Origin of the sequence: Rhodococcoides corynebacterioides NBRC 14404, assembly GCF_001894765.1 — a bacterium.
Lineage (GTDB): Bacteria > Actinomycetota > Actinomycetes > Mycobacteriales > Mycobacteriaceae > Rhodococcoides > Rhodococcoides corynebacterioides.
The window spans coordinates 114,391-172,061 of sequence record NZ_BCWV01000008.1 but is presented as its reverse complement, the minus strand read 5'-3'; the positions used below and the strand labels follow the sequence as shown (position 1 = coordinate 172,061).

Annotated in this window: 52 protein-coding genes and 1 pseudogene (1 of these 53 running past the window's edge); 19 read left to right on the top strand and 34 right to left on the bottom strand. The window is 69.2% G+C overall.

Annotated elements, in window-relative coordinates:
- Positions 1-22: 22 nt before the first annotated feature.
- From RC2_RS17540 to RC2_RS17525, 4 genes are all read right to left on the bottom strand, one after another.
- A complete protein-coding gene (locus tag RC2_RS17540; protein WP_068153067.1) occupies positions 23-832 on the bottom strand; it encodes an ABC transporter ATP-binding protein in 810 nt (269 codons plus the stop codon).
- An 8-nt stretch (positions 833-840) separates the two neighbouring features.
- Positions 841-1,872: an ABC transporter substrate-binding protein gene (locus RC2_RS17535; protein WP_072681705.1), complete on the bottom strand. Its 1,032-nt coding sequence runs from the start codon at positions 1,870-1,872 to the stop codon at positions 841-843.
- A gap of 29 nt (positions 1,873-1,901) precedes the next feature.
- The gene (locus tag RC2_RS17530) at positions 1,902-2,642 is read right to left on the bottom strand and encodes an ABC transporter permease (protein WP_245811175.1); all 741 of its coding nucleotides are present in this window, start codon (positions 2,640-2,642) and stop codon (positions 1,902-1,904) included.
- A gap of 250 nt (positions 2,643-2,892) precedes the next feature.
- Entirely contained in the window at positions 2,893-3,924 is a 1,032-nt protein-coding gene (locus RC2_RS17525) for a LacI family DNA-binding transcriptional regulator (protein WP_068153053.1), read from the bottom strand.
- A 221-nt stretch (positions 3,925-4,145) separates the two neighbouring features.
- Here RC2_RS17525 and RC2_RS17520 point away from each other — a divergent pair, with 221 nt between their 5' ends.
- The 4 genes from RC2_RS17520 to RC2_RS17505 are packed head-to-tail and all read left to right on the top strand — an operon-like array spanning position 4,146 to position 8,418.
- Entirely contained in the window at positions 4,146-5,303 is a 1,158-nt protein-coding gene (locus RC2_RS17520; protein ID WP_068153056.1) for a Gfo/Idh/MocA family protein, read from the top strand.
- Positions 5,300-6,478 carry a dihydrodipicolinate synthase family protein gene (locus RC2_RS17515; RefSeq protein WP_082895764.1) on the top strand — a complete coding sequence of 393 codons (1,179 nt, stop codon included), beginning with the start codon at positions 5,300-5,302 and terminating at the stop codon, positions 6,476-6,478. The genes RC2_RS17520 and RC2_RS17515 overlap by 4 nt, the downstream gene beginning before the upstream one ends.
- The gene (locus tag RC2_RS17510) at positions 6,479-7,315 is read left to right on the top strand and encodes a sugar phosphate isomerase/epimerase family protein (RefSeq protein ID WP_068153060.1); all 837 of its coding nucleotides are present in this window, start codon (positions 6,479-6,481) and stop codon (positions 7,313-7,315) included.
- The gene (locus tag RC2_RS17505) at positions 7,312-8,418 is read left to right on the top strand and encodes a glycerate kinase family protein (protein ID WP_068153062.1); all 1,107 of its coding nucleotides are present in this window, start codon (positions 7,312-7,314) and stop codon (positions 8,416-8,418) included. The genes RC2_RS17510 and RC2_RS17505 overlap by 4 nt, the downstream gene beginning before the upstream one ends.
- A 449-nt stretch (positions 8,419-8,867) precedes the next feature.
- Here RC2_RS17505 and RC2_RS19415 read toward each other — a convergent pair whose 3' ends face one another.
- The 4 genes from RC2_RS19415 to RC2_RS17485 are packed head-to-tail and all read right to left on the bottom strand — an operon-like array spanning position 8,868 to position 11,956.
- The gene (locus RC2_RS19415; RefSeq protein WP_346243066.1) at positions 8,868-9,572 is read right to left on the bottom strand and encodes a hypothetical protein; all 705 of its coding nucleotides are present in this window, start codon (positions 9,570-9,572) and stop codon (positions 8,868-8,870) included.
- Positions 9,573-9,621: 49 nt separating this feature from the next.
- Complete coding sequence (locus RC2_RS17495) at positions 9,622-9,987, bottom strand: hypothetical protein (protein WP_068153065.1); 366 nt, start codon at positions 9,985-9,987, stop codon at positions 9,622-9,624.
- A gap of 53 nt (positions 9,988-10,040) precedes the next feature.
- Positions 10,041-11,273 carry an MFS transporter gene (locus RC2_RS17490; RefSeq protein WP_072681703.1) on the bottom strand — a complete coding sequence of 411 codons (1,233 nt, stop codon included), beginning with the start codon at positions 11,271-11,273 and terminating at the stop codon, positions 10,041-10,043.
- Entirely contained in the window at positions 11,270-11,956 is a 687-nt protein-coding gene (locus tag RC2_RS17485) for a GNAT family N-acetyltransferase (RefSeq protein WP_072681701.1), read from the bottom strand. The genes RC2_RS17490 and RC2_RS17485 overlap by 4 nt, the downstream gene beginning before the upstream one ends.
- A 232-nt stretch (positions 11,957-12,188) precedes the next feature.
- Between RC2_RS17485 and RC2_RS17480 the strand changes: the two genes are divergently transcribed.
- Positions 12,189-14,423, top strand: coding sequence for an NADP-dependent isocitrate dehydrogenase (locus RC2_RS17480; protein WP_072681699.1), 2,235 nt, complete (start codon positions 12,189-12,191; stop codon positions 14,421-14,423).
- Positions 14,424-14,537: 114 nt separating this feature from the next.
- Here RC2_RS17480 and RC2_RS17475 read toward each other — a convergent pair whose 3' ends face one another.
- From RC2_RS17475 to RC2_RS17455, 5 genes are all read right to left on the bottom strand, one after another.
- Entirely contained in the window at positions 14,538-15,632 is a 1,095-nt protein-coding gene (locus tag RC2_RS17475) for a hypothetical protein (RefSeq protein ID WP_072681698.1), read from the bottom strand.
- A gap of 120 nt (positions 15,633-15,752) precedes the next feature.
- Positions 15,753-16,913, bottom strand: coding sequence for a serine hydrolase domain-containing protein (locus tag RC2_RS17470; protein ID WP_245811174.1), 1,161 nt, complete (start codon positions 16,911-16,913; stop codon positions 15,753-15,755).
- The gene (locus RC2_RS17465) at positions 16,906-17,532 is read right to left on the bottom strand and encodes a TetR/AcrR family transcriptional regulator (RefSeq protein WP_072681696.1); all 627 of its coding nucleotides are present in this window, start codon (positions 17,530-17,532) and stop codon (positions 16,906-16,908) included. The genes RC2_RS17470 and RC2_RS17465 overlap by 8 nt, the downstream gene beginning before the upstream one ends.
- Positions 17,529-19,091: a class I adenylate-forming enzyme family protein gene (locus RC2_RS17460; RefSeq protein WP_068151173.1), complete on the bottom strand. Its 1,563-nt coding sequence runs from the start codon at positions 19,089-19,091 to the stop codon at positions 17,529-17,531. Before RC2_RS17460 ends, RC2_RS17465 begins: the two co-directional genes overlap by 4 nt.
- 26 nt (positions 19,092-19,117) lie before the next feature.
- Positions 19,118-19,765, bottom strand: a complete 648-nt coding sequence (locus RC2_RS17455) for a nitroreductase family protein (RefSeq protein ID WP_068151176.1) — start codon at positions 19,763-19,765, stop codon at positions 19,118-19,120.
- A 174-nt stretch (positions 19,766-19,939) separates the two neighbouring features.
- Between RC2_RS17455 and RC2_RS17450 the strand changes: the two genes are divergently transcribed.
- Complete coding sequence (locus tag RC2_RS17450; protein ID WP_068151178.1) at positions 19,940-21,835, top strand: flavin-containing monooxygenase; 1,896 nt, start codon at positions 19,940-19,942, stop codon at positions 21,833-21,835.
- 47 nt (positions 21,836-21,882) lie between these two features.
- Here RC2_RS17450 and RC2_RS17445 read toward each other — a convergent pair whose 3' ends face one another.
- Both RC2_RS17445 and RC2_RS17440 read right to left on the bottom strand, forming a co-directional pair.
- On the bottom strand, positions 21,883-22,443 hold the full coding sequence (locus RC2_RS17445; RefSeq protein WP_245811173.1) for a GNAT family N-acetyltransferase: 561 nt from the start codon (positions 22,441-22,443) through the stop codon (positions 21,883-21,885).
- Positions 22,444-22,465: 22 nt separating this feature from the next.
- A complete protein-coding gene (locus RC2_RS17440; protein WP_245811172.1) occupies positions 22,466-24,322 on the bottom strand; it encodes a helicase-related protein in 1,857 nt (618 codons plus the stop codon).
- 62 nt (positions 24,323-24,384) lie between these two features.
- Between RC2_RS17440 and RC2_RS17435 the strand changes: the two genes are divergently transcribed.
- The 3 genes and pseudogenes from RC2_RS17435 to RC2_RS19405 all read left to right on the top strand — a co-directional run bounded on the left by RC2_RS17435 (position 24,385) and on the right by RC2_RS19405 (position 25,821).
- Positions 24,385-24,918, top strand: coding sequence for a dihydrofolate reductase family protein (locus RC2_RS17435; RefSeq protein WP_068151182.1), 534 nt, complete (start codon positions 24,385-24,387; stop codon positions 24,916-24,918).
- Positions 24,915-25,259 (top strand): annotated as a pseudogene (locus tag RC2_RS19410) (alpha/beta fold hydrolase); the annotation flags it as partial. The gene RC2_RS17435 and the pseudogene RC2_RS19410, both read left to right, overlap by 4 nt.
- A gap of 241 nt (positions 25,260-25,500) precedes the next feature.
- The gene (locus RC2_RS19405) at positions 25,501-25,821 is read left to right on the top strand and encodes a hypothetical protein (protein WP_346243064.1); all 321 of its coding nucleotides are present in this window, start codon (positions 25,501-25,503) and stop codon (positions 25,819-25,821) included.
- On the opposite strand, the gene RC2_RS17425 is transcribed toward RC2_RS19405, so the two are convergent.
- Together RC2_RS17425 and RC2_RS17420 are read right to left on the bottom strand one after the other, a co-directional pair.
- Positions 25,805-27,430 carry a long-chain fatty acid--CoA ligase gene (locus RC2_RS17425; RefSeq protein WP_068151187.1) on the bottom strand — a complete coding sequence of 542 codons (1,626 nt, stop codon included), beginning with the start codon at positions 27,428-27,430 and terminating at the stop codon, positions 25,805-25,807. The genes RC2_RS19405 and RC2_RS17425 overlap by 17 nt on opposite strands.
- A 30-nt stretch (positions 27,431-27,460) precedes the next feature.
- A complete protein-coding gene (locus RC2_RS17420) occupies positions 27,461-28,378 on the bottom strand; it encodes a LysR family transcriptional regulator (protein ID WP_068151189.1) in 918 nt (305 codons plus the stop codon).
- A gap of 83 nt (positions 28,379-28,461) precedes the next feature.
- Here RC2_RS17420 and RC2_RS17415 point away from each other — a divergent pair, with 83 nt between their 5' ends.
- The 3 genes from RC2_RS17415 to RC2_RS17405 are packed head-to-tail and all read left to right on the top strand — an operon-like array spanning position 28,462 to position 31,582.
- On the top strand, positions 28,462-29,898 hold the full coding sequence (locus tag RC2_RS17415) for a CitMHS family transporter (RefSeq protein WP_068151192.1): 1,437 nt from the start codon (positions 28,462-28,464) through the stop codon (positions 29,896-29,898).
- Positions 29,895-31,253, top strand: coding sequence for an acyclic terpene utilization AtuA family protein (locus tag RC2_RS17410; RefSeq protein ID WP_245811171.1), 1,359 nt, complete (start codon positions 29,895-29,897; stop codon positions 31,251-31,253). The genes RC2_RS17415 and RC2_RS17410 overlap by 4 nt, the downstream gene beginning before the upstream one ends.
- Positions 31,250-31,582 carry an AtuA-related protein gene (locus tag RC2_RS17405; protein ID WP_068151198.1) on the top strand — a complete coding sequence of 111 codons (333 nt, stop codon included), beginning with the start codon at positions 31,250-31,252 and terminating at the stop codon, positions 31,580-31,582. Before RC2_RS17410 ends, RC2_RS17405 begins: the two co-directional genes overlap by 4 nt.
- Here RC2_RS17405 and RC2_RS17400 read toward each other — a convergent pair.
- The 7 genes from RC2_RS17400 to RC2_RS17370 all read right to left on the bottom strand — a co-directional run bounded on the left by RC2_RS17400 (position 31,570) and on the right by RC2_RS17370 (position 38,494).
- The gene (locus tag RC2_RS17400; RefSeq protein ID WP_068151201.1) at positions 31,570-32,367 is read right to left on the bottom strand and encodes an acyl-CoA thioesterase; all 798 of its coding nucleotides are present in this window, start codon (positions 32,365-32,367) and stop codon (positions 31,570-31,572) included. The genes RC2_RS17405 and RC2_RS17400 overlap by 13 nt on opposite strands.
- 149 nt (positions 32,368-32,516) lie before the next feature.
- Positions 32,517-33,335: an HpcH/HpaI aldolase/citrate lyase family protein gene (locus RC2_RS17395; RefSeq protein WP_068151204.1), complete on the bottom strand. Its 819-nt coding sequence runs from the start codon at positions 33,333-33,335 to the stop codon at positions 32,517-32,519.
- Positions 33,332-34,495 carry an acyl-CoA dehydrogenase family protein gene (locus RC2_RS17390; RefSeq protein WP_068151207.1) on the bottom strand — a complete coding sequence of 388 codons (1,164 nt, stop codon included), beginning with the start codon at positions 34,493-34,495 and terminating at the stop codon, positions 33,332-33,334. The genes RC2_RS17395 and RC2_RS17390 overlap by 4 nt, the downstream gene beginning before the upstream one ends.
- A gap of 19 nt (positions 34,496-34,514) precedes the next feature.
- Positions 34,515-35,885: an MmgE/PrpD family protein gene (locus RC2_RS17385; RefSeq protein WP_068151210.1), complete on the bottom strand. Its 1,371-nt coding sequence runs from the start codon at positions 35,883-35,885 to the stop codon at positions 34,515-34,517.
- Complete coding sequence (locus RC2_RS17380; protein WP_068151213.1) at positions 35,882-37,090, bottom strand: CaiB/BaiF CoA transferase family protein; 1,209 nt, start codon at positions 37,088-37,090, stop codon at positions 35,882-35,884. The genes RC2_RS17385 and RC2_RS17380 overlap by 4 nt, the downstream gene beginning before the upstream one ends.
- Positions 37,087-37,635, bottom strand: coding sequence for a MaoC family dehydratase (locus RC2_RS17375; protein ID WP_068151216.1), 549 nt, complete (start codon positions 37,633-37,635; stop codon positions 37,087-37,089). Before RC2_RS17375 ends, RC2_RS17380 begins: the two co-directional genes overlap by 4 nt.
- 139 nt (positions 37,636-37,774) lie before the next feature.
- Positions 37,775-38,494: a FadR/GntR family transcriptional regulator gene (locus RC2_RS17370; RefSeq protein WP_174552347.1), complete on the bottom strand. Its 720-nt coding sequence runs from the start codon at positions 38,492-38,494 to the stop codon at positions 37,775-37,777.
- 381 nt (positions 38,495-38,875) lie between these two features.
- On the opposite strand from RC2_RS17370, the gene RC2_RS17365 reads away from it, so the two are divergent.
- From RC2_RS17365 to RC2_RS17355, 3 genes are read left to right on the top strand one after another with little or no spacing between them, the layout of a single operon-like run.
- Complete coding sequence (locus RC2_RS17365) at positions 38,876-40,957, top strand: hydantoinase/oxoprolinase family protein (RefSeq protein WP_068151220.1); 2,082 nt, start codon at positions 38,876-38,878, stop codon at positions 40,955-40,957.
- Positions 40,954-42,768, top strand: coding sequence for a hydantoinase B/oxoprolinase family protein (locus RC2_RS17360; RefSeq protein ID WP_082895673.1), 1,815 nt, complete (start codon positions 40,954-40,956; stop codon positions 42,766-42,768). Before RC2_RS17365 ends, RC2_RS17360 begins: the two co-directional genes overlap by 4 nt.
- A complete protein-coding gene (locus RC2_RS17355; RefSeq protein WP_082895674.1) occupies positions 42,768-44,015 on the top strand; it encodes an amidase in 1,248 nt (415 codons plus the stop codon). Before RC2_RS17360 ends, RC2_RS17355 begins: the two co-directional genes overlap by 1 nt.
- Here RC2_RS17355 and RC2_RS17350 read toward each other — a convergent pair.
- From RC2_RS17350 to RC2_RS17340, 3 genes are all read right to left on the bottom strand, one after another.
- The gene (locus tag RC2_RS17350; protein ID WP_068151223.1) at positions 44,012-44,740 is read right to left on the bottom strand and encodes an HD domain-containing protein; all 729 of its coding nucleotides are present in this window, start codon (positions 44,738-44,740) and stop codon (positions 44,012-44,014) included. The two genes, RC2_RS17355 and RC2_RS17350, sit on opposite strands and share 4 nt — an antisense overlap.
- Positions 44,737-46,152: a hypothetical protein gene (locus RC2_RS19235; RefSeq protein ID WP_245811170.1), complete on the bottom strand. Its 1,416-nt coding sequence runs from the start codon at positions 46,150-46,152 to the stop codon at positions 44,737-44,739. The genes RC2_RS17350 and RC2_RS19235 overlap by 4 nt, the downstream gene beginning before the upstream one ends.
- A gap of 79 nt (positions 46,153-46,231) precedes the next feature.
- Positions 46,232-46,660, bottom strand: coding sequence for a DUF4262 domain-containing protein (locus RC2_RS17340; RefSeq protein WP_068151225.1), 429 nt, complete (start codon positions 46,658-46,660; stop codon positions 46,232-46,234).
- 202 nt (positions 46,661-46,862) lie between these two features.
- On the opposite strand from RC2_RS17340, the gene RC2_RS17335 reads away from it, so the two are divergent.
- Positions 46,863-47,768, top strand: coding sequence for a type IV toxin-antitoxin system AbiEi family antitoxin domain-containing protein (locus RC2_RS17335; RefSeq protein ID WP_082895675.1), 906 nt, complete (start codon positions 46,863-46,865; stop codon positions 47,766-47,768).
- Between the two features lie 112 nt (positions 47,769-47,880).
- Here the strand turns inward: RC2_RS17335 and RC2_RS17330 are convergent, their stop codons facing one another.
- From RC2_RS17330 to RC2_RS17300, 7 genes are all read right to left on the bottom strand, one after another.
- Positions 47,881-48,123, bottom strand: coding sequence for a LuxR C-terminal-related transcriptional regulator (locus RC2_RS17330; RefSeq protein ID WP_308125403.1), 243 nt, complete (start codon positions 48,121-48,123; stop codon positions 47,881-47,883).
- A gap of 193 nt (positions 48,124-48,316) precedes the next feature.
- Positions 48,317-49,684 carry an FAD-binding oxidoreductase gene (locus RC2_RS17325; RefSeq protein WP_068151256.1) on the bottom strand — a complete coding sequence of 456 codons (1,368 nt, stop codon included), beginning with the start codon at positions 49,682-49,684 and terminating at the stop codon, positions 48,317-48,319.
- Between the two features lie 17 nt (positions 49,685-49,701).
- Positions 49,702-50,511 (bottom strand): alpha/beta fold hydrolase, encoded by an 810-nt coding sequence (locus tag RC2_RS17320; RefSeq protein ID WP_068151231.1) that lies wholly within the window; start codon positions 50,509-50,511, stop codon positions 49,702-49,704.
- Between the two features lie 29 nt (positions 50,512-50,540).
- Complete coding sequence (locus RC2_RS17315) at positions 50,541-52,013, bottom strand: GntP family permease (RefSeq protein WP_068151234.1); 1,473 nt, start codon at positions 52,011-52,013, stop codon at positions 50,541-50,543.
- 22 nt (positions 52,014-52,035) lie between these two features.
- Positions 52,036-52,653, bottom strand: coding sequence for a bifunctional 4-hydroxy-2-oxoglutarate aldolase/2-dehydro-3-deoxy-phosphogluconate aldolase (locus RC2_RS17310; RefSeq protein WP_068151236.1), 618 nt, complete (start codon positions 52,651-52,653; stop codon positions 52,036-52,038).
- A complete protein-coding gene (locus RC2_RS17305; protein ID WP_068151258.1) occupies positions 52,650-54,254 on the bottom strand; it encodes an N-acyl-D-amino-acid deacylase family protein in 1,605 nt (534 codons plus the stop codon). The genes RC2_RS17310 and RC2_RS17305 overlap by 4 nt, the downstream gene beginning before the upstream one ends.
- 12 nt (positions 54,255-54,266) lie before the next feature.
- A complete protein-coding gene (locus tag RC2_RS17300; RefSeq protein WP_072681694.1) occupies positions 54,267-55,547 on the bottom strand; it encodes a type III PLP-dependent enzyme domain-containing protein in 1,281 nt (426 codons plus the stop codon).
- A gap of 162 nt (positions 55,548-55,709) precedes the next feature.
- Between RC2_RS17300 and RC2_RS17295 the strand changes: the two genes are divergently transcribed.
- The 3 genes in view from RC2_RS17295 to RC2_RS17285 are tightly spaced (each overlapping or abutting the next) and all read left to right on the top strand, a layout consistent with a single transcriptional unit that may run on beyond the window.
- Entirely contained in the window at positions 55,710-56,717 is a 1,008-nt protein-coding gene (locus RC2_RS17295) for a sugar kinase (protein ID WP_245811168.1), read from the top strand.
- Positions 56,714-57,481: an IclR family transcriptional regulator gene (locus RC2_RS17290; protein WP_068146575.1), complete on the top strand. Its 768-nt coding sequence runs from the start codon at positions 56,714-56,716 to the stop codon at positions 57,479-57,481. Before RC2_RS17295 ends, RC2_RS17290 begins: the two co-directional genes overlap by 4 nt.
- Positions 57,478-57,671, top strand: partial view of a RidA family protein gene (locus RC2_RS17285; RefSeq protein WP_068146572.1) — the 5' end (the start) only. Its footprint extends 208 nt past the window's final position; 194 of the gene's 402 nt are visible here — the first part of the coding sequence; the start codon lies at positions 57,478-57,480; its stop codon lies off the right edge, out of view. Before RC2_RS17290 ends, RC2_RS17285 begins: the two co-directional genes overlap by 4 nt.

Genomic DNA, 57,671 nt, shown 5'->3' with positions numbered 1-57,671 from the left:
CGTGGGGCTCCCTACCCGATTTTCAGTCCGCGCTCGTCGTCGCCCCAAGCAGGTCGCGCACGGTGTTGGCGACGGAGATGAACTCGGGCCGCTCCATCGTCGCGCTGTACTCCCGGTGCGCCGGCAGATCCACGTCGAGGATGTCGACGATCCGCCCGGGCCGCGGGCTCATGACAACCACCCGGTTGGCGAGGTAGACCGCCTCGGCGACGGAGTGGGTGACCAGCATGACCGTGGTGCCGGTCTCCCGCCAGATGCGGTGCAGTTCGACGTTCATTTTCTCGCGGGTGAGGGCGTCGAGTGCGCCGAAAGGCTCGTCCATCAGGAGCACTTCGGGTTCGTGCAGCAGCGCGCGGCACAGGGAGACGCGCTGCTGCATGCCGCCGGAGAGCTCGTGGGGGAGGGCGTTCTCGAAGCCGGTCAGGCCGGTCATCTCGATGAGCTGGTCGGCCTTCTCGGCGGCGGCCTTCTTGTTCATCCCGCGCATCTCGCCCTGGAGCAGGATGTTCTTACGCACGGTCCGCCATTCGAGCAGCGCGGCGCGCTGAAAGACGTAGCCGATGTTGCGCTGCGGCCCCTTCACCGGCTGGCCCGCCAGCTGCACCTGCCCGCGGGAGGCGCCGGTGAGGCCGGCGACCACCTTGAGCAGGGTCGACTTGCCGCAGCCGGACGGGCCGGCGATGGAGACGAATTCGCCCCGCGCCACCTTGAGGTCGACGTTCGACAGGGCGGTGACGTCGCCACGCTTGGAAGAGAACTGGACGGTGAGGTCGTCGACGGAGACGGCGGTGTCGGTGAGCGTGGTGGGCCGCTCGTGGGTAATAGCGCTCATGTTCTCGCTCATTCCTTGCCGGCGGTGAAGGAGGAGTCCCAGTACTTGGTGGGCTCGGCGCCGACCTCGGTCAGTCCGGCTTCGCTGAGGGTGGTGATGGTGTTGGTCCAGTCCTCGTCGGCGTTGACGCCCGGTGCCTGGCCCTCGGTGGCGGCGGTGGTGAGCAGCGGGATGGTCTCCTGCCACTGCTGCAGCAGCACCGACTCCGGCGGGGTCTGCGGGTCCTTGCCCACCATGGATTTCACGGCCGCTTCGGGATTGGCGATGGCCGCCTCGAACGACTCCTGCGTGGCATCGACCATGGCCTGCACCAGTTCGGGGGAGCGTTCGATGGTGGAGGTGTTGGCGATCAGACCGTTGCTGAAGAAGTTCAGTCCCTCGTCGGAGTAGCGGAGGTAGCGCATCTCGCGGCCGGACTTGTTGGCGATGTTCGGGCCCTGATCGTGCGCGAAGCCGATGAGGCCGTCGACCTGACCGGACAGCATCGCGGCGATCTTGCCCGCGGAGTCGAGGCTCTGCTGCTGCACCTCGTTCTCCGGGACGCCGGCCCGCTCGAGGAAGATCGGGAACGTCGTGGTGGGGGCGTCCCCGGCGGAGACGGCGATGGTCTTGCCGGCAAGATCCGCGGTGGTCTGGATGGGACCGTCGGCGTAAACCTGGACGGCCGACGGCGTGGTCTGCAGGAAGACGCCGACGCTCTTGACGTTGACGCCCTTGTCGATGTTCGACATGACGGCGGCGGTGTCGGCCCAGCCGAAGTCGGTCTGGTTGGACCCGGCGGCCTGCGCGGTCTTGGTCGAGCCCTGACCCGCGTTGATGGTGAGGTCGATGCCGTGCTTGGCGAAGATCCCCTCCTGCACGCCGTAGTAGAACGGCGCGTGCTCGCCGTAGGGGTACCAGTTGAGCATCAGCGAGGTGGCGGTGGTCTCGCCGTCGGCGCCGGGGGCCTTCTCGGCACCTCCGCCCGCTCCGCCGCCGCACCCGGCGAGGACGAGGGTGGAGGCGGCCGCGGCGGCCACGAATGCGTTGCGAAGCTTCATGTTCGGGTGTCCTTGTTCTTCGGTGTGGCTCAGACGGCGCCGACGGAGGCGGTCGAGCGGCGAGAGGCGTGCCAGGGGATGAGGAACTTCTCGGCGATCTCGATGACGAGGAAGAGGATGATGCCGAGGAGCGACATGATGATGAGGGCGGCGAAGAGCATCGCGGTGTCGATGTTGCCGTTCGCCTGCAGGATGACGTAGCCGAGTCCCTCGTTGGCGCCGACGAATTCGCCGACGACGGCACCGGTCACCGCCAGCGTGGCGGCGATCTTGAGTCCGGACATCAACTGCGGCAACGATGCCGGGAAGCGGACCTTCATGAACGTCTTCCACTTGCTGGCGCCCATGGTGGAGGTGAGTTCGAGGATCTCGGGGTCCACCGAGCGCAGGCCGGCCATGCTGGCGATCGCAATGGGGAAGAACGCCATGAGCACGGCGACCAGGATCTTGGGGCTGGCACCGAAGCCGAGCCAGACCACGAACAGCGGGGCGATGGCGATCTTCGGGATGACCTGAGCGAACAGGATCAGCGGGTACATCGTCTTCTCGATCGACGACGAGTAGATCATCACCACCGCGATGGCGACACCGATGACCGAGGCGATGAGGAAGCCCGCGATGGTCTCGTAGGTGGTCACCCAGGTGTGTCCGGCGAGGTACGACGCGTTGTCGACCATCGTGGACCAGGTGTCACCGGGGGACGGAAGGATATAGGGCGCAACGAGTTCGGAGGACGTGACCGCCCACCACGCGGCTACGAGCACGGCCACGAGAGCGAGAGGGCGCCAGAGGCCGGACCAGGTGTTGCGGAACGAGGGAAACCGTCGACGACGCGTCGGCGCGGGTGTGGGCGCTGACGGTGCTGCAGACCGGACCTCGACCGACGACGTGGTAACCGTCATGAGGTGTGTCCTAAAGCTAGTAGTGCAGCGAGTCCGACCGGTCTCGCTGGAATGCGCTTTCCGAAGCTGAGGCCGACGCTACTGTGACTGCGCGCACAGTGTCAAGGAATTCGGACAATCACCCGTCGAGCTGGCTGCTGCGACGCAAGACGACGGTTCCCGGCGCGTAGTCGTGGGCGTTCATCGCTGCGGGCGACGGGTCGAGGGCGAGCTGGGTCGCGCGCTCGCCGATGTCGACCAGATCGAGCGCTACCGTCGTCAAGCTGGGGAAATGGTCTCTCAGCGTGGGGATGTCGTCGAAACCCGCGACGCACACGTCGGCCGGGACGTCGAGTCCCAGCTCGCGCCAGGCGGCGATGGCGCCGATGGCCATGACGTCGGTGACGGCGAAGACGCACGGCGGGGTGCCGTGGCCGGGGGAAAGTTCGAGCGCCGCGGCGAGGCGACGGGCCGCGCTGTACCCGCCGTCACGGGAGAAGTCGCCGGCCACCTCGATCTCCGGGGTGACGCCGTGCGCGCAGAGCGCCTCGACGAAGCCGTTACGACGATCGGCCGACGTGCGGATGTTGCCCGGCCCGCCGATCACGGCGAAACGACGGTGTCCGTGCTGGTGGAGCGCCTCGGCGAGAGCGGCTGAGGCCGAATGGTTCTCGGGCTCGACGGCCGCGCCGAAGGGGAGCGGCTGACCGATGACGACGACGCGACCGCCGTTGTCCCGGTACGCCGCGAACTCCTTCTCCAGCGCGCGATCGAGGTCCCCGCTCTGACGCGATCCGGCCAGGATGATGGCGTCGGCGCGCTGCGAGATGAACGTGCTGACGGACTGGCGCTCGATCTCGAAGTCGCGCTCCGTACTGGCGAGCAGGACCAGTTTGTGCGCGGCCCGCGCCTCGTTCTGCACGCCACGGACGATGGAGGAGAAGTAGGGGTCGGCGACGTCGTGGACCACCAGGCCGATGAGGCCCGTCGAGGACCGCGCCAGCGCCTGGGCCTGCGCATTCGCGATGTAGCCGAGGTCCGCGGCGGCGGCGCGCACGCGGTCGGCCACGCCTTCGCCGGGGATGCGGGACGAGCCGTTGAGCACGCGCGAGGCCGTCGCCTGCGACACCCCGGCCGCTGCTGCGACGTCGCGCAATCGCACTGCTGCCATGTCCGTCCCACCCCCTCGTTGCATCGTGCGCCTGATCGCGCCGGTGATCGGTGACCCCTTGACCGATCGGCTGCGCTCAGCATAGCGTGGAAAGCGCATTCCGAAGCTGACTTCACCGACGCGCGGACTTCCGACCGCAGCGTCACCCCTCATTCTCACGTGCGCCGACGGCTCCTCGCACTCCAAGCGCCAGCGCACCCCCGCACAGACAGGCTCCTCGAATGCCCGCACCCACTCGTACCCTGCGCATCGCCATGAACGGCGTCACCGGACGCATGGGATACCGCCAGCACCTGCTCCGCTCCATCCTCCCGATCCGCGATGCCGGCGGCCTGCTGCTCGACGACGGCACTCGCGTGCAGGTCGAGCCCGTCCTCGTCGGCCGCAACGAGGCCAAGCTCCAGGAGCTGTGCGCGCAGCACGGCATCACCGAGTACACGACGGACGCGCAGTCGGTCATCGACGACGCCTCCATCGACATCTACTTCGACGCGCAGGTCACCTCGCGTCGCGCGGAGGCGCTCTCGTCCGCGATGAAGGCCGGAAAGCACATCTTCACCGAGAAGCCGACGGCCGAAACGCTCACCGAGGCCATCGAACTCGCCCGCATCGGCCAGAACGCCGGCGTCACCGCGGGCGTGGTGCACGACAAGCTCTACCTCCCCGGCCTGGTCAAGCTCAAGCGCCTGGTCGACGAGGGCTTCTTCGGCCGCATCCTGTCCCTGCGCGGCGAGTTCGGCTACTGGGTCTTCGAAGGCGACGGCCAACCCGCGCAGCGACCCAGCTGGAACTACCGCGCCGAGGACGGCGGCGGCATCGTCGTCGACATGTTCTGCCACTGGAACTACGTGCTCGAGGGCATCCTGGGCAAGGTCGAGACCGTGACGGCCAAGGCCACCACCCACATCCCCACTCGCTGGGACGAGCAGGGCCGCGAATATACCGCCACCGCCGACGACGCCGCCTACGGCATCTTCGAGATGGAGAACGGTGTTGTCGCGCAGATCAACTCGTCCTGGGCCGTCCGCGTGTTCCGCGACGAGCTGGTCGAGTTCCAGATCGACGGCACCCACGGCTCCGCCGTCGCCGGGCTGCGAAACTGCGTCGCGCAGCACCGCTCGCACACCCCCAAGCCCGTGTGGAACCCGGATCTGCCGGTCACCGAGCCGTTCCGTGACCAGTGGCTCGAGGTGCCCGCGAACGCGGACCTCGACAACGGCTTCAAGCTGCAGTGGGAGGAGTTCTTGCGCGACGTCATCGCCGAGCGCCCGCACCGCTACGGGCTGCTCTCCGCCGCGCGCGGCGTGCAGTTGGCCGAGCTGGGCCTGCGCAGCTCCGCCGAGGGTCGCCGCCTCGACGTGCCGGAGATCGCGCTGTGACCGCGGTGGATTCGCGGGTGTCGCTGGCTCTGCCGGGGCACGGCCGCTACGAGCTCGGTGAGCCGGGTGCGTGGACCCGGCCGTCGTCTCCCATCACCTCCCGCATCGCCTACGCCGCGGCGCACGTCGTCCCTCGCACGACCGGGGACAACACCCCCGGCGCCCCGGCCGACATCGATTGGGATGCCACGCTCGCGTATCGGCACGAACTCTGGTCCTACGGCCTGGGTGTCGCCGACGCGATGGACACCGCCCAGCGCGGCATGGGTCTCGACTGGGCCGCGACGGCCGAATTGATCCGACGGTCCGGCGCCGAGGCGTCGACCGTCGGCGGGCTGCTGGCGTGCGGCGCCGGCACCGACCAGCTCGATCTGGCCACGCTGCCGTCGGGACGCGACGGGCTCGCCGCCGTCCTCGACGCCTACCGCGAGCAGATCGCGGTGGTCCGCGAATCGGGCGCCAAGGTCATCATCATGGCGTCGCGCGCACTGGCCCGGGTGGCGTCGTCACCCGACGACTACCTGTCGGTCTACGGGACGTTGCTGAGCGAAGTCGATCAGCCCGTCGTGTTGCATTGGCTGGGAACGATGTTCGACCCCACTCTCGAGGGATACTGGGGTAGCCCGGTGATCGACGACGCCACGGCGACGTTCCGCGGCCTGATCGAGACGCACGCGGCGAAGGTCGACGGGGTCAAGGTCTCGCTGCTCGACGCACAGCACGAGATCGCCCTGCGCGCAGCCCTTCCCGAGGGCGTGCGGCTCTACACCGGCGACGACTTCAACTATCCCGAGCTCATCATGGGCGACGGACAGCACCACTCCGACGCGCTGCTCGGTATCTTCGCGGGCATCTACCCCGCGGCGTCGACGGCGCTGCAGGAGTTGGACCGCGGCAATGCCGCTCGGGCCGAGGAGATCCTGCGATCGACGCAGGATCTGGGGCGCCACATCTTTGCCGCGCCCACCTACTACTACAAGACGGGCATCGCGTTCCTGTCCTGGCTGAACGGGAAGCAGGCGGGGTTCTCGATGGTCGGCGGGCTGGCGTCGGGACGCAGCGTCGAGCATCTGACGCACCTGTTCGTGCTGGCGGATCGTGCCGGGCTGCTGGCGGATCCGGCCCTCGCGGCCCACCGCATGGGGCTGTACCTGGAACTGAACGGAGCTGGGTGAATGGACGACGCACTGATGTTCGAGCAGCTGTCGCTGAACACGAAGACGGTCAACGCGTGGACGCTGCAGGAAGCGGTCGACGGCGCGGCGCGTGCCGGGCTGGGGGCGATCGGGCCGTGGCGTGATCGGGTCGAGGAGGTCGGCCTCTCGCGCGCGGCGAAAATCATCGGCGATGCGGGACTGCGGGTCTCGACGCTGTGTCGCGGCGGGTTCCTCACCGCGATCGACGACGACGGACTCGACGAGAACCGTTGCGCGCTCGACGAGGCGGCCGCCCTGGGTGCGCCGGAGCTGGTCATGGTGATGGGCGGGATCCCGGATCGCGATCTGATCGGAGCGCGGGCGCGGGTCGAGGACCGGCTGGCGCAGCTGGTCCCGTACGCACTGGAGCGGGGTGTGCGGATCGCGCTGGAGCCGCTGCACCCGATGTTCGCCGCCGATCGCGCGGTGATCTCCACACTGGGTCAGGCGTTGGCGATGGCCGAGCCGCATCCGGTGGAAGCGGTGGGCGTCGTCGTCGACACGTTCCACGTGTGGTGGGACCCGGACCTGCAGTCGCTCATCCGGACGGCGGGGGAGCGCGGGCGGATCAGCTCGTACCAGGTGTGCGACTGGCTGGTGCCCATGGAGGCCGATCCGCTGCTCTCGCGCGGCATGATGGGCGACGGAGTGATCGATTTCGGCACCATCGGCCGCTGGGTGCACGACGCCGGCTACCGCGGTGACGTCGAGGTCGAGATCTTCAACGCGGCGGTGTGGGCAACGGACGGGGACCAGGTGATCGAGACGATGAAGCAGCGGTACCGCGATCTGGTGCTGCCGGCGCCGGTCGGATGAGAGTGCTCTTCGCCCCCGACTCGTTCAAGGGGACCATCGGATCCGTCGACGCCGCAACGGCATTGATGGAGGGGTGGGCCTCGGTGCGGGGCGACGACGACCTGGTCGCGATGCCCCAGGCCGACGGGGGCGAAGGGACGCTCGACGTGCTGGCGGCGTGTTCGCCGGACTCGTCGTGGTCGGTGGCGTCGAGCGTGTGCGGGCCCGACGGGCGGCCCGTCGACGCGCGGTGGCTGACCCTGGCCGACGGTCGAGCGGTGGTGGAGCTGGCGGAATCGTCGGGGATTGCGCTGATGGAGGAGCTGGATCCGTTCGGGGCGACAACGCGCGGGCTCGGCGAGGTGCTGCGGGCGTGCGGGAGCGACCGCGTGTCGGTGGCGCTGGGGGGCTCGGCGTCGACGGACGGTGGGCTCGGGGTGCTGCGGGCGTTCGGAGTTCGCGTGCTGGACGCCGACGGCGCCGACGTGCCGGAGGGCGCGGCGGGACTCGTCGCCGCCCGGTCGGTGGACGTGTCCGGACTCGCCGGGGTGCCGTCGGACGTCGAGGTGCTGACCGACACGCGTGCCGTGTTGTTCGGCACCGACGGCGCGGCGCAGGTGTTCGGGCCGCAGAAGGGCGCGTCGGCGCATGACATCGCGGTGATGGACGAGGCGCTCGAGCGGTGGGCGCGGTTGCTGCACGACGCCGGATTGCCGGCCGATCCGTCGTTGCCGGGCACCGGCGCGGCGGGTGGAACGGGCTTCGGACTGGTCGCGCTGGGCGCCCGCATCGCCGGCGGCGCGGAGCGGGTGTCCGAGCTGACCGGCTTGGCCGTGGAGGTGCCGTCCGCCGACCTGGTGGTGACGGGGGAGGGGAAGTTCGACCGGACGTCGTTGACCGGGAAGCTGGTGGGGCACGTCGTCCAGATGTGTGAGGACGCAGGCGTTCCCGTCGTCGTGGTGGCCGGTGCGGTGGACGTGGAGTCCGACGTGCCGTCGGTGTCGCTGACCGACCTGGCCGGTGGGTCGGACGCGGCGATGGCCGATGCGCGGGGGTGGTTGGTGGAGGCGGGGAGAGCGGTTGCGAGGTCCTTCCGCTTAGGCGCGGCATCTACTGCCTCGTAGGCAGTAGGGGTCACCGCACCAGTAGGACGGCGCAGGAGACGCCCGGCGCCGCCGCCAACCGCGCATCGGCGGTCCATAACGGGACCTCCAGCGCCTCGGCAAGTGGAACAAACGCCACGTGGCGTAGTCCGGGTGACGGCGTTGGTGAAGCACGATCGCCTCGTCGCCGACAGGGGCCCTCGTCGGGATCAGTTCAACGGCGGCTGCGGTCGGTTCTGACTGAGTCGGCCGCATCAGCAGGGTCGAGAGATCCTCCGGACCGCCGATTGACCCGTGCCATCACCTCAGCGACGGTCCGACGTGTCGCGACGGCTACCAGGTGCTGTCCTGACGATTGGCCGGACCAGGCGGCGCGTTCTTTGTGTACGGAGGGGACCTCGCCGTAGACGTCCTCGTTCCGCTGGCTCGGCATCTTCGCATTGTGTCGCCGCTCCCGCGCGATGTCCAGGTCATCCGCGTGGCAACTCGTCCGCAAAGTCGAACGAACACCCGAGCCGATTGGCCGCCTCCACCCCTCCCGCATCCCGCACCCACGCGACGCACGCGCTGGCGGCGAGGACGTGGTCGCGGGTGAAGAGGTAGCCGTTGGTGCAGTCGTCGAACGTCTCGTCGTGATGCCACTGGTCGAGCACGAGTCCATCCACGGCATGGTCGACCAGCCGTAGTTGCCGCAGGACGCGGTGCGAGCGTCGCACCATCACCACGCCGTCGTCCAGGACGTGGAGTTGCGCGTTGACCAGCTCGATGTCGTCGACCTCGTCCTCCGGGATCTCGGTGTTCGGCCCGAGGTCGATGATGAGCCCCGCCGGTTCGTCGCGCATCGACTCCACCAGCCACGTCGTCATCGCATCCCACTGGTCGACCGCGAGTATGCGACCCTCCGGCGAGACGAAGCTGTCGAGCAGCGCCGCCGCCTCGATGGTGGCGGCCCACAGCTGGGTGTCACCGTCGTCGTCGAACACGAAGTCGTCGGGCGGGTCGACCCGAACCGGCACCGGCGCGAACGGCGACGAGTCCGGCAGGCCCTCGACGTGGTGGTAGTGGATCGACCACCCGGTCATGTCGACCCGTGCGTCGGTCACCACGACGTAGCGGGTCATGAGGTCGTCCGAGGCGAAGGTCCACGACGGAACGGCGTCCGGAGCAGAGGTCATGCCTGTGGTTCGGGGCGACGCCCGCCGAGGATCGACCGGGCCGCGGGCGTTATCCCTGCGGCGGGTGGATGTAGCGGCCGTCCACCGGGAAGTGCCCGTGCGTGCCGAAGTGGTTGCCCTGCAGAAACGCCTGGTTCTGCGCGTGCGCGCTGGCGATCAGACGCATCTGCTCCTGCCGCGCGAGCTCGCGACCCGCCTCGCGCTTCCGGTACGACCGGACGCCCAGCCAGACAGCAGCGCCGAGCAGCGCGAGCCACCAGTACTCCACGATGAACCCGAGCGCGAAGAACCCGAGAATCAGGGCGAGGATCGGATGACGACGAGCCCACGAGCGCTGCGGCACCACGTATCCGACGGTCGTCTGGTGGATGTTGATGGTCCCGTAGTTCGGGCTGTTGTGGAAGTTGTTCGTCATGACCCTGGTCCGTTCTCGCGTGGGAGCGACACTGTGACACAGGGGTCCGACACTCACGGAGCACGAGCCGGTTCCCGGTGCAGCACGGCCGGCCCCCACCCCCGCCGCAAGCCGACCAGCAGCACCGCGCACCCCACCCCGGACAGCACCAACCCTGTCCCGAACATGACGGCGTAGCCGAAGAGCTCACCGATCACCCCGGCCGCCAGCCCGGCCGCCCCCTGCGAGAACACGACGGCGCAGGCCAGCAGGGTGTAGTCGGTGCCGGCGAAGGCACGCTCGGACGCGTCCATCATCAGCGCGAACAGCACCACCGTCGCGGCTCCGCCGAAGACGTGCTCACCGACGTTGGCGGTGACCACCATCGCGAACCCGCCCACCCCGAGCGCGGCGGCGACGTAGAAACCGAGGGCCAGGGTCTGGGTGATGCCCGCGACCAGCAGGGCACGCCGTCGTCCGAACCGCGTCGCGTACCACGCACCGAGCGCCGCGCCGACGAGTGCCGAAGCCGACGCCAGGCCGCCCTCCAGCAGAGCGATCTGCCCCAGCGACAGCCCGAGGTCCGACAGGAACGGGCCCACCAACGCCGAGCCCATCGAGTTCCCGAACTTGTACGCCACGATCAGCCCGACGAACACCACGACCCCCGGCCGTCGCAACCTCGCCCACCACGCCCCGGCCAGCCGCACGGCGGAGGAATCGACGGCCGGGGTGGCGTCGGCGGACTCGAGGGTTCGTCGTAACGCCAGCACGGGCACGGTGGACAGCAGAATCAGCACGGCCATGACGACGAACAGCGCCCGCCACCCGGCGAGCGAGAACAGCCAGAGCAGAACACCCCCGCCGACGATCATGCCGATCCGATACGCGCCCAGCTGAATTCCGTTGCCGACGCCGCGATCTCGCGCCGACAGCAACCGCACGGCCAGACCGTCGGTCACGACGTCCTGCGTCGCAGACAACAGGTTGATCACCGCGATGCCGACGAACAGCCACGCCAGACCGGACGACAGATCGAGCGACGCCAGCACCAGCGCCACGGCGGCGGCCCCGCATTGCAACGAGACCAGCCATCGCCGCCGCGTCCCGTAGCGGTCGACATACGGCGCCCAGAGAAACTTCAGCGCCCACGGCGCGAACAGCACCCCGGTCGCGCTGATGGTCACCAGTGAGTAGCCGGACTGCCGCAGCACCACCGGGAGCGCCTGGGTGAAGAAACCGAAGGGCAGACCCTGCGCGAAGTACAGCCCGGCGAGAAGGGCGAAGACGCCGCCGATGCGGGTCACTCATCGACTCCCGGCGTGCGGAAACCCCGGAACAGGACGTGCCGCCGCGTGACGAACCCGAGCCGCTCGTACACCCGCAAGGCCGCGGTGTTCGCTTCAGCGAGATGGAGGAAGGGCCGGTCTCCGCGGGCGAGGATGCGTCGGACGAGCTCGCCGACCAACGCCCCGGCCAACCCCTGCCCCCGCGCGGACGGGAGGGTGCAGACCGCACTGATCTCCGTCCACCCCGGCGGCTGCAGACGCTCGCCGGCCATGGCGACCAGCGTGCCGTCGTCGTCACGCACACCGAGGTACGTCCCCAGCTCCGGCGTTCGTGGCCAGAACGGGCCGGGCCTGGTGACGTCGATCAACGCCCGCATGGCCGGGTAGTCGGCCTCGCCGAGGTCGACGATCGGAACCGACGACGCCGCGGGCACGTCGCCCGCGAACACCAGTTGCAGACCGGCGAGCTCGAACGTCGGCTCCCAGTCCGCGGGCGGCGTCGCCTCGGAGGAGAAGAGGTCGGCCATCCGGCCGGGCCCGAGCAACTCCGCGAGGGCCGCCCAGTCGGTGCCGACGTCGGCGAAGGTGGCGACGTCGGCGTCGTACGTGACCGCGTCGCCGAGGCGACGGGCGAGGTGCGCGTGGCGGGTGCGAAGCGATTCGGCGACCGGATGGTCGAGGGATGTCTCGGGCGTGACCACGACGTCAGTATGGCCGGTGCGACGAGCCTTCCCGCCGGTCACGGTCGGTTACCGGCCAGTAGGAAATTCGCGTCGTCAGCGGGCGGCGTCGTCGCTGGTCAGGTATGTCGCGAGCCACATCGAACCGCTCCGACCGCAGTCGCCACAGCACGAACGAAGACGACTAAAGTTGTCATCGAACCCACAAGGAACAGACGACGTCGAACCGACGGAAAACGAGGCAAGTCCTGACATGAGCGACAAGCAGCCGACCATCATCTACACCCTGACCGACGAAGCGCCCATGCTCGCCACGCATGCGTTCCTTCCGGTCATCCGCACCTTCGCGGGTGCGGCCGGCATCAACGTCGAGCCCTCCGACATCTCGGTCGCGGCTCGCATCCTGGCCGAGTTCTCCGACCTGCTCCCCGAGGATCAGCGGGTTCCGGACAACTTGGCCGAGCTGGGTCGGCTGACGCAGAACCCGGACACCAACATCATCAAGCTCCCCAACATCTCCGCCTCCGTGCCGCAGCTGCGCGCCGCGATCAAGGAGCTGCAGGACAAGGGATACGACCTCCCCGAATTCCCCGGCAACCCGAAGACCGAGGACGAGGAGGAGATTCGCAAGCGCTACACCAAGTGTCTCGGTAGCGCCGTGAATCCTGTTCTGCGTGAGGGCAACTCGGACCGTCGTGCGCCGAAGGCCGTCAAGGAATACGCCCGCAAGCACCCGCACAGCATGGGTGAGTGGTCGCCGGCGTCGCGCACGCACGTCGCCCACATGCGCCACGGCGACTTCTACCACGGCGAGAAGTCGACGGTGGTCGAGGGCGATCGCAAGGTCAAGATGGAGCTGATCACCGACGACGGCGAGACCATGGTGCTCAAGCCCGAGGTCGAGCTGACGCACGGCGACGTCATCGACAGCATGTTCATGAGCAAGAAGGCGCTCATCGAGTTCTACGAAGCCGAGATGCAGGACGCCTACGAGACCGGCGTCATGTTCTCGCTGCACGTCAAGGCCACGATGATGCGCGTGTCGCACCCCATCGTCTTCGGTCACGCGGTGCGCGTGTTCTACAAGGACGCCTTCGCCAAGCACAACGACCTCTTCGAAGAGCTCGGCGTCAACGTCAACAACGGCCTGTCGGACCTGTACAGCAAGATCGAGTCGCTGCCCGCCACCAAGCGTGACGAGATCATCGAGGATCTGCACAAGTGCCACGAGACCCGGCCCGAGCTGGCCATGGTCGACTCGGCCCGCGGCATTTCCAACTTCCACTCGCCGTCCGACGTCATCGTCGACGCGTCGATGCCCGCCATGATTCGCGCCGGCGGCAAGATGTGGGGCGCAGACGGTCGGCCGAAGGACACCAAGGCCGTCAACCCCGAGTCGACGTTCTCCCGGATCTACCAGGAGATCATCAACTTCTGCAAGACCAACGGCCAGTTCGACCCGCGCACCATGGGTACCGTTCCGAACGTCGGTCTGATGGCGCAGAAGGCCGAGGAGTACGGCTCGCACGACAAGACCTTCGAGGTCCCCAAGGGCGGCACCGCCAACATCACCGACATCGAGACGGGCGAGGTGCTGCTCACCCAGACCGTCGAAGAGGGTGATATCTGGCGTCTCTGCATCGTCAAGGACGCGCCGATCCAGGACTGGGTCAAGTTGGCCGTCAACCGGGCTCGCGATTCCGGCATGCCCGTGCTGTTCTGGCTCGACCCGTACCGGCCGCACGAGAACGAGCTCATCAAGAAGGTCCGCACGTACCTGAAGGACCACGACACCGAGGGCCTGGACATCCAGATCATGTCGCAGGTGCGTGCCATGCGGTACACCCTCGAGCGCGTGATCCGCGGCCTGGACACGATTTCCGCGACCGGCAACATCCTGCGTGACTACCTCACCGACCTGTTCCCGATCCTCGAGCTGGGCACCTCCGCCAAGATGCTCTCCATCGTTCCGCTGATGGCGGGCGGCGGTCTGTACGAGACGGGCGCCGGCGGTTCCGCGCCGAAGCACGTCAAGCAGCTGCTCGAGGAGAACCACCTGCGCTGGGACTCGCTGGGCGAATTCCTCGCTCTCGCAGTCAGTCTCGAGGACCTGGGCAAGAAGACCGGCGGTAAGGCCAACGTCCTGGGCAAGGCCCTCGACGCTGCCACCGGCAAGCTGCTCGAGAACAACAAGGGACCCTCGCGCGCCGCGGGTGAGCTGGACAACCGCGGCAGCCAGTTCTACCTCTCCCTGTACTGGGCGCAGGAGCTGGCGAACCAGACCGAGGACACCGAGCTGGCCGAGTACTTCGCGCCGCTCGCGAAGTCGTTGGCGGACAACGAGGACGCGATCGTCAAGGAGATGAACGACGCCCAGGGCGAGCCCGTGGACATCGGCGGCTACTACTACCCCGATTGGGACCTGACTGCCAAGGTCATGCGCCCCAGCGAGACCTTCAACAAGGCGTTGGAGTCGGCAGGGAAGTAAACAGCTTCACGACGCGGCCCGTCCCCACCTCGGTGGGGGCGGGCCGTTGTCGTGGGTGGGGCGAATCGTGGAATCGGGACCCCGGAGAGCGGGTCCCAGATTCCACGATCAGGGTCACGTGAGTGCGACCGCCTCTCCCGCCGACGCCGGGGTGTCGAGACGAACGCGATCGAGCGCGTCGAGAAGGGCCGGCGCGTGGGAGTCCGGAACACACATCTGCCCGTTCACCGGGACGATCAGTCCGAGGTCGATCATGGTGGACAGTCGCACGGACAGCCACGCTCTCACATTCGTGCCGTCGGTGCCGTCACCCGTGGCGAACGCTTCGCCGTTGTACGCAGCGTCGCCGACCAAGGAACGAACGAGGACCATCCACAGCGCGTCGCAGGCTGCGTTCACCTCCTGCTTCTCCCGGGCGTCACGGAGGACGACCACCGGTCGCATGCATTCGACATAGGCCTCTACGAGACTGCGGCGCCCCCACTCCTCGCTCGGCTCTGCGAGCCAGTGATCGAACGCGTCGCCGGCTCGAAGCGCGCGGTCCTCGCGGCGGAGGACGCCAGCTCCCAGCGCGGTCTGGACCACGACGTAGTACTTCAGCGTCGACAGCAGTCCGCTGACGACGTCGTTCTCGTCGTCCTGCGCCGGGTAGATCGCATCGCGAACCTGCCTGCTCGCGCTGGGCTGTGCGAAGCGAGGGTCGGGGACGCTGCCGTTGTCCTCACACCAGGCCGCGACCCGTCGAACGTGCGACGTCAGGGTGGTCGGACCGAGGGGTGCCGAGCCCCGATGCGGGGCCGGTGCCGTCCGTGGCGGGACCAGCGGGTCGAAGTCGACCAACTCCGTCACCAGGACCTCTTGCTCGGGCGACATGCGTTCGGCAACAACGAATCGCGCGAACAAGGCGAGAGCATCGGCGGTGTCGTCGGGTGACCACGGTGTGTGCAGGCAGTCCTCGGCGTACAAGTCCGTGTCGAACAACTCCAACGGTAGGTCCGCCCCCGCGATGACGATGCGGCGATCGGCGCTGGATCGGTCGACTGCCATCGCCGTCGAATAGGCGGCCAACGGATCCGCGGTGCAGCCCGAGTGCAGCAACCACTCGGCGAATCGTTTCAGCACCGCGGGCCAGTACAGTGCCGGTCGTTGCTTCGGTCGGCCTGCCGCGGTGCGCTTCGCGGCCTTGGCCCGACGTCGACTCTTGCTCATAGGTTCCCCCCCGGATCGTGTGTGCGGAGAGTAGGGGAGGGGTACGACAGGAGCCGATCGTGGATTTTCAGCCCCGGAATGCGGGGTTCGGATTCCACGATCCCGGGTCGCATGCTGCGGTCATCGAGTCGTTGTCCTCGCCAGCGCCGCGTACGTCGCCCGGAGGTATTGCTCGGCCCGGTCGGACCCGATGATGCCGCTGCCCATCTTGTTCATCGCGTAGGAGAAGGTCAGGCGCGACTCGGGGTGCATCACGATCATCGACCCGCCCCAGCCTCCCCAGAAGCAGATGCGGCCGTCGGGGATGTACGGAACCGTCTCGGGGTGCGGCAGAGCGAAGCCCATGCCGAAGCGGAGGGGGATGCCGAGAACGAGGTCCATCCCGTCGGTCTGCTGCTCGAAGGCCAGGTCGACGGTGTCCGGACTCAGCAGGCGGACCCCGTTCACCTCCCCGCCTCGCGAGATCTCCGACAGCATCCGCGCGACGGACCGGGCGTTGCCGTGCCCGTTGAGCGCGCCCATGTCGGCGGCGCGCCACTCGTCCGTGTTGGCGGCATCCGGCGCCACGACCGGACCACCGAAGGTCCTGATACGGACCTTGTCGGGATCGGGGACGTCGACCCGCGGCGGGGGAGGTGGGGCGATCACGTCGGCTACGCGGCCACGATCCCCGGGGCGCAGGCCGATCTGGAAGTCCGCCCCGAGCGGGCCGGCGATCTCGTCGGCGACGAACTCCCGCAGGGGTTTTCCCGTGACACGCCGGATCAGCTCGGCGAGCAGATGCCCTTGCGAGGCAGCGTGGTAGCCGGACGTGGTGCGAGACTCCCACCACGGCGCCTGTGCGGCGAGCTTCGCGACGGCGGACTCGTGGTCGTACAGGTCCTGCACGGAGATCGGTCGGTCCCAGCCCGAGACACCCGACGAGTGCGACAGGATGTGCCGCACCTCGATCCGATCCTTGCCTGCCGCAGCGAATTCGGGCCAATATCGCGCGACCGGGGCATAGGGGTCGAGGAGGCCGCGGTCGATCACCATGAGGGTGGCCAACGCGGTGACCGTCTTCGTGGTGGACCAGACGTTGACGACGGTGTCCTCGGTCCACGGAATCGTGCGTTCGGCGTCGCGGTGCCCACCCCAGAGGTCAACCACCGTCTGGCCGTCGAGGTCGACCACGACCGACGCGCCGACCTCGGCGCCGGATGCGAGGTTCGCCCGCAGTGCGTCGGCGACGTCGTGAAACGCTGCGTCGCACCGGCCCTCGACCGACAAACCATCACTCACGCGGAACACCTCCCAGCAGTCGACGTACCGCGAGATCGACGTACGCATCGCTGACCTCGTCGATGCCGAGATCCCCGCCCTCGTGGTACCAGGCACTGATGCCGTTGAGCATGTCCACGAGCGCGAACGCGGCGATCCGGGCGTCGGGCACCCCGAACTCGCCCGTGCGCATGCCGGCAGCCACCACGTCGCGCACGCGCCGTTGATAGTGGCGTCGGTAGTCCTCGACGGCCGCGCGGTGCTCCGGTAGCAGCGACGCCAGTTCGTGCAACCCGACGACGTACTCGACGCGTCGTCGCGTCAGGTGGTGCAGGTGGGCGCGGACCAGGGCCGACAGACGCTCGGTGGGAGTGCCCGGCGCGTCGAGCAGCGGCAGATTCTCCTCGACGGGCTCGCGCGTGACGGTCAGGCAGATCGCGAAGAGGATCTCTTCCTTCGACGGAAAGTGGTGGTAGAGACTGGCTCCCCGAATCCCGACCGCATCCGCGATGTCGCGCATCCCGACGTTCGCATAGCCGTCCCGCGCGAAGATCGCTGCGGCCTGCGACGCAATGTCCTCCTTGCGCCGCAGGGTCCGCACCGCACGGGGGACGACGGCATCACCGTGGGGAGTACTCACGCCGGTTCCGGCGCCACCGCCAGCGCGCGGAGCTCGCGCTTGAGAATCTTGCCCTGCGCGTCGACGGGCAGTTCCGTGACCACGTGCACCGACTTCGGCGCCTTGTACGACGCCAGCTCGGCCCGGCAGAACTCGATGACGGCGTCGGGGTCCGGGTGCACGCCGTCGGCCGCGATGACGAAGGCGGTGACGGCCTCGGACCAGTACGGATCGGGCATGCCGACGACGGCCGCGCGGGCGATGTCGGGGTGGCTGTGCAGCACCCGCTCCACCTCCTGGCTCGACACGTTCATTCCGCCGGACTTGATCATGTCCTTCTTGCGATCGTAGAAGAAGAGGTTGCCGTCCGCGTCGCGGCGCACCATGTCGCCGGTGTGGACCCAGCCGTCGCGGAACACGTCCGCCGTCCGCTCGTCGTCCTTGAAGTAGCCGAGCATCACCGATGGTGTGCGGCAAAGCAGTTCGCCGGTCTCGGCGTCGTTGCCGTCGGCGTCGACCACGCGCACCTCGAGGTGGGTGACGGGCTTGCCGATCCAGGACGGGTCCGCGTCCGGGATGTCGTCGAGCGTGGTGAACCAGCCGACCGAGCCGAGCTGGGACAGCTCCGACTGTCCCCAGTACGTACCCCAGATCGCCTCGGGCGCAGCGTCCGCCCAGGCGGAAATGGTGTGCGGGGAGACCTGACCGCCGTAGGTCAGGCAACGACGCACCTGGCCGACGGCGCCGGGACCGAACGTGGCCTCCCGCGCGAGCGCGAAGTAGAAGGTGGGCGTCTGCGCGATGACGGAGACCTTCTCGTCGGCGATGATCTGCAGCGATCGGGCCGGGTCCACGCTGGACGGGAGCACCAGGGTGGCGCCCATGAGCGTCAGCGTGGTCATCGATCCGAGGCCGGCGATGGTGTGGAAGGGCATGACGAACAGCCAGGTGTCCTCGGGGCCGGTGCGCAGGCCCCAACTCCACGCCGGCGCCGTCGAGATCAGGAAGTTGCGATGCGGGATCATCACGCCCTTCGGCGCCGCCTCGGTGCCGGAGGTGTAGACCATCATCGCGATGTCGTTCTCGTCCATCTCGACGACGGGCTCGGTGTCGGATGCGTCCGCCATGGCCGTCGCGCAGTCGCCGCCGTAGGTGAGCAGCGTGGTGCCGTCGGGCAGGACGCGTCGTACCGTGTCGGCGAACTCGGGTCCGGCCACCACGACGGTGGGCTCGGCATGCTCGAGCTGGTGGCGGACCTCGGCGTCGCGATACAGGACGTTGATGCCGGTGAAGGCGGCCCCGACCTTGAGAGTGCCGTAGTAGGCGATCACGACGTCGATGCTGTTGCGCGCCATGGATGCGACGCGGTCACCGGGCGAGACGCCGAGCCCGAGCAGGACGTTCGCGAAGCGGTTCGCAGCACTGTCCAGCTGACCGTAGGTGGTGACGACCCTGGTGCCGTCCGCGTCGTAGCTGATGAACGCGGTCTTGGTCGGCTGCGTCCGAGCGTGACGACGAAGTTGGTCACCGATCGTGGCGCGGCCGGTGAGGGAGCGGTGCTGAGGGGCGAGTCCGGGCACGAGAGTCCTTGTCGGGTAGCGGGGGATCAGACGGTGGCGGCGAACATCGGGCGGTCGAACGATTCGAGCGACACGATGTCCTCGACGGGGCTGCGCGTCAGCTTGGTGGGGAACGCGCGCTCCGGGTAGCCGACGGCGATGTGGGCGGCCGTGATGTAGTCGTCGGGGATGGAGAGCATCTCGCGCACGGCCGGCTCCTCGTGGCACAGCAGCGTGGTCACCGCGGTGGCGACGCCCTGGTCGCGGAGGGCCAGGCAGAGGTTCTGCATGGTGGGGTAGATGGAGGCGCCGCCGACGACCGACAGTCGGCCGAGTTCGTGGTCGGTGGGGTGCAGACCGTCGAGTGCGGCACATACGACGATGATCGCGGGGACCTCTGCGAGGTGGCGTGCGAAGTAGTCGGCGTCCTGCACCGTCTTGGGCAGCGCGCCCACGGACACCGTGCCGCCGGTGATGCCCTGGAAGTAGGCGTCCCACATCGGCAGGTAGAGGTCCTGGAGCGCCTGCTTGCGCTCCGCGTCGCGGACGACGATCCAGCGGACGGGCTGGCGGTTGCCGCCCTGGGGGCCGAACCGTGCGTGGTCGAAGGCGGTGCGCAGGACCTCGTCCGGGACGGGATCCTTCGTGTATCGCCGACACGTCCCCGTGGTTCGCATCGCCTCGGTGAGTTCCATCGCTGTCCCCTTGCCTGTCCGCCGTTAGGTTGCGTTGGCAGCATGCTGTGGCGTGGGACACATTGTCAAGGGTCGTTCGAGCAGCGAAGCGAATCGTCGCCGGACTCTTGCCCGCGAATGCCTAACTGTGGTTAGTTTCGATGAGGTCCCGCCCGGACCGACGAGGGAGGCACCATGTCGACACCCACGGTCACCGTCGACCGCGAGCGACTCACGCGTGCGGTCGAGTCGGCGAACATGCCCACGCTCGTCGCCGTGCTGCATCAGCTCACCGGCGACCGCACCTGGCTCACCGATCCCCATCGGCCCACCCGCAGCCGCGGTATGGACGACAACGACAGTGGCGGCTTCGCCCCCGACGTGGCCGAGCGCATACGCGGCGCGGCGGTCGACGCCATCGACGCGTGGGTGCACGGCCGACCCGTCGCGATTCCCGCCCCGTCCGGCGAGCAGCTCATCGAGATGATCAGCGCTGCGGTCGGCGAGCCCGTCCCGCCCGAGTTCGCCGAGATGATCGCCGAGGACATGGGTTTCGCGGTGCCGGCTCCGCGCGAGGTCCCACCGTCGCACCTGTCGGTGATCGTCATCGGTGCCGGCGTCTCGGGCATGCTGGCCTCGATCCGCCTGAGCGAAGCCGGGATCGAGCACGTCGTCCTGGAGAAGAACTCGGACGTCGGCGGGGGCTGGTTCGAGAACATCTACCCGGGCGCGGGCGTCGACACCCCGAGTCACCTGTACTCGTACTCGTTCGCACCGCGGGCGTGGACGTCGCACTTCGGCAAGCGCGACGAGGTGTGGCAGTACCTCGCGGACGTCGCCGACGAGCACGATCTGCGGTCGAGGATCAGATTCGACACCGAGGTGTCGTCCGCCGAGTACGACGCCGACCGCCAGGGGTGGACCGTGCGGACGGCGGCGGGCGAGGTGCTGACGGCCGACGTCGTCATCACGGCCACCGGTCAGCTCAATCGACCCAAGGTCCCGCCCATTCCGGGCCTCGCGGACTTCGCCGGCCCGATCTTCCACACCGCGCAGTGGCCTGCCGACCTCGACCTGACCGGCAAGCGTGTCGCCATCGTCGGCAGTGGCGCGAGCGCGATGCAGGTACTTCCTGCCATCGCGTCGACGGTCGCGCACGCGACCGTGTTCCAGCGCTCGCCCCAGTGGGTGGCGCCGAGTGACGTGTACTTCGAACCGATCGTCGACGACGTCAATTACCTCATGGATCTCGTTCCGCTGTACCGACTCTGGTACCGCGCTCGGTTGGCGTGGAACTTCAACGACCGCGTGCACCCGTCCTTGCAGAAGGACCCGGAGTGGGACAACCCCGCCGTGTCGATCAACGCGATGAACGACGCCCATCGGCGCGTGTTCACGCGGTACCTCGAGAAGGAACTCGAGGGTCGACCGGACCTGATCGAGAAGGCGCTGCCCGACTACCCGCCCTTCGGCAAGCGGATGTTGCTCGACAACGGGTGGTACGCAGCGCTCCGGCGGGACAACGTCACTCTCGTCCCCGAAGCCGTGGCATCCATCGACGCGCATCACGTGCGGGGAGCGCACGGCACGGTCGCCGAGGTGGACGTCGTGATCCTCGCAACCGGCTTCGAGACTCACAAACTGTTGACGCCCATCGACGTTCGCGGCCGGTCGGGTCGCTCGATCCGGGAGGCGTGGGGCGAGGAGGACGCGCACGCGTACCTCGGGGTGACCGTGCCCGACTACCCCAACCTGTTCATCACCTGCGGGCCGGGAACCGTGCTGGGACACGGCGGGAGCTACATCACCATCGCGGAGTGCCAGGTGCGCTACATCCTCGACGTGCTGGCCACCATGGCCGAGCGCGACCTGGGCGCCGTCGAGGTCAAGGCCGACGTGGAACAGGACTACGTCCAGCGTCACGACGACGCCCACGCCCGCATGATCTGGACGCACGAGGGCATGGACAACTGGTACCGGAACGACGCGGGCCGCGTGGTCTCGACTCTGCCCTGGCGCATCGTCGACTACTGGCAGATGACGCGGAGCGCCGAACTGGACGACTTCGTGGTGGAGCCCCGGCGGGGGTAGCGGAATTCTTGCTCCGGTTGCGTCGGCTGCGGGCGGGATCCCGCGCGTCAGGGGTGCAGCGGGAGCACGGGGCCCGGGTCTCGGTCGCTCCGGAGCATCGCGTAGACCGCCGTGTCCGTCCACTCGCCTTTGCTCCACCAGTCCTGGCGGAAGTACGCCTCGCGCTGCATGCCCACACGCTCGGCCAACCTCGCCGACGACGTGTTGCGGCCGTCCATGCGTGCGGTGACTCGGTGGACGACGTCGTGGTCGAAGACGTGGTCGAGGAGCGCCCGCACGGCCTCCGTGGCCAGGCCGCGCCCGCCGACCTCGGGGGAGAAGGTCCAGCCCAGCTCGACCAACGCGGGGGAATCGTCGACGGTCCACGCATCGACGTTGCCGACGACCCGGCCGTCGTGCTCCGCGACCAGGGCCACCGCACCGTCGGTCAGAGCTGTTCGCGCGGAACGCTTCTCGACGGTGGCCATCGCATCGGTCCGGTTCATCGGCTCGTGCAGAAGGTACCGGCAGACCTCGGGCCGGCTGTAGTACGCGAGCACGTCGTCGACGTCGGTCATCGCATACGGCCGCAGGGTCAGGCGCTCGGTGTGCAGGACGGTCGGAGCCACTCCGCGAGGGTATCCCGACGCGTCAGCCGACCCGCGCGGCCAGGAACGCCTCCGGATCGATGAGGTCCGCCTGGCCGACGATGGACCCCAGATCGGCGATGCGCTCGACTCCCGTCAGCACCATCTCCTCCTCGACCGTGCCTTCGGCGTAGCCGTAGTAGCAGGTCGAGGACGTGGGGTTGTGGTCCTGGTCGATGCGGTTGGCCCGTCCCTCGATCTGCCGGATCTCGATGGGCGTCCACCGCGGGTCGTGGATCAGGGTGATGCGGGGTGCGAGGGTCGACGACGTCCCCTCGGGGAGCAGCAACTCGTTGGTGTGCAGGTTGATCGCGCTCGTGGTGGTCGAGACGATCACCGGAGCCGCGCCCGTCTGGAATCGCCGGATCGCGACTTCCTGCTCCGCACTGCTCATGCTGCCGTCGACCACGGCGACCTCGAGTCCGCCGTCGCGGAGGTCGTCGGCCAGCGCGGCGACCGACTCGCGATAGAACATCGACACGAACACCTGATTGCCGGCCTTCACCCAGGCTCGCACCTGATCGGCGGACGCCGGAATCCGTAGATACGAACACTTCTGACGGAACCGGAGCGTCGCCGCGCGCACGCTCGGGTTCTTCTGCAGCACCCGCCGACCACCCGACGTCGTCCACACGGGGAGGCCGACCTCCTTGCGGTAGTCCACCCACGCAGTGTTGTAGAGCCGCTTCTGGGCTGCCGTGAGCTCCTGGCCGAGCGGTTCCCGCGGCGTGGGTGGCGACGGACGCGAGATCGACCACGGCACAGCGCCTTCCGAGAGCCACCGATGCACGGCGTCGATGTCGCGGGCTCGCTGCGCGGCGTCGTCGGGATCCCAGCGCCACGTCGTCAACCCGGTCGACGCCTTTCCGGCCTTGACCGCGAACCCCGACTCCTCCAGGAAATGCGCCCATCGAACGGTGAGGGCGTACCCGAGCGCGCCGTCGTCCCCCACGATGTCGACTCCGCGTGCCCGTTCGATCGCGCGCGCCATGTAGGCGAAGTGGAGTGGCTGATAACCGGGCGTGGCCGACATCCACACGACGGCGCTCGCCGCTTCCTGATAGCGCCAGACGATCTGCGACTGTTGCGATTCGATGTTCATCAGCGCATGCGCTTCGTCCGCGATCACCACGTCGATGTCGAAGCGCAGGTCACCGAGCGCGATGGTCCGCTTGTTCTGCGTCCGTTTGCGTTTGCCCAGATCGGTGTCCGCCGGCACGGACAGCAGCTTCTTGGTCGACTGGTAGGTCACCAGCAGCCACCGCTTGCGCTCGGCGGGGTCGAGATCGGCCTCGCTGTCGGCGATGGTGCGTCGCCAGCCCGGCAGCGCGCCTTTGGGTGCGACCACCAGGACGGTGGCGACGTCGGGCATCCGCCGCACCGCCTCGCACACCGACAGGGTCTTGCCCAGACCCGTGGAATCCATTTGTGCGAAGTACGGGACGCCGCTCTCGATCGCCGTCAGCTGGCGGCGCACCGACTCGAGTTGCGTCTCCCTCGGGGTCATGGAGCGGGCGCCGATGATGACTCCCTCGTCGGAGGACTCATTCGCGTCGTCCTCGAGCCACCGCTGCAGGCTGTACGGCGACGACTCGTACGGCTGCAGGAACTCGGGGAGTTCGGTGCCGTAGTAGGCGAACACTCCCGGCCCGGCCTGCCACCGAGCACCGGCCGCGCCCGCCGCGGAGCGGTCCTCGAACGGCACGTCGAGCACCCACACGCGCTCGCCGGGAGCAGGAGTGCGGAGGTCCGGGTCAGCCGACTTGCGAGTTGCCGTGCGGCGCGGCTTCCGGGCGGGTGCGGTGCGGCGGCTGCCGGCGCGGACGGTGCGGGCGGTGGTGGTGGGTTTGCGAGGAGGCATCGCGAGCAGTCTGACCGATGGAACCGACAATCTGCCCCCCCACCCGGCAGTAGCCTCGTCCGATGCGCCCCCTCCGCTACTCCATCAACGTCTCGATCGACGGGTGTTGCGACCACACGGCCATCCCGGCCGACGAGGAACTGCACCAGGTCGCTGCGGACAACTTTGCGCGCTCGGACGCTCTGCTGTTCGGTCGGGTGATCTACCGGATGATGGAGGAGGCGTTCCGCGGGCCGTCCGACCCCGACGACCCCTTCGCCCGGGCTATCGACGCCGCCCACAAACACGTGGTCTCGTCCACTCTGTCGAGCGTCGACTGGAACGCCGAGCTGGTCCGCGGAGATCTGCGGACAGCGGTGGAGGAATTGAAAGCGCAGCCGGGCACGGGTATTGCGACGGGCGGCGTCACCCTGCCGCGGGCGCTGGCCGAGATGGGCCTCATCGACGAGTACGAGTTCATCGTGCACCAGAGGATCGTGGGCCACGGGCCGTCGGTGTTCGCGGGCATGGCGCAGGCGGTCGACCTCGAGTTGGTCGACCGTCGCGACCTGCGGTCCGGGGCCGTCGTGCTGCAGTACCGCCCGGCCGGGCGATGAGTTTCGCTCCCACATCGGGTCGATACGGCATGACCACCAGCACCCTCGCCGTCGACGGCGCCACCCTCACCTACGACGTCCACGGCGAGCCGTCGTCGGGAACGCCCCTCGTTCTCGTCGCGTCACCGATGGATGCGGCCGGTTTCGGGTCGCTGCAATCCAGGATCACGGACCGCCCCGTCGTCACCTACGACCCGCGCAATGCCGGGCGGAGCCGGCGCGACGAGCCCACCGCGGCCGTGACGCCGGAGCAACATGCGGACGATCTCCACGCGCTGATCGTCGCTCTCGGTGCCGGTCCGGTCGACGTGTTCGCCTCCAGCGGTGGCGCCGTCAACGCCCTCGCGTGCGTCGAGCGTCATCCCGACGCGATGCGCACGCTCGTCGCTCACGAACCACCCGCCGACGGCGCTCTCCCGGACGGGGCCGCCATCTCCGCCGTGTGCGCCGACATCGTGGCCACCTACGACGCGTCCGGAATGGGCTGGGCCATGGCAAAATTCATCGGCATCGCCATGCATCGCGGGGGAGGTCGACGACGTCTACCTCGCGCAGCCCGCACCCGACCCCGCACAGTTCGGGATGCCGACCGACGACACCGGGGACCGCACCGATCCGCTCATGTCCAACCTGCGCGGACTCGGATGCGACTACGCGCCGGACGTCCCACGTCTCGAGCAGGCGTCGACACGCATCGTGCTCGCCGTGGGGGAGGAGTCGGGCGGGCCCGACGACGGCGAATTGGCCGGTCGCGCAGCCCATGCCGTCGCCGCCGCGCTGGGGCAGGACCCCGTTGTCTTCCCCGGAGGCCACAACGGCTTCCTGGGCGGCGAGTACGGCCAGATGGGCAAGCCCGACGAGTTCGCCGCCACTCTGCGCGAGGTGCTCAGCTCAGCTGAATGACGTCGAGCTTCCCCTCGGCATGCGATCCCCGCAGCCGCTTCTTGTCGTACTTGCCCACGCTGGTCTTGGGCACCTCGTCGATGAACGTCCACCGCTCGGGCAGTTGCCAGTGGGCGACGCGCCCGTCGAGGAACTCCCGCAGTTCCTCCGGCGTGACCGACTGGCCGTCCTTCACCACGACGGCGACCAGCGGCCGCTCGTCCCACTTCGGATCCGGCACGCCGATGACGGCGGCCTCCAGCACGGCCGGGTGCTCGACGACGTGGTTCTCGAGCTCGACCGACGAGATCCACTCCCCGCCGGACTTGATGATGTCCTTGGATCGGTCGGTGAGGGTGAGGTAGCCCTCCGGGGAGATGGTGCCGACGTCGCCGGTGCGCAGCCAGCCGTCGTCGAATTTGTCGGAACCGTCCGCGCGGTAATAGCTTCCGGTGATCCACGGACCGCGCACCTCGAGCTCGCCGACCTGCTGACCGTCCCAGGGCAGGACGGTGCCGGCGTCGTCGACCAGCCGTGCCCGCACCCCGGCGACGAAGCGCCCCTGGGTGCAGCGACGGTCGAACTCGTCCTCGGGTGACAGACCGGCGTCGGGACGGCCGGACGTGCCCAGCGGCGACGTCTCCGTCATGCCCCATGCCTGGGAGATCGGCACGCCGTACTTCTCGCGGAACGCGCGAATCAGGCTGGGCGGGCACGCACTTCCACCGACCAGCACCTCGCGCAGGCTCGACAGATCGACGGGGTGCTCCTCGAGATGCACGAGGAGGGCCTGCCAGACGGTCGGCACCGCGGCGGTCGCGGTGGGGCGCAGCGTCGACAGCATCTCGGCCAGCGGCGCGGGTTGGAGGAACCGGTCCGGCATGATGAGCGACGCCCCGACCATCAGCGCGGCGTAGGGCAGGCCCCACGACATCGCGTGGAACATGGGCACGATCGCGAGCACGGAGTCCTGCTGCGACAGTGCCATCGCGTCGGTCATGCACGCCTGCATCGAGTGCAGCCAGATCGACCGGTGCGAGTAGACGACGCCCTTCGGGTCGCCGGTGGTGCCGGAGGTGTAACACATTGCCGCGGCGTCGGTCTCGTCGAGTTCGGGCCAGTCGAACGTCTCGGGGCGGCCGGTCAGCAGGTCGTCGTACCCGTGCACGGTGATGGAGTCCGGCGCGTCCACTGAGCTCGGATCCGCCCCGACCACCACGAGGTGCCGCACCGTCGACATGGTCGGCAGCAACGGGACGAGCAGGGGAAGCAGGCTGCCGTCCGCGATGATCACGTGATCCTCGGCGTGCTCGACGATGTAGGTCAGCTGCTCGGGGAACAGACGGATGTTGAGGGTGTGCAGCACGGCGCCCATCGCGGGCACCGCCATGTACGCCTCCATGTGGGCCGCGTTGTTCCACATGAAGGTGCCGACGCGCTGATCCCCGTCGACACCGAGTGAGCGCAGTCCGTGCGCCAGTTGCGCGGCGCGGCGCCCGAGATCGGCGAACGTCACGGTGGTCGGGCCCGTCTCGGACCAGGTGGTCACCGTCGCCGTCGCATGGATCGACGTTCCGAACCGCACGAGCTGTCCGATCGACAGCGGGGTGTCCTGCATCGTGCTCTTCATGGCGCTCCTCGGGTCGGCGAGTGGTCCCGATCACATAGTGCCTTCTGGCGTCTCCGTCGGTGAGGGAACCGTAGTGAGGAGAGCCAGGAACGCTCGGGAGCTCGCGCTCGGCCTGCGCCCCGGCAGAGTGACGACGGCGATCTCCCGTGACACCGACGGAACGAGGGGCCGATGCACGAGGCCCGCGAACGACATCATCGGCACGACCAGCTCGGGAACTGCCGTGATACCGAGCCCGGCCGCGACCAGGCCGGCAACCGCGCCGACGTTGTGGGCCTGGACCGTCGGACCGAGCGTGACGCCGACGCGCTCGAGCGTGGTCGTCACGTACGTCGAGATGCTGGACTCCGGTCCGAACGCGATGAAGGGTTGCCCGCTCAGGTCCGACCACTCGACCGTGTCCTGCTGGGCAAGCCGGTGATTCGGCGGTACGGCGCAGACGAAGCTGTCGGACCCGATCCGCGTCCGGTCGAGGTCGGTCGCTCCGCCCGCGGCCGCCACGATGGCGAAGTCCACGGCACCGTGGCGCACCGCGTTCAGCACGTCGTCACGGAGGCCGTCTCGGATGTCGACGGCGACATCGGGATACGCCGCGCGGAATCGCACGATGAACGGCGGCAGAAAGGTCGCCGCGATCGACGGTAAACAGGCGACGGTCACCGTCCCGCGCTCACCGGACACGAATCGGCCGATCTCGGCGAGTCCGTCGTCGAATTCGAGCAGGATCCGATGCGCTCGAGCGGCGACCTCGCGCCCGTCGCCGGTGACGCGGACGCTGCGGGTGGTGCGTTCGAACAGACGCGTTCCGAGTCGACGCTCGGCCTCGGCGATGGCCCGACTCAGATTCGGCTGCGAGATCTGCAGCGCGGTGGCTGCCGTCGTGAAGCTCTCGTGGTCGGCCAGGGCCACCACGGCCCTCAGGTGCGTGATGCCGAGATTGATGCCCATGACGCATGAATCTATGCGTGGTTGACGTTGGACGTGCAGAAGTGACTCAGGCAACACTGAGCCGTCCGAATGAAGGAGCGCACATGTTGTCTTTGCTGGGGTTCGGGACGATCCTGGTCATCCTCCTGTTGCTGTTCACGCAGCGCGTCGCGGCGATCATCGCCCTGGCCGGCGTTCCGCTGGTCGCCGCGTTCGTGGCCGGGAACTCGCCGTCCGAGGTCGCGGCGTTCGTGAAGAGCGGACTGGGCGGCGTCGTCGGAGTCGCCACGATGTTCCTCTTCGCCATCGTCTTCTTCGGAATCATGCGCGACGCCGGTCTGTTCGACCCGGTCGTCCGGCGCATCGTCCGCCTCGCGGGCAACGCACCGCCCACCGTGGCCGTCGCGACCACCGGACTTGCCGTCGTCGCCCACCTCGACGGTGCCGGGGCCACGACCTTCCTCATCGCCGTGCCGGCCATGCTGCCGATCTACGACCGCCTCGGTATGAGCCGTCTGGTCCTCGCGACCTGCGTCGGTCTGGGCGCCGGGGTGATGAACGTCGTGCCGTGGGGTGGGCCGACCGCCCGTGCGGCCGCGACGGTCGGTGTCGACGCGAACGAGTTGTGGGTCCCGTTGATCCCCGCCCAGATCGCCGGCGTGGTGTTCGCCCTGGCCGTCGCCTACTACCTGGGTCGACGCGAGCGGACCCGCCTGGCCAAGGTCGCTGACGGCGACGCCTCCGCCGTGGTCGAGGAATCGACCGCGCGAGTCGGCGGGCGCATCGCGGTCGGCTCGGGCGGCCCGGCGCCGGTCCCGCCGTCCGCGGGCAACGGCGACGCTCCCGACGGCACGGAACTCGACACTCCTGCCCCGAACGACGCCCCCGCGAGCGGCGATCCCGACCTGCTGCGGCCGAAGCTCCTCTGGGTCAATGCCGCGCTCGTTCTGGTCACCCTCGGCGCGTTGGTCGCCGCGGTGGCCCCGCCGGAGATGTGCTTCCTCATCGCGTCGATCCTGGCGCTGCTGATCAACTACCGCGGGATGAAGGCGCAGCAGGCCCGAGTCGAGGCCCACTCGGTCGGCGCGATGCTCATGGTCGGAACATTGCTGGCCGCCGGCGTTCTGCTCGGCGTGCTCGACGGCAGCGGCATGATCGAGGCGATGGCGGTGAGCGCCGCCAACGTCGTGCCCGACGGCGTGACGCCTGCTCTGCCGCTGATCGTCGGAGTGCTCGCGGTCCCGATGAGCTTGATCTTCGGACCGGACGCCTACTACTTCGGGGTCCTGCCGGTTCTCATCGAGGTCGGTGACCAGTTCGGTATCAGCGCAACGCATCTGGCGCAGGCCTCGATTCTGGGCGAAGAGACGGTCGGCTTTCCGATCAGTCCGATGACCGGCGCGTTCTACCTTCTGGTGGGCCTGGCGTCCGTCGACATCGGCAAGCACATCCGCCACATGATCGGCTGGGCGTGGCTCGTCAGTATCGGCATGCTCGGCGTCGCCATGCTGACGGGCGTCATCCCGGTGTGGGTCTCGTGAAACGCCACGTGCGCGTGGGCGCAGGAGCCGGATTCGCCGGGGACAGAATCGATCCCGCGGTCACGCTCGCGGAACGTGGGAACCTCGACTACCTGGTCTTCGAATGCCTCGGCGAGCGCACGGTGGCCACCGGTCAGGCCCGGCGTCTCGCCGACCCCACCACGGGATACGACCCGCTGCTCGCCGCCCGTATGGCGTCCGTCCTGGCGCCGACCACCGCGTCGGGATGCACCGTCGTCACCAATTCCGGTGCGGCCAACCCGCTGGCCGCGGCGGAGGTCGTGGCGCAGGTCGCCCGCAGGACGGTCGATCGACCGGTTCGCGTCGCCGCGGTGACCGGCGACGACGTGCTCGACGCGGTGCGTCGTCTGGATCCGGTGCTGTGGGAGACAGGGCGGCCGCTGTCCGAGCACGACGACGCGCTGGTCTCCGCCAACGCGTACATCGGTGCGAATGCCGTGCTTCCGGCCCTCGACGCGGGTGCCCACGTGATCGTCACCGGACGGCTCGCCGACCCGTCGCTCTACCTGGGTCCACTCGTGCACGAGTTCGGGTGGTCGCTCGACGACTGGCATCTGCTCGGTGCCGGAACCGCCGTCGGGCACTTGCTCGAATGCGCCGGGCAGCTCACCGGTGGCTACTTTGCCGACCCCGTCACCAAACCGGTTGCCGGACTGGCCGATCTGGGATTCCCGTTCGCGGACGTCGCGCCCGACGGCACTGCGGTCTTCGGGAAAGCGGACGGCACCGGAGGTGAGCTCACCGTGCGCACGTGCGCCGAGCAGTTGCTCTACGAGGTGGGGAGACCCGCGTCGTATCTCACCCCGGACGTCACCGCGGACTTCACCTCGGTGTCCTTCGACGACCGCGGACCCGATCGCGTCGGCCTCCGCGGGGCGACCGGTCACGCGCGTCCCGACGAACTCAAGGTGACCGTGGGTTTCCGCGGTGGGTGGATGGGGGAGGGGCAGATGTCCTATGCCGGTCCTCGCGCCCTGCTCCGTGCCCAACTGGCCGGAGACATCGTGCGGGAGCGACTCGAACGCGTACACGGATTCGACGGCTCGGGTATCGGCGTCGAATTCATCGGCGCGGGTGCGGCATTCCGCGGGGTCGTCCCGCCGACGGAGGCGCCGGAAGTGCGCGTCCGGGTCACCGCGTCGGCACCGGACAGCGAGACGGCCGCGATCGTTGCGTGGGAGGTGGAGAGCCTGTACACCAACGGCCCGGCCGGCGGAGGGGGTGCGCGCGGTGGCCGCACCGAGGTACTCGCCATTCGCTCCTGCTCCATTCCTCGGACCGCCGTCCGCACCGAGGTGCACACGGTGGACGTGACGACGGAGGTGCACGCGTGAGCAGTCACGTGACCGTGGACGACGTCGCCGACGTCCGCACGGGCGACAAGGGGGACACGGCCATCGTCGCCGTGTTCCCTCGACGCCCCGAGGTGTACGACGCCGTCCTGGCGGCGATGTCGGAGGACGCCGTGGCGTCGTTCCTCGGTGCGGGGGTCACCGGACCGGTGCGTCGCACGCCGATGCCGGGGGTTCAGGGCATCGTGTTCGAGGTGCCGGGCCTCCTCGGCGGCGGCGTCACGGGCAGTCCGGTCCTCGACGGACACGGGAAGTGCCTGAGCTACCTGATCGCGACCATGCCGCTGCCGGGGCTCCGTCACCCCTTGTAGTAGACCACCTGGTGCCCGGTGGCGAGCAGATCGCCGCCCGCCGACCACAGCTCGGCCGACTGGTCGAAGTAACCGCGGTGGAAGCGACGTGCGTGTGCCGTGGCGAGGACGTGGTCCTCGCCGTGGGCGGCCAGATCCTCCGCCGTCGCGAAATAGTGGAGCGTGAGCGAGATGGTGCCTGCCGGCAGGTACTGCCCGCGGCGCTGGAAGATCCGCGGGTAGAAGATGTCGGTCATCGAGGTGAGGGCGACGTGGTCCAGGGGACGCGGCGGGGAGTCGCGCACCCAGAGCGTGGCCACGGAATCGGGTGACTCGGCCTCCGCCAGAGCGCCTGCGTGGAAGCGCATCTCGTAGTTCTGCGCCCACGCGATGAAGTCCGGCATGCCCGCGCGCTCGACCTCCTCGGGTGCGGGAACGGCGGGCGGGGCGGACTCGATGTCGTCCCACGTCTCCCGGCGGGTGCCGAACACCGCGGTGGCGGTGGTGGCGACCGTGCCGTCCTGCGAAAGCTCGAGGTACCAGTGCTGATTGCTGCGGTTGGTGCGCACCGCCCGCGCCTGGATGTCGAAGGGGCCCTCTGCCACCGGCCCGGCGAAGTTGACGGTCAGACTCACCGGATCGCCCAGCCGGTCGGGGTGCAGCTCGATCGCCCGCACCAGGATCGCCGCGGTGACTCCGCCGAAGGGCCCCACCATGTTGTTGTACTGCGCGGTGGTCCGTCCCCGGAAGCGTCCGTTACCGAGCGGTTCGAGCTCGAGGGCGTCGTCGAACGGGTGCGTGCTCATCGGTCTCCCGGGGTCGGTCGGACTGGCCGACCCATTCCACCACCCGGCTGATCGGCGCGGCCGGAGGGTCCTGTGGCGAGCGAGGTGTGCGCTTCGCCGGCTCCGGCGGCGGGATCCCGCGCGCGAGGCCGCCGAGGCGCACGCCCTGCTCAGCCGACGCGGTCGAGCACCCGCCGCGCTCGCTTCGCCACGGCCTCGTCGATCAGATACCCGTCCGCATCGACCCCGGCGCCGTCGCTCTCCAGCGCCGCGAGGATTTCGCGCGCGGTCCGCACGTCGTCGTCGGTCGGCGACCAGACGTCCCGCGCTGCCGTGACCTGGGCCGGGTGGATGCATGCCCGCCCCACGAATCCGAGCCGCCCGAGGTGCCGACAATCCGCGGTGAACGCCTCGACGTCCCGGAAGTTGCGGGATACCGCGGCCGGCGGAGCCTGCACCCCGGCCGCCGCACTGGCCGCGACCACCTGCGACCGGGCGAAGAGCAGAGCGCTGTCGTCGGTCTCGGCGTCGACGCCCAGGTCGACGGCCAGATCGACCTCGCCGATCTGCAGAAAGCGCACCCGCGGAGCCCGAGCGATCGACAGCGCCTCGAACACCCCGCCGCCCGTTTCGATCATGGGGGACACCACGGCCTGCGGGCACACCTCGGCGAGCAGGGTATCCACCGCGGCCACCTCGTCGGCCGATCCGACCTTGGGCAGCCAGAACCCGGTGAGCGTCGGGTGGGCGACCGCACGGATGTCGTCCTCCTGCAGCGTTCCCGGATTGACCCGGACCCAGATCTCCACGTCACCGGGTTCGACCGCGGCGACCCAGTCGGCCACCGTTCGACGGGCGGAGTCCTTGTCCTGCAACGCCACCGCATCCTCGAGATCGAGGACGACGGCGTCGGCACCGGAGGCAAGAGCCTTGTCGAACCGCTCCGGCTTGGTGCCGGGAACGTAGAGGTAGGTGAGGGCGCCGCTCACCCGATCACACTCGATCCTGCGACGAGGGACTTGGCGATGACCGTGCGCATGATGTCGTTCGTGCCCTCGCCGATGGCCATGAGCGGCGCGTCGCGGTAGAGGCGCTCGACCACGAACTCGGTCGAGTAGCCGTAGCCGCCGTGGATGCGCATGGCTTCGAGGCTCGCCGTGATGGCGGCCTCCGACGCGAAGTACTTGGCCATGCCCGCCTCCATGTCGACGCGCTTGCCCGAGTCCGCCTGCGACGCCGCCCAGTACGTCATGAGGCGGGCGGCCTGCAGCTGCGTCGCGATGTCGGCGATCTTGAGCTGGATGGCCTGGAAGTCGGCGATCGGCTGGCCGAACGCGGTGCGCTCCTTCGCGTACTGGAGCGCGGCGTCGTACGCGGCCTGGGCGATGCCGACGCTGCGGCCAGCGATGTTGAGCCGGCCGATCTCGAGGCCCGAGAGTGCCTGCTGTAGACCGCGTCCTTCGACCCCGCCGAGCAGCGCGTCGACCGGCACGCGGACGTTCTCGAGGGTGATCTCGCAGGACTCGGTGCCCTTGTAGCCGAGCTTGCCCATGTCCCGCTGCACTTCGAACCCCTCGCTGGAGGTGTCGATCAGCAGCAGGCTCATGCCCTTGTGCGGCGGGGTGGCCGTGGTGTCGGTCTTCACGAGCACCGGCAGCACGTTCGCATGGCGTGCGTTGGTGATCCACGTCTTGGCGCCGTTGACGACGTAGTGGTCGCCGTCGCGCTTGGCGGTGGTCTTGATGCCCTGCAGATCGGTGCCGGCACCCGGCTCGGTGAGGCCGACGCCCGTGCGCCACTCACCAGCGGACAGCTTGGGCAGCAATGACTGCTTCTGCTCCTCGGTGCCGTGCTTGGCGATCATCCAGCACGAGAGGTTGTGGCTGCCCACGATGCCGGCGATGCCCATCCACCCGCGGGCGAGTTCCTCGTAGACAAGGGTGAACGAGACCTTGTCGAGGTCGATGCCGCCGTACTCCTCCGGCGTGGTGATGCCGAAGAGGCCCATCGCCTTCATGTGGTCGACGATCTCGGTGGGGTAGCGGCCGGAGCGCTCCCACTCGCTCGCGACGGGGACGATCTCCTTGTCCACGAAGGTGCGGAGAGCCTTGCGGAACGCGGTCTGCTGTTCGTCGAACGTGAAGTCCATGGTGAGTCCTTTGACTGTCTCAGGAGGAGGAGGCGAGGGCGGCGGCGAGGTCGAGCACGGCCGTGAGGTCCGATTCGCCGGCGAGGCCGAGGAGCCGGGCGGACAGTTCCTTCGCCCGGGGCTGGTGGCCGCAGTTTGCCAGGAACTTGTCGGTGAGGTCGTCGTCGGACAGCGGAAGCGCTGCGCTGCCCCGACTTCCGTCGACGGCGCCGGTGAGCACACGGCCGTCCGTGAGCGTGACGACGGCGCGGCCCGGCGCGGCAGCGGCAGGGCCGTCGGTGACCAGTTCGACCGAGCGGACCCGGCGAGCGGTCGCGAGCACGTCGGGGCGGGCGATGGACTCGTCGGTGTACGTGGCGACGTCGACGACGCCGTCGTGCAGCAGCGCAGCGACACTCCACGGCAGATCGAATTTGCCGTCGTAGGTGCTCCGCGGAGCCGCGACACCGGCGTTGGGGCCGCAGACGATGGGCAGCGAGTCCGAATGCACGGCCACCTCGACGTCGGCGATGTCGGACGCGGTGACGTCGTGACCGGCCACGGCGGCGGACACCGCGTCGAGAGCGACGTGCATCAACTGGCAGCTCGGGTACGGCTTGATGCCGATACGCGTTGCTTCCCAGCGGGTTCCGAGACCGTCGGTGAGCGCGGTGAAGTCGGCGGGCCGCGACGTCAGTGCGGCGTAGAGGCCGCGGCGTCCTTCGAGCACGGACGACGGTCCGGTGGCGCCGGCCGCGGCGAGGCGTGCGGCGAGGACGCCGTTCAGGCTCGCCGAGCCGGGGTGCAGAGCCTTGGTGTCGGCGTCGGTGTCGAGGAACTCGAGCAGGCCGGCGCCGGACGACCCGGCGATACCGAGTGCGTGAACCAGGGTCGCCGACGGGAGCCGGGACAGCCGGCCCGCGACGAGCGCCGCGACCAGGGGACCGACGGCGCCCGTCGCGTGCACACCGCCGGAATGGAATCCGTGCGGGCTGACGGCGCCGAGACGGCAGGCGGTCTCGAGACCGATGGCCCCGGCGAGCAGGACGTCGGCACCGGACGCGGCGCGCTCCTGGCCGACCGCGATGGCGGCGGGGAGGGTGACGGCGGTGGCGTGGACCAGCGCTCCGGCGTGCGTGTCGTCGAAGTCCAGCGCGTGCACCATCACGCCGGTGGCGAAGGCGGCGGCCGGAGCCGACAGTGCCTGCGTCCCGGTCAGCGGCCGGGCCTCGGGGGGGCCGCCGAGCGCGGTGGCCACCGTCCACGCGGGCCGGCCGTAGCCGAGACGAGCTGCGGCAATGGCGTTCCCGACGCCGTCCATGAGGTGCCGCGCGGTCGCGTGGCGGACGTCGTGCGACAGGTCGGGTAGACCCAGGTCGGCCGCCCACTCGGCGAGCACGGTCGAGGTCATACGGTGGCCTCGACGGGTCCGAAGGCACCGCCCGACGAGAGGTCTGCCACTCGGTCCGCGTCGTATCCCAGCTCCTTCACGACGTCGGCGAAGTCCTCGTTGCGACGCGGGGCGCGCCGGTACGTCGGACGCTCGGGACCGAAGTTGACCGGCGAGGCGACCTGCTTCACCGTGTCGTACACCGGATGCTCGGTCTCGACGACGAGATTGCGTGCGATCGTGTGGGGTTCGGTGAGGGCGTGCGCGACGTCGTTGATCGGTCCCGAGGGCACTCCGGCCGGGCCCAGGAGGGACAACCAGTGCGCCACGGTGTTCGTGGCGAAGGTGTCCTCGAGCATCGGCAGCAGGACGTCCTTGTTCTGTCCGCGCAGAGCGAAGCTGGTGAAGCGGGGATCCTGGCCGAGTTCCGGGCGGCCGATGGCGACCACCAGGCGCTCCCAGAACTTCTCCTTCGCGCAGCCGACGATCAGCCAGCCGTCGCTCGCCTCGAACGCCTGGAACGGGACCAGCGACGGGTGGGCGGAGTTCTTGGTCCGCACGGGCTCGAAGCCCGCGTTCAGGTGCCACGTGGCGGGGTAGGTGAGCAGACTCATCGCGGTGTCGTAGAGCGAGACGTCGCAGTCGCCGCCGATGCCGTCGCGACGCGCGGCGTGCAGGCCGGACAGCAGACTGATCGCGGCGACGAATCCGCCGGAGTAATCCACCAGCGACAGACCGGATTTCGTGGGCGGACCGTCCGGATCACCGGTGACGGACATCCAGCCGGCGAGGCCCTGCAGGATGTAGTCGTAGCCGGGTTCCTTGGCCCGCGGGCCGGTCATGCCGAAGCCGGTGAGGCTGCAGCACACGATGGCGGGGTTGAGGTGCTTGAGATCGTCGTAGGTGATGCCGATCTTGGCCGGGACGTCGCCGCGCAGGTTGGAGTACACCGCGTCGGCGCCGCGCACCAGGTCCTCGAACACGCTGCGCCCGGCCGGAGTCGACAGGTCGAGCGAGAGGCTGCGCTTGTTGCGGTTGAAGGACTCGAAGAACAGCGAGTCCTCGCCCTCGTTGAACGGGGGGACGTAGCGGCCGACGTCGCCGCCGGCGTTCGGGTCCTCGATCTTGATGACGTCGGCCCCGAGGTCGGCGAGATGGAGGCTGCCGAACGGGCCGGCGCCGTACTGCTCGAGCGAGATGATGCGGACGTCCTCGAGTGGCTTCATGCGGTGGCACCCTTCTCCTCGGGCAGCTGCAGCGGCCCGTTCTGTGCTTCGGGGAAATAGTTCTGGCCGATGCCGCTCTCGCGCGTGGCGACCATGACCGATCGCTTCCACGAAATGACCTCGACGCCATCCTGATTGAGGCCGCGGGTGATCATCGAGACGATGCCGGCGTAGGGGCGCGACTCGGACTTGCGGAGGCCGGTGCAGATGCTCTCGGCGTAGATGGTGTCGCCCTCGTAGACCGGGTGCGACATCCTGATGTCGGTGAACGCAAGGTTCGAGATGGCGTTCTGGCTCATGTCGAGCACCGAGATGCCGAGCACCACGGCCACGGTGAATCCCGAGTTCACGATCACGCGGCCCTCGGTGATGGGGTTCTGCGCGGCGAGGTGCGCGTTGAAGTGGTTCTGATTGGTGTTCATCGACAGCAACGTGATCCACGTGTTGTCGGTCTCGGTGATCGTGCGGCCCAGGGGGTGCTGGTACACGTCCCCCACCACGTAATCCTCGAAGAAGCGCCCAAGAACGGCCGGGTGGGTTGCCACGGAATCTCCTCGTGTCGGGTCGGCGAAGCCAGTGCGTCGACCATAAACATCAGATGATTACGGCGTCAAGAGGGCAATTCCGCACGATGTGGCGAGGTGGAGTAGCGCTCGTCGAACCAAAAAGCAGATCTTTTGCGGGTTACGAGGTGCGCAACGTGTCCATCTGCCGGTAGGAGCCGCCCAGGTGGTCGAGGTGTCGTCGCATCTCGTTCATCGCGGTCATCGAATCGCCGGCCTCGACCACCTCGAGAATGGCGCGGTGGTCGTGGTCGACGCATTCCCAGAATCCCTCGGGCGCATGGTCGCGACCGAAACGCTTGGACAGCACCCGGAAGACGGGGGCGGTGATGAGCTCGAGCAGCGGGTTGCGGCTCGCGCGCAGCAGCACGAGGTGGAACTCCTGGTTCTTGGCGAAGGTGTCGGGTCCCTGCGTCTCGGTGGGGTCGAAGATGGTGTCCCGCAGCTGCGCCAGGTCCTCCTCGGTGCGCCGGAACGCGGCCAGCCCTGCGGCCGGCACCTCCATGAGGTTGCGCACCTCCATCAGCTGATCGACCGTCACGGTCTCCGCCGCCGTCATCAGCGCGACGCCCGTCTCCAGATGTTCGCTGATGTGCCCGACGCTGGGGGTCGCCACGAAGCTGCCGCCGGTCACCCCGCGGGTGGTGTGGATGAGGTTCTGACTCGCCAGCGACCGCAGGGCCTCCCGGATGGTGCTGCGTCCGACGCCGAACTCCGCCGTCAGTTCCGCGTCGCCGGGCAGGCGCTCGCCGGGCTGGAGGTCGCCGGAGAGGATGCGCTCACGCAGCCGCGCGGCGAGCACCGCGTAGGCGGGGCCGGACTTGGTCGGGGTGTCGGTCACGTCGAGCGGGCCTTCCGTCAGGGGGTTCGCCGGGGCGAGACCGCCCGAGCGTAGCGCGCGGACGGGGTCCGCGGCGGGGGATGAGCGTGTCCCGCGGAAACGGGTAAAGATCGGCTCTTTCGGAGTAACAGGTCGGAGATGGGCCGATCTCAGGGGTGGATCGAGGCTTCACACGCCCGAAACATCTGAGGTATTGCTTTCGAAACAGAGGTGGAGCACTATGACTCGTGTCACCCGATCGGGGTGGCCACGATCACCTCCGAGTCGTCGACGTCGAGCCCGCGCACGGGCTCGGTCGCGATCTCGGATCTTCGGCACCGGCCTCGCACGGCCCGACCTTCCGCTCCGCACGCGAGCGCCGACAGCAGAAACGGATGGCACATGAAACGAATCGGAGTCGACGTCGGTGGCACGTTCACCGACCTGGTGCTGTGGGACGACGACGGCACGGTGGTGGTCCACAAGACGCCGTCGACCAACCACGATCCCTCGATCGGCACCATGGACGGCATCGCCGTCCTGGCCGAGCGCGCCGGGATCGACCCGTCCGAGATCGACATGTTCTTCCACGGCACCACCGTGGCCACCAACATCGTCCTCGAGCACAACGGGTGCGACGTCGGGATGATCACCACGGAGGGGTTCCGCGACCTCCTGCACATCGCCCGCAAGAAGCGCCCGCTGAACTACTCGAACTACCAGGACCTGCCCTGGCAGAAGTGGCAGCTGGTCCCGCGCCGCAACCGGCGCGTGGTGCCCGAGCGCATCGACGCCGCCGGCAACGTCCTCACCCCGCTGGACGAGAACGCGGTGCGCGAGCAGGTTCGACTGCTGCGCGAGCGCGGCGTGCAGGCCATCGCCGTGGCGTTCCTGCACTCCTACCGCAACCCCACGCACGAGCAGCGGGTCAAGGCCATCATCGCCGAGGAGTTCCCCGGCGTGTTCGTCTCCCTCTCGAGCGAGGTCGCGCCGCAATACCGTGAGTACGAACGCTTCTCGACGGCGGCGCTCAACGCGTTCATCGGACCGAAGACGAGCCAGTACATCGAGAACCTCGCCCGGAAGGCGCGCGACGCGCAGGTCGGCGAGGACGTCCACCTCATGACGTCGGCCGGTGGCCTCGTCACCTCCCGCAGCGCCACCGAGATCCCCGTCTCGCTGCTCACCAGCGGCGTGATCGCCGGACTGCTCGGCGGCTGCGCGATCGGCAAGGCGTCGGGCTTCCCCAGCGTCATCACGCTCGACGTGGGCGGCACGTCCGCCGACGTCGGCGTCGCGCCGGACGGTGCGCTGCGCATGAAGCACCTGCTGGACACCAGGATCGGCGACTATCACGCCATGGTGCCCATGGCCGAGGTCGACACCATCGGCGCGGGCGGCGGCTCCATCGCCGTCGTCGACGACGGCGGCATGTTCCGCGTCGGACCGCGCAGCGCCGGCGCCGTCCCCGGCCCCGCCTGCTACGGCCGCGGCGGCACCGAGCCGACGTCGACCGACGCGATGGTCATGATGGGCTGGCTGCGCGAGAACAGCTTCCTGTCCGGAACCATGGAGGTGCAGCCGGAGCTCGCGCGCACCGCGATCCAGACGCACATCGCGGACAAGCTGAACACCTCGATCGACGAGGCCGCCATGGGCATCTTCAAGATCCTGGCGCACTCGATGACCGAGGCCATCAGCCTGCACTCGGTGCGCAAGGGCTACGACCCGCGCGATTTCTCCCTCATCGCCGAGGGCGGCGCCGGACCGCTGTTCGCGTGGCAGATCGCCGACCAGCTCGGCATCCCGCGCGTCATCGTCCCCGGACACCCCGGCATCACCTCGGCGGTCGGCCTGCTGACCACCGACATCCGGTACGAGGAGCCCACCACCGTGTGGACGTCGTCGGCCGACCCGAACATCGAGCTTCTCCGCGAGCAGATCGACCGTCTGTCCAAGCAGGCCGTCGCGCAGCTCGAAGCGGACGGCATCGCACCGGAGAACATCTCGCTCGAGCGCAGTGTCGACTGCCGGTACGTCGGACAGGGCTACGAGCTCCGCGTCCAGGCGCCGGACGGCGAGATCGACGACGTCTGGGTCAAGACGACGGCGGAGGCGTTCCACGAGGCCCACGGGCGCACCTACTCCCAGCGGTTCGACGACAAGTCGGTCCAGTTGGTCAACGTGCGCGTCACCGGCGTCGGCGCCGTCCCCCACGTGCAGATCGCCGAGATCGAGCGCGGTACCGCGGACGCGTCGGGTGCGATCAAGACGACGGCTCGCGCGCTGTTCTGGAAGGACGAGACCGCGGCACCCGAGTGGGTCGACACCCCGGTCTACGAGCGGTCACAGCTGTTGGCGGGCAACGAGATCACCGGACCTGCCATCGTCGAGCAGTTCGACTCCACCACCATCATCGGCATGAACCAGCACGCCACCGTCGACGCCGTCGGTCACATCATCATCGAGAGGAAGTCCGCATGAGCAAGGCGCTGATGCCCACGACGGGAGTCTCGCTCGCCGGCGAGGCCACCCGCACGTGGAACGACGTGGACGTCGACCCCATCACCCTGCGGGTGATCGGCGGGGCCCTGCAGTCCATGGCCAAAGAGATGGCGCAGGTCCTCTACCGCATGGCGTACTCGAGCCTCATCCGTGAGTCCGAGGACCTCGGCGCCGGCATCTTCGACGTCAACGGCCGCGAGCTGTGCGAGTCGGATTCCACTCCGATGCACTGTGGTTCGATCCCCGCCTACATCCGCGGCGTGAACCGGCGATTGGCCGGCACGTACAAGCCGGGCGACGTGATCCTGCACAACCACCCGTATCACGGTGCGGCGCACTCGCCGGACTACGGCGTCATCATTCCGATCTTCTGGCAGGGCGAGCACATCGGATTCGCCGGGTGCACCGGTCACGTCTCCGACGTCGGCGGCAACTTCCCGGGGCTCTGCATGGACGTCGTCGACGTCTGGGCCGAGGGCAAGCTCATGGACTCGATGAAGATCTACGAGGCCGGCGTCCGCAACGACTACCTGATCCAGCACATCCTGGACAACGTGCGCACCCCGGAGCAGAATCGCGGCGACCTCGAGGCCCTCATCGCCTGCTCGCGCATCGGCGAGAAGCGATTCACCGAACTGCTGGAGAAGTACGGCCTCGACACGGTCATGAGTGCCGGCGAGCGGTGGATGGACTACTCCGAGACCAAGCTGCGCAACAAGATTCGGGAAATTCCGGACGGCAGCTACGAGGCGCCCCTGGGCTACCTCGACGACGACGGCAAGAACCGCGACGAGCCGCTGAAGGTCGCCGTGCGGGTGCAGGTGGACGGCGAGGACATCCTCATCGACCTCACCGGCTCCAACAGCCAGGTGCCGACGGCGTTCAACGTGCCGTTCGAGGGATCCGTTCTCCCCGTAGCGGTCTCGGCGATCCGCACGATCCTGCTCGACGAGGACGTCACCGAGGACTTCGTGCCCCAGAACGACGGCTGCTTCCGCCCCGTGAAGGCGTACGCACCGGAGGGCACGATCTTCAATCCGGACTTCCCGGCGTCGTGCTTCGCGCGCTTCTCCCAGGTCAACCGCGTCTTCGACTCGATCAACCTGGCGCTGGCGCCGGTCCTGCCGGACCATGCCATCGCCGGTTCGTCCGCCGCGCTGTGTGCCATCGCCTACTCCGGCATCGCGCCCGACGGCGAGTCGTACTGGGTGTACATCGAGATCAACGAGGGCTCCTACGGCGGCCGTAACGGGAAGGATGGCATGGACGCCGTCGACGCCCTCATGGCCAACACCCGCAACAACCCCATCGAGGAGCTCGAGCTCAACCACGCGATGCGGGCGCTGCGCTACGAACTGCGCGACGAGGCGCCGGCTCCCGGCAAGTGGCGCGGCGGTATCGGCAGCGTGCGCAAGTGGCTGATGGAGACGGACACCTTCCTCGGCTCCGAGGCGGACAACCGGTCCGACGCCCCCGCCGGTGCACTCGGCGGCCACGACGGCGTCTCCGGATCCTTCACCCGCAATGCTGGAACGGATCGCGAGGAGGTGCTGTACTCCAAGGTCACCCAGGAGACCATCAAGTCCGGCGACACCCTCGAGATCAAGCTGCCGTCCGGCGGCGGATTCGGAAATCCGTTCGAGCGGGACCCCTTCCAGGTCCTGAGCGACGTGTGGGACGAGTACATCACCGCCGAGGACGCACGTCGGGACTACGGCGTGGCCGTCGACGTCGACTCGTGGACCATCGACGAGAAGGCCACCGCCGACCTCCGCGCGAGCGCGGCCTGATGGTGAACGGGGGACGGGCCGCCTCCCGCGGCCCGTCCTCGCAGCGGATCGACGAGCAGGTGAACAGCGTCGTCACGTGGATCGACGACGCCGGGTCCGGAGACGGCCCGCTGGCCGGTGTCCGGGTCGGCGTCAAGGACAACATCGACGTCGCCGGCGTCCGATCGACCTGCGCGTCCCGGTTCTTCGCCGACCGCGTGGCCGACGCCGACGCCGAGGTGGTGCGCCGACTGCGCGCGGCGGGCGCCGCCGTCGTCGCCACCCTGAACATGGCGGAATTCGCCGTGGGCGTCACCTCGCAGAACTCCGCCGCCGGCGGTCCGCGTAATCCGTGGGACACCACGCGCGTACCGGCGGGATCGAGCGGCGGGTCAGGCGCGGCCGTGGCGGCCGGCATCGTGGACCTCGCGCTCGGCACCGACACCGGCGGGTCCGTCCGCCTGCCCGCCTCGGCCTGCGGGGTCACCGGCCTCCGCCCGAGCCGCGGAGAGATCAGCAACGACGGTGTGTTTCCCGTCAGCCCGGACTTCGACACCGTGGGGCCGATGGCCCGGACGGTGCGCGAGGTCGCGGACGCGTTCGCGGCGCTGGCCTGTCCGCCTCTCGCGCGGACGGTCCGACGCATCGGTGTGCCCGACGTGTTCATCACCGCCGACGTCGATCCCGCTGTGGCCGAGGCCGTCTCGACGGCCGTCGACGACCTGGCGATGCTCGGATACGAGATCGTGCCCATCGAGGTGCCGGGGGCGGCCTCGGCGCAGGACGTCGTCTACACGGCCATCTATCACGACGCCGCGCGGATCCACCGCGAGCGGTTGGACACCCGCCCCGACCTCTTCCAACCGGCCACCCTGGAGCGAATCTCGCTGGGCCTCGGAATCTCCGAGGCCGATCGGCGCGACGCGGCCGACGCGCGTCGTCGATTCTGCGACGGGCTCGCCCCGCTGTTCGACGCCGTCGACGTGGTGCTCACCCCCACGATGCCCGTCGACGTGCCACCGATCGACGGTGGCGACGACGTCCTGGCGCAGTCGCGTCGGATGGGGCAGTTCACCTATCCCTGGTCGCTGCACGACGGGCCGACCCTCGCTGTGCCCGTGGGCTTTCACCGCGTCTCGGGGATGCCGGTCGGCATGCAACTGACCGCCCCGGTCGGGCACGAGGGGGCGCTCTTCGGCGTGGGTGAGCGGTATCAGGCCGTGACGCGGTGGCACACCGTGCGGCCGGAGGTGTGCGTTCCGGACTAGGTCTGGTCGGCTATCGCGCGCAGGTGGTCGTCGATGGCCGCCATGCCCTCCGGCGGCAGGCCCAGTCGGTCGCCGTGGTGGTGTGCGGCCCGCGCGAAGATCGGCACCAGCGGTGCGTACTTGGCGGCCAGCTTGGAGCGCTTGGCGTCGTCGGTCAGGTACTTCAGGCTGCCGGCGTTGTCGACGAAGTCGGCCAGCTTGACCAGGAACACCCGCGGATCGGCGATCGCGGCGGTGACGTGCTCGGCGTACTGCTCGGCCTTGTCGCGCGCGGGATCGCGTGGGGGATTGGTGACGGCAGCGACGAGATCGGCGACGTCCGTGCCGAAGTGGCGTCGCAGCGCGTCGAGGGCGTCGGAGCCGCCGAGCAGGGTCACCACCCGATCCGGCTGATCCTCCACGACATCGTGCAGCGCCGTGGCGACGAGCACCGCCGCGTCGGTGCAGCCGTACCGCAGGAGCCGCAGCGTGTTGCGCGACGGATGCGTGATGTAGGGGTCCGCGACCTGGTCGCCCCGCTGGGTGCGCCGTTGCTCGAGGTGGGCGTACGAGGCCACCGCCAGAGCGTGGTCGAGGTCCGTTCGGTCGATGCCCCGCGCGTCGGCCTCGACATCGATGGCGTGCACGAGCAGGGAGGGGTCCATGTCCTTCAGCGCGGTCGCTCGCAGCGCCGCCAGGAGAAGGTGGTGCGTGGAAGTCGGGGCGTCGGGTGTCGGAGTGGTCATGCGTCCTCTCGGTCGGTAGCGGGAAGTGCGTCGGGGAAGGAGTAGTCGCAGCCCAGGGCGTCCAGGGCGTCGAGACCGCCGTGGTCTCGGAACCAGGCCGTGCACGCACTGGCGGCGAGGTGGAGGTCGGTGGTGAAGAGGTAGCCGTCCGTGCAGTCGTCGAAATGACCGTCGTGGTGCCACAGGTCGAGTTCCAGACCGTCGGCGGAGTGGTCGCCGAGCCGGAGGCGGCGCAGCACGGTGCGGGAACGCCGCACCATGACCACGCCGTCGTCGAGCACGTGCAGCTGGGCGTTGATCACCTCGTCGTCCGGGTCGAGAAGGTCGACCAGATCGATGGCGTCCTCGTCCTCGTCCACGTCCGCATCGTCCCGCACCGGGGCGACGTAGTCACCCGGCCCGAGGTCGACGATCAACCCGGACCCGTTGCCCACCAGAGTTTCCACGAGCCAGTTGGTCATCCCGTCCCATCGGTCGACGGGAAACTCCGTGCCCTGGGGCGTCGCGAAGGACGTGAGCAGAGCATTGCCGGGGAGCGTTGCAGTCCAGGCCTCGATGCGGTCCCCGTCGCCGAGGAGGTTGACCAGTCCGGCCTCGTCGATCCACACCAGGTCGCGGGTGAGCTCCGCGGTGTGTTCCTGACCGTCCGACTGCCGCGACGCGACGGTCCACCCGTGCAGGTTCGCCGAGCCGTCCGGAACGACCACCATCCGCCCGTTCTCCCCGCCGAGCGCGAACTGCCAGTCCGGAACGCGGGGTGGGTGGTAGCGGGCGCGGTCCTCCAGCTCGAGGTGGTAGGTCTGCGAGTCGACGACGCGGACGCGGTTGATCTGCCAGTCGTTGCTGATCGCGTGGAGCGCCTTCGCGCCCATGCCCCCGGTGATCTCGAAACTGCGGCCCCGCGAATGCGTCACCAGGTGATGCCGACCCTCGGGCGCCGGGGTGCAGTGGGAGGGGCCGAGGTACCGGAAGTTCGTCAGAGCTTCTGCGAGATCGACCGGCCGCTCCGGAGCTCCGGCCTCCAGCTCGACGGTCAGGACGGTGACGTTCTCGCTCGGGACGTGGGTCCGTCCGACCTCGTTCGGCATCGTCGGAAAGATCGGCTCCTCCGCCCACAGGTCCGATCGACAGATCTCCGCACCGAACACGTCGAACTCGGCCTCGATGACGCGGAGAACGCCCAATGCGTCGTCTCCGGCCGCGAACCAGCCGGTGTGCGGCAGTTCGTAGACCACCCGGGCGCACCCGGTGGCGGACTGGTCGAAGTCCGCCCCGGGGCGGCCGGTCAGCTCGAGGAGACGGCTCTGCTGGTGTAGTTCGAGGTCGTACAGATCGGTGCCGATCTCGATGGCGACCGTGAAACCGGGGTCGCCGGCCGGTCGACCGTGGAGGCCGAAGGGGGAGTGAGACATGGGGTGCTCCTGGGGTGATTCCCGACGAGCGGGACCGTCCACCGCTCACCCCTTGTCTACAGGAGGGGTCCGACAGACATCAGATTCCGCGCAGGGGTTGGTGATCGGCGCACATCGAGTAGCGCTCCTCCCAGGGAAACGCCCCGTACGCGTCCGGCCACACCACCTGCAGCGCGGTGAACCGTGGGTAGAGCGCCCGCGTGACCACCATGTCGGATCGGTCCATCACCTCGACGAACGACAGTGCGGGAATGCCGCCCACCGCGCCGTGGATCGTGATCGACGGCGCCACGAGGGCGGGATCGTCGAGCATCGTGTCACGCAGCTCGTCGAAGACCTCGTACGCGAGTCGAGCGGGAAGCCCGTGACACAGCAACTCGGGTAGTCCGGCGCTGGTGAGACCGCTGGTGTAGGCGAAGTCGCCGCCTCCGTGGACCGCGGTGACGTGCCAGCCGCGGGTCCTGATGCTCTTTCTCACCGTGCCGAGATCGATCGGTCCGTCGCACATGTGGTCCCCCTTGTATCGATGTGGACCGCGAAGTTAACGCCGGGCCGTGACACGGTGTGCGATCCGCTGCTGTTCCAGCGATCCGCGCCCCCTGTAGCTCACGCGGAGTGCTGGACCGCGCGCGGATCGGGCCGCTGTGGACAACCCGGATGCCTGTGGACGGGCGCCACGGGCGGCGCCCGAGATGAGAGACGCTGGCCCCGTGGACATCACGGGGCGGACCTTCCTGACGCGTGCGCAGCTCGCCGCGGCGGGGGTCGGGGACCAGGAAATCAGGACCGCACGGCGGCAGGGCTCGCTGGTGTGCGTCGGGCGCGGTGTCTACAGCGATGCCGCTGTCTATACGGACGCCGGCGAGAGGGGCCGGCACTTCCTTGCGGTTCGCGGGGCCGTCGCCGCTCGGACGAACCCCGTCGTCAGTCACGCCTCTGCGGCGGTCCTGCACGATCTGCGGATGTGGAACCCCGATCTGTCGCGGGTCCACCTCAGCGTCGACGCCGCGCGAGGCGGTCGGCGGACGGCCCGCGTGCACACGCACACCAACAGGTTGGCCGACTGTGTGACGCAGGTTCGCGGTCTGACCGCCACCACCGTGGCCAAGACGGCGGTGGACCTGGCGCGGGAGCTGCCGTTCGAGGCCGGGGTGTGCGTGGTGGATTCGGCACTCGCGGTGGCGTCGCGGGCGGACGTCGATGCCGCGCTGGACGCGTGCACCGGGATGAGCGGATGCAGCGCTGCCCGTCGAATCGTGGCCTTCGCCGATGGGCGCAGCGAGAGCATCGGGGAATCGCGGACGCGGGTGTACCTGCAGCGCTTCGGGTTTCCGCCGTTCGAGCTGCAGGTGACCTTGCGTCACGGTGTGTTCGTGTGTCGCCCCGACTTCCTGCTCGACGGAGTGATCGTCGAGTTCGACGGGCGGGTGAAGTACACCTCGGAGCAGGTGCTGTTCGAGGAGAAGAAGCGGCACGACGAACTGATGTCACTCGGGTGGACCGTCGCGCGGTTGACGTGGGCGGACCTCGCTTCGGACGCGGGTGCCGTGAAGGTCCGGCGAGCGATGGCGCTGGCGAAGGGCCGGCCGCCGCCCCTGACTCATCGGGTGCCGTGACCGCTCGATCCGCTTCCGTTCCAGCGATCCGCGTGCGCTGCAGCAGACGCGGATCCCTGGAAGTCGCGCGGATCGGGTGGGGAGCGGCACCACCCCCGGCCGGCGAGAGCCGTCAGAGCTCGTCGAGGGTGATGTACCCGTCCTGCAGTGCCCGCGCGACCAGTGCGGCCTTCGACTTGGCCGACCGGCCGACGGCCTCGTACTTGTCGCGGACACGGGCGATGTGCGTGCCGACGGTGGCGGGGGAGATGTACAACGATCGCGCGACGTCGTCCTTGGAGTCGCGGACGATCCACGCCAGGAGAACTTCCACCTCCCGCGCGCTCAACGCGGGACGCACCTTCTCGTCCATCATCGTCTGCATCCGTTTCCCCCCGGCCGTTCCTGCGGCGTCGATCGACTGCCGGAACCGACCGTACGTTCCGATGCGGGGACCGCGACAGCCCCCATTTCTGGGGGCATGGGCGAGAACGGTGTCGGAATGGGTACTGAGCGAATGCAACCACACCGCGAGGGTCGCGTCTGTCCGTCGAGCAACCGACAGACGGTCAGGACGAGACGATCTTCCCCGGATTGAGAATCCCGTGGGGATCGAGGGCAGCCTTGACCGCCCGGTGCATGGCGAGCACCACCGGGTCGAGTTCGCGGACCAGACCGTCCATCTTCAGCAGACCGACCCCGTGCTCACCGGTGACCGTTCCACCGAGATCCAGTGCGGCGGTGATGATGTCGTCGAACGCGGCGCGGGCACGATCCCGCGCGGCGTCGTCGTCACGGGGTGCGATGAGAAGTGGGTGGAGGTTGCCGTCGCCAGCGTGGGCGATGTTGGCGATCACGGTGTCGTGGCGGCGGCCGATGGCCTCGATCCGGGCGAGCATCTCCGGCACGTGTCGTTTCGGCACGCACACGTCCTCGGTGAGGACGGGGCCGAGTCGCTCCATCGCCGGGTACGCCAACCGGCGCGCAGCGAACAGCGCGTCCGATTCGGCCTGGTCCGTCGACACGGCGGACCAGGTGGCGCCGGCGTCGTCGAAGCACGCCGACATCCGGGTGGCCTCCGCGTCGCCCTCGACGCCCGGGGTGTCCACCCGGCCCAGCAGCACGACGTTCGCGTCGACGGCGAGTCCCATGTTCTTCCACGCGTCGACGGCCACGAGGCATTGCCGGTCGACCAACTCCAGGGCGGACGGCGTCAGGCCCGCGGCGGCGACGGCGGCGACGGCCCGACCGGCATCGACGATCGAGTCGAAGTAGCCCGCCACGGTGCGCGGCGGGTGCTGCAACGGGCGCAGTCGGACGGTGACCTCGGTGACGATGCCGAGGGTGCCTTCCGAGCCGACCATCAGGGAGGCGAAGTCGTATCCCGCAACACCTTTGGCGGTGCGTCGACCGAGGCGAACCAGCTCACCGGTGCCGGTCACCACCTGGAGCTCGAGGACGTAGTCGCGGGTCACGCCGTACTTGACGCAGCACAGTCCGCCGGCGTTGGTGGCGACGTTGCCGCCGATGGTCGACCAGGGCGAGCTGGCCGGGTCCGGCGGGTACCACAGCCCGTGCTCGGCGCAGGCCTCGCGCAGGTGGTCGTTGATCACGCCCGGCTGCACGACGGCGTAGCGCTCGAGGGTGTCGATCTCGACGATGGAGTTCATCGCGTCCAGTGCGACGACCACGCAGCCGGCGACGGCATTCGCCCCGCCGGACAGGCCGGTTCCGGCTCCGCGCGTGACCACGGGCGTTCCGGTCTCGAGGCAGGCGAGGACGACGGCGCGTACCTCCTCGGCCGAGCGTGGTCGCACGACGGCGGCGGGCTCGCCGTGCGGCGCCCACTCGGCCTCGTCGTGTACGTAGGAGGCCATGACGTCGGGATCGAGCAGGAGGCGATCCGCGGGCAGGGCGCTCCGGAGCGCGTCGACCACGGCCGACCCGACCGCGGTCACGGTCGCCCCATGAAGTCGAGCAGCGCGGCGTTCACCGCGTCGGGTCGGTCGAGGTTGGCCGCGTGACCGCAGTCCTCGATCACCACCGACCGGCCGAGCGGGTTGTCGGCCACCGCGGCGGCCGCGTGCTCGGCGGGCCAGAACTGGCTGTCACGAGCCGCGAGCATCAGGACCGGCACGTCGGCACCGGCAACCGCGGTGCGCCAGTCGCGGCGAGCATGGTCGTCGAGCAGCGCGCGCATCGGCGCGGTGGCGGGTGACGCCATTCGCGGCATACCCCGCAGGCGCAGAGCCAGTTTCGCCATCGGCATCACGGACTTGCGGGTCGGCCTTCCGCGTCCGGTGTCCGGGATGCCGCCGTCGAAGAACCCGTCGACGGTCGCCTCGGTGAGACCGTGGAAGCCGTACGGCCAGTCGGCATCGGACACCATCTTCGGAGTCTGGTCGATCGAGGCCACCGCGCGCAGCCGATCGGTCCCGTACGTCTCGACGTACGACCACGCGGTGCTCGCGCCCATCGACCCCCCGATCAGGGCGACGTTCTCGAGGGCGAGGGCGTCCAGCAGGTCGTGAAGATCGCGGCCGTGTCGGTCCATCGTCGCGCCGTGCTCGGGCGACGCGGATTCCCCGTGACCGCGTCGATCCCAGGCGATCACGCGGTAGCCCGCGTCGACCAGGGCGTCCTGCTGGAACACCCACGTGGTCGCGGGAGCGCAGAACCCGGCGATCAGCACGATCGCCGGGTTCGGGCCGCCGGTGTCGGTGTACGCCAGGGTGACTCCGTCGTCGGTGACGAACGTGGGCACGGATACCTCCCGGCGAGGGTCGACAGCGGTCAGGCGATGATCGCGAACAGCACGCCCGCGACGGCGAAGCTCACTACCGACAGTACGGTCTCGAGCACCGTCCAGGTCTGCAGCGTCTGCTTGACCGTCATGTTGAAGAACTTCGCGATGATCCAGAACCCGCCGTCGTTGACGTGGCTGAGGATGATCGAGCCCGCCGCGATGGACATCGCGATCAGTGCCACGGCCACCTGCGAGTAGTCCTGGGCCGCGACGAGCGGTCCGACGATGCCGCCGGTGGTGACGATGGCGACCGTCGCCGAGCCCTGGGCGATGCGCAGGGCGCAGCTGATGATGTACGCCAGCACGATGATCGGCAGTCCGGCGGCGGACATGGTGTCCGCGAGCGCCGTTCCGATGCCGGTGGCCGAGATGACCTTGCCGAAGAACGCGCCGGCACCGACGACGAGCAGCAACATGCCGACCGGGCGGAGGGACTCGCCGGTGAGCGTGGACAACTCCTGCACCGTCGAGCCGCGGCGGATGCCGAGAACGTAGAACGCGATGAGCACGGCGATCAGCAGTGCCACCGCGGGCGTGCCGAAGAAGGTGAGCACCTGCAGGAGGCGACCCTCGTCGAGCAGGATCGTGCCGAAGGTGGCGCCGAGGATGAGGATCAGCGGAACGGCGATGATGGCGCCGATGGTGCCCACCGACGGCGGGGTGGTGACGCGGGGACGCGAGGTGGTCACGGCCGTGCCGCCCGAGACGTGCGGGCCGTCCTGGTCGGAACCGGTACCCGTGCCGGTGGTGACGGCGTCGGCGTCGTTGACGAAGTCCTCGGGCACCTCGACGATCACACGCTTGCCGATGTAGCTGCCCCACAGCAGGCCCGCGGCGATGAAACCGGGGATGCCGCAGACGAATCCCATGAGGATGAGCCAGCCGAGATTGACCTCGAGCAGGCCGCCCAGGGCGACCGGGCCGGGGTGCGGCGGGAGGAACGCGTGGGTCATCGACAGGCCGGCGAGCATCGGCATCGCGTAGAGCACCAGCGACTTGCCGCCCTGGCGTGCGGCGACGTAGACGAGCGGCGCGAGGACGAAGATGCCGATGTCGAAGAACACGGGGATACCGAAGATGAGCCCGAGCAGACCCATGGCGATCGGGGCGCCGCGCTCACCGAACACACCGAGCAGGCGTGCCGTGAGAGCCTGTGCGCCGCCGGACCGTTCGAGGATCGCACCGAGCACCGTGCCGAGACCGATGATGACCGCGATGTGGCCGAGGATGCCGCCGAAGCCGGTCTCGAGGATGGAGTCACCGCTCTTGATGGCGGTGCCGACGATCTGCGAGACGGGAAGTCCGGCCGCCAGGGCGAGACCGAGACCCACGATCAGCAGGGCGATGAACGGTTCCAGCTTGATCTTGATGATGACGAACAGCAGTACCGCGATCGCGATACCGCAGAGCACGAGCAGTCCGGGTGTGGACGTCCGGAGCCAGTCGACGACGGAACTCATGGGGGGGTGCCTTTCGAGGGGGTTACGGGCGCGCGATCGCGCGGACGAAGTGGGCGGCGCGGGAGGTGATGTCGTCCCACCGACCGGCGGCGACGGCATCGGGCGGAACGACGTCCGTCCCCGCGGTGACGGCGACGGCGCCGCGCGCGAGGAAGTCGGCGGCGTTGTCGGCGTTGACGCCGCCGGACGGGATGAGAGCGGTGTCCGGGAACGGCCCGCGCAGATCGCCGAAGTAGGACGGCCCGAACAGCTTGGCGGGGAACACCTTCACTGCGGCGGCGCCCAGGTCGACGGCGACCATGATCTCGGACGGGGTGAGCGCGCCCATGACCACCGGGACGTTCCGCTCGGTCGCGACGCGGGCGACGTCGGGCCGGAGACCGGGGGTGACGAGGAACGTGGCGCCGCTGTCGATGGCGGCCGCGGCCTGATCGGCGGTGACGACCGTGCCCGCGCCCACGACGGCACCGGACGCGGCGGCCTTCTCGAGGCAGGACAACACGTCCGGGGTGGTGAACGTCAGCTCGACGGCGCGCAGACCGCCCGCGGCGAGGGCCTCGGCGAGGGCGACCGGGTCGGGGATCGCGGGCGCGCGCACGACGACGAGTGCGCGGTCCTCGAGGACGGTGGAGATACTCATGCGGTTCCTGTCGGAGAGTGGCGGAGTGAGCGGCCGGCGAGCACGCCGGTGGGTGCGCCGTCGCGGACGGCGAACCGGCCGGCGACGAGAACGTGGGCTATGCCGGCCGCGGCTTGCTTCGGGTGATCGAAGGTGGCGGTGTCCCGGACGGTCTCGGGATCGAGGACCACGAGGTCGGCGGCGTGGCCGGGGCGGACGAGTCCGCGGTCGCGCAGCGACAGGCGCGCCGCGGGGCGCCCGGTGAGGTGGTGGATGCACTCCTCGAGCGACAGCAACCCGATCTCGCGCACGTAGTGGCCGAGGTAGCGGGGGAACGTGCCCCAGGCGCGCGGGTGCGGGCGGTCGCCGACGAGGATGCCGTCGCTGCCGCCCATGTGGTGCGGGTGCACCATGATGGCCCGCACGTTCTCCTCGTGGCCCACGTGCTGGAGAATTGTCGTGGCGAACGCATCTCGTTGCAGCACATCGAAGAACACGTCCACGGCGGGTCGATCCTCCGCGCTCGCGATCTCGGCCACGGTGCGGCCCACGTAGGGATCGAGCTCGGGATTGGCCACCCCGCTCAGCTGGATGGTGGTCCAGTCGACGGTGACACCGTGGCACCCGTCCGAGCCGTAGCGGGTGACGTCGTCGGTGATGCGCCGGCGAGATTCGGGGTCGCTCAGACGACCGAGGGCGGCGTCGAGCCCACCGGACATCGCCCAGCTCGGCAGCAGCGCCGAGAGAGTGGTGGCACCGGGCAGATACGGGTAGGTGTCGAGCGTGATGTCGCACCCCTCGGCCACGGCGGCGTCGACCATCTCCAGGAATTCCCCGGCACGGCCGCGGTTCTCCTCGAAGTTCATCGTGGCGTGGGTGAGGTGGAGCGCGCAGCCGGTCTCGCGGGCCAGGTCGATCATCTCCCGGTAGGCGTCCAGCGCACCGCGGCCGTACGAGCGGGTGTGCGGGGCGTAGAACCCGCCGCGGCGCGCCACCACCTCGCAGAGCGCCCGCAGTTCGCCGGTGTCGGCGTACATGCCCGGCGTGTAGGTGAGGCCGCTGGACATACCGACGGCGCCCTCGTCCATCGCGCGATCGACCATCTCGGCCATGTGGTCGACCTCGCGGCGCGTCGCCGGTCGCTGGTCGGCGCCCACCGCCAGGTAGCGCAGCGTGCCCTGCGGCACGAGGTACGCGGCGTTCGGGGTGATGCCGGCGTCGAGCCGGTCGAGGTACTCGCCGACCGTGCGCCACGAGAAGTCGAAGTCCGCGGGATTGCCGTTCCACCCGGCGATCTGGCGGCGCACGACGGCCAGGGTCGCGTCGTCGATCGGCGCGTACGACAGTCCGTCCTGGCCGATGACCTCCGTCGTCACACCCTGGGTGATCTTCGCGACGTGGCCCGGATCGGTGAGCAGTCCGAGATCGGAATGGGCGTGCATGTCGACGAATCCGGGCGCGACGACGTGCCCGGCGGGGACGTCGAGCACCTCCGCCGCGTCGACGGCGGCGCCGGCCGGGACTACGTCGTGAATGCGGCCGCCCGCCACGAGCACGTCGGCCCGGACCCGGGCGGCGCCCGTGCCGTCGACGACGTCACCGCCGCGCAGAAGAAGATCGATCACGGCGCGCTCCTAGAAGAAGGTGTGGACGAGGTCGACGACGCGCGGGTTCGCGCCGTCGGCGTCGTCGACGACGGGCAGCAGGCGCCACTTGTCGAAGGCGGTGCAGGGATGCGAGAGACCCAGTCGCACGACGCTGCCGACGGGGGCGTGGTCCGGGCCGGCGCTCGGCATGCGCAGGAAGGCGTGCTGATCGTTCACGGCCGAGATGTGGTGGTCGGCAGCGACGTCCACGGTGTCCACTCGCTGCGGGGTGGGCAGTCCCTCGTCGAACGGTACGTCCCGCTTGCCCGCGTCGAGCAGGGCCAGCTCGGGCTCGGGGCGGGAGACCACGCGGGCCCAGCCGTGCATGGCCGACGCCAGATGCTCTGCGCCGACGCGGGATTCGATCAGCGGCGAGATGCCGGCGTAGAAGCCGTCGTCGTGGACGAGGTAGGCGCCCGACCGCAGGACGACGCGAGTGGGAACGCCGGCGGTCTTGGTGAGTCCGGCGAGGTGTTCTGCGACCAGATCGGGATAGGCGCTGCCACCCGCGGTGACGACCGCGTCGCTCGGGTAGAGACCCTCCGCCGCCAGCGTGCGATGCAGGTCGGCCACCGCGTCGAGATACCGGGCGACGGCGGCGAGTCCGTCGGTCGTCCGATCGTGGGCGAGTGCGCCCTCGTACCCGCCGACGCCCGCGAGGGCGAGGCTCGGAGTGTTCGCGACGCGGCGAGCGACCGCGACGGCGGCGTCGACGGTGCGCGCGCCCGTCCGTCCGTGTGGCCCACCGAGTTCGACCACGACGTTCACCGGGCGTCGAGGCGAGCCGAGGACCTCGGCCATGCGGACGACGGTCTCCTCGCTGTCGGCCCAGCAGACGAAGTCGAACTCCGGGTGGTCGTCGAGCTCGGCCGAGATCCACCGCAGGGCGCCGGGATCGACCAGGGCGTTGGCCAGCATGATGCGCTGCACGCCGAATGCGCGGGCGAGCTGGACCTGCCACGGGGTGGCGAGAGTGATCGCCCAGCTCCCGGCGACGAGCTGCTCGCGCCACAACGCGGGTGCCATCGTGGTCTTGCCGTGGGGTGCGAGGTCGACGCCGGCAGCGGCCGCCCAGTCCGCCATCACGGCGATGTTGGACGTCAGACGCGCCCGATCGAGGGTCACGACGGGAGTCTGGAAGTCCGCCAACGTCGGTGCGGTGCCCAGGAACTCGTCCACGGTGAGTCCCCACGCCGACGGCGGAACAGACTTGTGTTCGGGGCCGAGACGTCGCTCGCGCAGGGCGTCGACGGTGCGCGTGTCGATCATGGGTTGTCCTCCGGTCGGGCTCGGATCGGCACCGTTCTGCGGCGATCCCGGCAACGGTTGCGTATTACGCAACGTTGATTGCACAATGTGTTCGGTGTCGTTAGTCTGCAATGAGACCGGCAGGAATGGCAAGAGAATGCTGAGAAGAGCGAGGATCCGACTGTGACGAGCCCCCGAGCGGTGTGTGTCGGCGAAGGGCTCGTGGTGATGGTCGCCGAGCCCGGGCCGCTGGAGGACTCCGACCACTTCGTCCGCGGCGCCGGCGGAGCCGAGGCCAACGTCGCTCGCGTGCTGGCCCGGCTGGGGGTCGACACCTCCTGGGCCTCCCGGGTCGGCGACGACGGGTTCGGCCGGTATCTGCGGTCCGATCTGGTCGAGGCCGGCGTCGACACCTCCGCCGTGCTCGTCGACCCCACGCGGTCCACCGGCCTCTACGTCAAGGAGCGGGGTGCGGGCACCGCCCACCCCTACGACCTCGGGCCGGGGGAGAGCCGCATGGCCTACTTCCGGTCCGGGTCCGCCGCGAGTGCCCTGTGCGCCGACGACGTCGACTGGATCGCCGGGCGCCTCGCCCCCGCCGATCTGGTGCACGTCAGCGGCATCACGCTCGCGCTGTCCGATTCGGCGCGCGCCGCGGTCGCACGCATCGGAATTCTCGGTACGACGGTGAGCTTCGACCTCAATCACCGTCCGACACTGTGGACGTCGGGGGTCGAGGCGGCGCGGGTGCTCGGCGAGCAGGTGCGGCGCAGCGACATCGTGCTCATGGGCGCCGACGAGGCCGAGGTGGTCTTCGGGACCGGCGATCCGGCCGCCCTGCGCGCCCTGTTCCCCGAGCCGCGGCGCCTGGTGATCAAGAACGATTCCGCCGCCGTCACGGCCTTCGACGGTGAGGACGCGGTGGTGATGCCCGCCGTGCGCGTCGAGGTGGTCGAGAAGATCGGTGCCGGTGACGCTTTCGCGGGCGGCTATCTCGCCGGTGTCCTGCACGGCGTCGGGACCGCCACGGCCGTGCGATGGGGACATCTCTGTGCGGCGGCCGCACTGACGGCGCACGGGGACGGCGCCGCCGTGCCCACCGTCGCGGACCTGGCCACGGCTGCGGACGTCACCGACGACGAGTGGTCGAGGCTGGCGTGGGTCGACGTCGCCGGATCGGTGGCGTCGTGAGTCAGTCTCTCGCACGGGCATTGACGATCCTGCGGGCGTTGGCCGACGGCCCCCGGTCCCTCGACGATCTCGCCGCGCACGTGGACGTGCACAAGACGACGGTGCTGCGGCTGCTCCGGACACTGGAGGCCGACCGCTTCGTCACCCACGACGCCGAGCACCGGTATCGGTTGGGCGCCGGGCTGTTCGAGCTGTCCAATCGCGCACTCGAGCACCGCGACATCCGCGTGATCGCACGCCCGCATCTGGTGGCGCTCAACGCCGACACCCGGCAGACGGTGCATCTGGCCACCTACGAGTCCGGCGAGGCGATCTACGTCGACAAGCTCGACGCGACCCAGAGCGTGCGGATGTACTCGCGGGTGGGCAAACCCGCCCCGCTGCACTGCACGGCCGTGGGCAAGATCCTCGTCTCCGGACTGCCCGCCGACGAGCAGACCCGCATCGCCCACCGGCTGGAGTACACGCGCTTCACCGAGCGCACCATCGACTCGCCGGAGCGGTACCTCGACGAACTCGCCCTCGTGGCGCAGCAGGGTTTCGCGGAGGACCGCGAGGAACACGAATCGTTCGTCAACTGCATCGGCGTGCCGGTGCGGGACGGAACGGGCGCGATCGTCGCTGCGGTGTCGATGTCGGTGCCCGACATGTTGCTGGACCACGCCCGCGTACTGGGCACCCTCCCCAGGGTTCGAGCCGCCGCCGACGCCGTGTCGGTGGAACTGGGCTGGAGCCCCCCGTCGTCCCCGGAAGGATCTCGATGACCGAGAAGATCGCCGTACTGACCACCGATGCGCCCGCCCCCGCGCACACGTTCTCCCAGGGCGTCCGCAAGGGCAACTTCGTCCAGGTCTCCGGCCAGGGTCCGGTGGACCCCGAGACCAACGAGTACCTGTACCCCGGCGACGTCGCCGCGCAGACCACCCGCACCCTGACCAACGTCAAGGCCATCGT

Bases quoted from the DNA above. Each gene is read 5' to 3' on its own strand.
- RC2_RS17310 (WP_068151236.1), bottom strand. From the start codon at position 52,653: ATGAGTATCTCCACCGTCCTCGAGGACCGCGCACTCGTCGTCGTGCGC.
- RC2_RS19405 (WP_346243064.1), top strand. From the start codon at position 25,501: ATGCCGACCGACGACACCGGGGACCGCACCGATCCGCTCATGTCCAAC.
- RC2_RS17380 (WP_068151213.1), bottom strand. From the start codon at position 37,090: ATGAAGCCACTCGAGGACGTCCGCATCATCTCGCTCGAGCAGTACGGC.
- RC2_RS17355 (WP_082895674.1), top strand. From the start codon at position 42,768: ATGGTGAACGGGGGACGGGCCGCCTCCCGCGGCCCGTCCTCGCAGCGG.
- RC2_RS17330 (WP_308125403.1), bottom strand. From the start codon at position 48,123: ATGATGGACGAGAAGGTGCGTCCCGCGTTGAGCGCGCGGGAGGTGGAA.
- RC2_RS17425 (WP_068151187.1), bottom strand. From the start codon at position 27,430: ATGAAGAGCACGATGCAGGACACCCCGCTGTCGATCGGACAGCTCGTG.
- RC2_RS17390 (WP_068151207.1), bottom strand. From the start codon at position 34,495: ATGGACTTCACGTTCGACGAACAGCAGACCGCGTTCCGCAAGGCTCTC.
- RC2_RS17360 (WP_082895673.1), top strand. From the start codon at position 40,954: ATGAGCAAGGCGCTGATGCCCACGACGGGAGTCTCGCTCGCCGGCGAG.
- RC2_RS17365 (WP_068151220.1), top strand. From the start codon at position 38,876: ATGAAACGAATCGGAGTCGACGTCGGTGGCACGTTCACCGACCTGGTG.
- RC2_RS17480 (WP_072681699.1), top strand. From the start codon at position 12,189: ATGAGCGACAAGCAGCCGACCATCATCTACACCCTGACCGACGAAGCG.
- RC2_RS17475 (WP_072681698.1), bottom strand. From the start codon at position 15,632: ATGAGCAAGAGTCGACGTCGGGCCAAGGCCGCGAAGCGCACCGCGGCA.
- RC2_RS19415 (WP_346243066.1), bottom strand. From the start codon at position 9,572: ATGACCTCTGCTCCGGACGCCGTTCCGTCGTGGACCTTCGCCTCGGAC.
- RC2_RS17525 (WP_068153053.1), bottom strand. From the start codon at position 3,924: ATGGCAGCAGTGCGATTGCGCGACGTCGCAGCAGCGGCCGGGGTGTCG.
- RC2_RS17300 (WP_072681694.1), bottom strand. From the start codon at position 55,547: ATGATCGACACGCGCACCGTCGACGCCCTGCGCGAGCGACGTCTCGGC.
- RC2_RS17520 (WP_068153056.1), top strand. From the start codon at position 4,146: ATGCCCGCACCCACTCGTACCCTGCGCATCGCCATGAACGGCGTCACC.
- RC2_RS17510 (WP_068153060.1), top strand. From the start codon at position 6,479: ATGGACGACGCACTGATGTTCGAGCAGCTGTCGCTGAACACGAAGACG.
- RC2_RS17535 (WP_072681705.1), bottom strand. From the start codon at position 1,872: ATGAAGCTTCGCAACGCATTCGTGGCCGCCGCGGCCGCCTCCACCCTC.
- RC2_RS17385 (WP_068151210.1), bottom strand. From the start codon at position 35,885: ATGACCTCGACCGTGCTCGCCGAGTGGGCGGCCGACCTGGGTCTACCC.
- RC2_RS17505 (WP_068153062.1), top strand. From the start codon at position 7,312: ATGAGAGTGCTCTTCGCCCCCGACTCGTTCAAGGGGACCATCGGATCC.
- RC2_RS17440 (WP_245811172.1), bottom strand. From the start codon at position 24,322: ATGCCTCCTCGCAAACCCACCACCACCGCCCGCACCGTCCGCGCCGGC.
- RC2_RS17420 (WP_068151189.1), bottom strand. From the start codon at position 28,378: ATGGGCATCAATCTCGGCATCACGCACCTGAGGGCCGTGGTGGCCCTG.
- RC2_RS17415 (WP_068151192.1), top strand. From the start codon at position 28,462: ATGTTGTCTTTGCTGGGGTTCGGGACGATCCTGGTCATCCTCCTGTTG.
- RC2_RS17495 (WP_068153065.1), bottom strand. From the start codon at position 9,987: ATGACGAACAACTTCCACAACAGCCCGAACTACGGGACCATCAACATC.
- RC2_RS19235 (WP_245811170.1), bottom strand. From the start codon at position 46,152: ATGTCTCACTCCCCCTTCGGCCTCCACGGTCGACCGGCCGGCGACCCC.
- RC2_RS17540 (WP_068153067.1), bottom strand. From the start codon at position 832: ATGAGCGCTATTACCCACGAGCGGCCCACCACGCTCACCGACACCGCC.
- RC2_RS17315 (WP_068151234.1), bottom strand. From the start codon at position 52,013: ATGAGTTCCGTCGTCGACTGGCTCCGGACGTCCACACCCGGACTGCTC.
- RC2_RS17455 (WP_068151176.1), bottom strand. From the start codon at position 19,765: ATGGAACTCACCGAGGCGATGCGAACCACGGGGACGTGTCGGCGATAC.
- RC2_RS17350 (WP_068151223.1), bottom strand. From the start codon at position 44,740: ATGACCACTCCGACACCCGACGCCCCGACTTCCACGCACCACCTTCTC.
- RC2_RS17435 (WP_068151182.1), top strand. From the start codon at position 24,385: ATGCGCCCCCTCCGCTACTCCATCAACGTCTCGATCGACGGGTGTTGC.
- RC2_RS17340 (WP_068151225.1), bottom strand. From the start codon at position 46,660: ATGTGCGACGGACCGATCGATCTCGGCACGGTGAGAAAGAGCATCAGG.
- RC2_RS17400 (WP_068151201.1), bottom strand. From the start codon at position 32,367: ATGAGCACGCACCCGTTCGACGACGCCCTCGAGCTCGAACCGCTCGGT.
- RC2_RS17450 (WP_068151178.1), top strand. From the start codon at position 19,940: ATGTCGACACCCACGGTCACCGTCGACCGCGAGCGACTCACGCGTGCG.